The organism is Streptomyces sp. NTD107 (genome assembly GCF_059510435.1).
On the sequence record NZ_JCAJZV010000005.1, the window covers coordinates 399280 to 446403 of the forward strand.

General features: G+C 73.6%; 27 protein-coding genes and 1 pseudogene (1 of these 28 only partly in view). 20 read left to right on the forward strand and 8 right to left on the reverse strand.

The features are described from left to right. Together AC5WRL_RS13930 and AC5WRL_RS13935 are read right to left on the reverse strand one after the other, a co-directional pair. Nucleotides 1-374, reverse strand: the start of a protein-coding gene (locus AC5WRL_RS13930; protein ID WP_496088790.1) for a hypothetical protein. It extends 889 nt beyond the left edge of the window; 374 of the gene's 1263 nt are visible here — the first part of the coding sequence; the start codon lies at nt 372-374; its stop codon lies off the left edge, out of view. A 29-nt stretch (nt 375-403) separates the two neighbouring features. Next, nucleotides 404-1987, reverse strand: coding sequence for a GH39 family glycosyl hydrolase (locus AC5WRL_RS13935; protein ID WP_496088791.1), 1584 nt, complete (start codon nt 1985-1987; stop codon nt 404-406). Nucleotides 1988-2253: 266 nt separating this feature from the next. On the opposite strand from AC5WRL_RS13935, the gene AC5WRL_RS13940 reads away from it, so the two are divergent. Both AC5WRL_RS13940 and AC5WRL_RS13945 read left to right on the forward strand, forming a co-directional pair. Then, nucleotides 2254-4623 (forward strand): hypothetical protein, encoded by a 2370-nt coding sequence (locus tag AC5WRL_RS13940; protein ID WP_496088792.1) that lies wholly within the window; start codon nt 2254-2256, stop codon nt 4621-4623. Nucleotides 4624-5063: 440 nt separating this feature from the next. Further along, nucleotides 5064-5957 (forward strand): undecaprenyl-diphosphate phosphatase, encoded by an 894-nt coding sequence (locus AC5WRL_RS13945; RefSeq protein WP_496088793.1) that lies wholly within the window; start codon nt 5064-5066, stop codon nt 5955-5957. A 65-nt stretch (nt 5958-6022) separates the two neighbouring features. Here the strand turns inward: AC5WRL_RS13945 and AC5WRL_RS13950 are convergent, their stop codons facing one another. The 4 genes and pseudogenes from AC5WRL_RS13950 to AC5WRL_RS13965 all read right to left on the reverse strand — a co-directional run bounded on the left by AC5WRL_RS13950 (nt 6023) and on the right by AC5WRL_RS13965 (nt 10445). Next, nucleotides 6023-6685 carry a pyridoxamine 5'-phosphate oxidase family protein gene (locus tag AC5WRL_RS13950; protein ID WP_496088794.1) on the reverse strand — a complete coding sequence of 221 codons (663 nt, stop codon included), beginning with the start codon at nt 6683-6685 and terminating at the stop codon, nt 6023-6025. Nucleotides 6686-6719: 34 nt separating this feature from the next. Beyond that, a pseudogene (locus tag AC5WRL_RS13955) lies at nt 6720-6875 on the reverse strand (DUF7144 family membrane protein); the annotation flags it as partial. A gap of 102 nt (nt 6876-6977) precedes the next feature. After that, nucleotides 6978-7613 carry a GAP family protein gene (locus AC5WRL_RS13960; RefSeq protein ID WP_496088795.1) on the reverse strand — a complete coding sequence of 212 codons (636 nt, stop codon included), beginning with the start codon at nt 7611-7613 and terminating at the stop codon, nt 6978-6980. A gap of 129 nt (nt 7614-7742) precedes the next feature. Continuing rightward, nucleotides 7743-10445 carry a bifunctional acetate--CoA ligase family protein/GNAT family N-acetyltransferase gene (locus AC5WRL_RS13965; protein WP_496088796.1) on the reverse strand — a complete coding sequence of 901 codons (2703 nt, stop codon included), beginning with the start codon at nt 10443-10445 and terminating at the stop codon, nt 7743-7745. 218 nt (nt 10446-10663) lie between these two features. Here AC5WRL_RS13965 and AC5WRL_RS13970 point away from each other — a divergent pair, with 218 nt between their 5' ends. Beyond that, the gene (locus AC5WRL_RS13970) at nt 10664-11506 is read left to right on the forward strand and encodes a universal stress protein (RefSeq protein ID WP_496088797.1); all 843 of its coding nucleotides are present in this window, start codon (nt 10664-10666) and stop codon (nt 11504-11506) included. A gap of 18 nt (nt 11507-11524) precedes the next feature. Here the strand turns inward: AC5WRL_RS13970 and ppsA are convergent, their stop codons facing one another. After that, nucleotides 11525-13951, reverse strand: coding sequence for a phosphoenolpyruvate synthase (gene ppsA / locus AC5WRL_RS13975; protein ID WP_496088798.1), 2427 nt, complete (start codon nt 13949-13951; stop codon nt 11525-11527). 180 nt (nt 13952-14131) lie between these two features. Here ppsA and AC5WRL_RS13980 point away from each other — a divergent pair, with 180 nt between their 5' ends. The 10 genes from AC5WRL_RS13980 to hypE are packed head-to-tail and all read left to right on the forward strand — an operon-like array spanning nt 14132 to nt 24101. Then, nucleotides 14132-14659 (forward strand): hydrogenase maturation protease, encoded by a 528-nt coding sequence (locus tag AC5WRL_RS13980; protein ID WP_496088799.1) that lies wholly within the window; start codon nt 14132-14134, stop codon nt 14657-14659. Next, nucleotides 14652-17024, forward strand: a complete 2373-nt coding sequence (gene hypF, locus AC5WRL_RS13985) for a carbamoyltransferase HypF (protein WP_496088800.1) — start codon at nt 14652-14654, stop codon at nt 17022-17024. The genes AC5WRL_RS13980 and hypF overlap by 8 nt, the downstream gene beginning before the upstream one ends. Beyond that, entirely contained in the window at nt 16997-17281 is a 285-nt protein-coding gene (locus tag AC5WRL_RS13990; protein ID WP_496088801.1) for a HypC/HybG/HupF family hydrogenase formation chaperone, read from the forward strand. The genes hypF and AC5WRL_RS13990 overlap by 28 nt, the downstream gene beginning before the upstream one ends. Further along, a complete protein-coding gene (locus AC5WRL_RS13995; RefSeq protein ID WP_496088802.1) occupies nt 17278-18447 on the forward strand; it encodes a 4Fe-4S dicluster domain-containing protein in 1170 nt (389 codons plus the stop codon). The genes AC5WRL_RS13990 and AC5WRL_RS13995 overlap by 4 nt, the downstream gene beginning before the upstream one ends. After that, nucleotides 18444-18899: a Crp/Fnr family transcriptional regulator gene (locus tag AC5WRL_RS14000; protein WP_496088803.1), complete on the forward strand. Its 456-nt coding sequence runs from the start codon at nt 18444-18446 to the stop codon at nt 18897-18899. The genes AC5WRL_RS13995 and AC5WRL_RS14000 overlap by 4 nt, the downstream gene beginning before the upstream one ends. After that, a complete protein-coding gene (locus tag AC5WRL_RS14005) occupies nt 18896-19711 on the forward strand; it encodes an FAD/NAD(P)-binding protein (RefSeq protein ID WP_496088804.1) in 816 nt (271 codons plus the stop codon). The genes AC5WRL_RS14000 and AC5WRL_RS14005 overlap by 4 nt, the downstream gene beginning before the upstream one ends. Then, complete coding sequence (locus AC5WRL_RS14010) at nt 19711-20520, forward strand: NADH-quinone oxidoreductase subunit B family protein (RefSeq protein WP_496088805.1); 810 nt, start codon at nt 19711-19713, stop codon at nt 20518-20520. The genes AC5WRL_RS14005 and AC5WRL_RS14010 overlap by 1 nt, the downstream gene beginning before the upstream one ends. Further along, entirely contained in the window at nt 20517-21887 is a 1371-nt protein-coding gene (locus tag AC5WRL_RS14015) for a Ni/Fe hydrogenase subunit alpha (RefSeq protein WP_496088806.1), read from the forward strand. The genes AC5WRL_RS14010 and AC5WRL_RS14015 overlap by 4 nt, the downstream gene beginning before the upstream one ends. Before the next feature lie 28 nt (nt 21888-21915). Further along, a complete protein-coding gene (gene hypD / locus AC5WRL_RS14020; RefSeq protein ID WP_496088807.1) occupies nt 21916-23025 on the forward strand; it encodes a hydrogenase formation protein HypD in 1110 nt (369 codons plus the stop codon). A 5-nt stretch (nt 23026-23030) separates the two neighbouring features. Further along, nucleotides 23031-24101, forward strand: coding sequence for a hydrogenase expression/formation protein HypE (gene hypE, locus AC5WRL_RS14025; protein WP_496088827.1), 1071 nt, complete (start codon nt 23031-23033; stop codon nt 24099-24101). Between the two features lie 143 nt (nt 24102-24244). On the opposite strand, the gene AC5WRL_RS14030 is transcribed toward hypE, so the two are convergent. After that, on the reverse strand, nt 24245-26251 hold the full coding sequence (locus AC5WRL_RS14030; RefSeq protein ID WP_496088808.1) for an early set domain-containing protein: 2007 nt from the start codon (nt 26249-26251) through the stop codon (nt 24245-24247). Between the two features lie 439 nt (nt 26252-26690). Here AC5WRL_RS14030 and AC5WRL_RS14035 point away from each other — a divergent pair, with 439 nt between their 5' ends. The 7 genes from AC5WRL_RS14035 to AC5WRL_RS14065 all read left to right on the forward strand — a co-directional run. Then, nucleotides 26691-29849 (forward strand): AfsR/SARP family transcriptional regulator, encoded by a 3159-nt coding sequence (locus tag AC5WRL_RS14035; RefSeq protein ID WP_496088809.1) that lies wholly within the window; start codon nt 26691-26693, stop codon nt 29847-29849. Nucleotides 29850-30180: 331 nt separating this feature from the next. Beyond that, the gene (locus AC5WRL_RS14040) at nt 30181-31497 is read left to right on the forward strand and encodes an NAD(P)/FAD-dependent oxidoreductase (RefSeq protein ID WP_496088810.1); all 1317 of its coding nucleotides are present in this window, start codon (nt 30181-30183) and stop codon (nt 31495-31497) included. A 59-nt stretch (nt 31498-31556) separates the two neighbouring features. Then, nucleotides 31557-32846 (forward strand): helix-turn-helix domain-containing protein, encoded by a 1290-nt coding sequence (locus AC5WRL_RS14045; RefSeq protein WP_496088811.1) that lies wholly within the window; start codon nt 31557-31559, stop codon nt 32844-32846. A 111-nt stretch (nt 32847-32957) separates the two neighbouring features. Next, complete coding sequence (locus AC5WRL_RS14050; RefSeq protein WP_496088812.1) at nt 32958-34718, forward strand: carbamoyltransferase family protein; 1761 nt, start codon at nt 32958-32960, stop codon at nt 34716-34718. Further along, on the forward strand, nt 34708-37194 hold the full coding sequence (locus AC5WRL_RS14055; protein ID WP_496088813.1) for a condensation domain-containing protein: 2487 nt from the start codon (nt 34708-34710) through the stop codon (nt 37192-37194). Before AC5WRL_RS14050 ends, AC5WRL_RS14055 begins: the two co-directional genes overlap by 11 nt. Then, complete coding sequence (locus AC5WRL_RS14060; RefSeq protein WP_496088814.1) at nt 37187-43888, forward strand: amino acid adenylation domain-containing protein; 6702 nt, start codon at nt 37187-37189, stop codon at nt 43886-43888. Before AC5WRL_RS14055 ends, AC5WRL_RS14060 begins: the two co-directional genes overlap by 8 nt. Further along, on the forward strand, nt 43878-47124 hold a 3247-nt coding region (locus tag AC5WRL_RS14065), incomplete at its 3' end, for a non-ribosomal peptide synthetase (protein ID WP_496088815.1). The genes AC5WRL_RS14060 and AC5WRL_RS14065, both read left to right, overlap by 11 nt.

Consider the following 47124-nt stretch of genomic DNA (forward strand, 5'->3'; position numbering starts at 1 on the left):
ATCATCGGCCCGGCCGAGTAGGGGTTGAAGGAGCGCTCACCGCCCTCACGGACCCGGTTCAGCCAGTCCAGGTTGTGGGCGCGGGTGAGCGCGTCCGGTCCTGCACCACCGGCGGTGCCGGCCGCGTAGCAGTTGTAGCGCGCCCAGTCGAAGCGTTCGTCGAGCCGGTCGGGGCCCGCGTAGTTGAGGATGTGGTCGCCGTTGCCCGCGCAGGAGACGACGGTCACCGGTCGGCCGTGGGCGAACCAGTCGCGGTAGTGGTCGAAGAAGGCTGCGACGCCTGCCCGGGGGGCGGCGAGGTCGTCGAGGATCTTCGGGGTGATCCACAGGACCGCCTCCGCCGGACGGGTCCGGCCCTTCGGGGTAGTGGTCATGGTGATTCCAGGGGAGAGCGGGTGGGTGTTCACAGCTGGTCGAGCAGGAGGACCTGCCAGGGGACGAAGGGGGTGTCGAGCAGCAGCACGCCGTGCTCGTCGGCCCTCAGCACGGCGCGGTCGGTAGCGTGGCCTGCGTCGCGCAGCAGCCGGGTCTCCTCGCGGGTGGGGGCGGCGGGATCGCCCATGGCGTGCCAGGCGGCGATGGCGTTTCCGTGCTCGCGGTCGAGCCGCTCCACGGAGAACCGGGTGCCGGGGGCCAGCCCCGTGATCTCGATGCGCAGCGGCTCCTGGGCGCCCCGTTCCAGGGTCGCCTCGGCGGTGCTCCGGTCGCCGAAGGACGCGGGGATGGTCTCGGTGACCTCGGCCGGGTAGTGGCAGGCCAGGGCAGTGACCCGGCCGGTGGCCCGGTGCCGGGTGACCACGGCTCCGGGCACGCGGGCGAGCGTTTCGTCGCCCAGCCGGTTCAGGAAGCGATAGGCGTGGAACACCGGCTTGGGGATGCCCTGATAGGTGATCATGCCGAAGCCCCCGTGGAAGGGCGTGTCGCCCCCGCCCTGCTCCTCGAAGACATCGGTGAAGGTCCAGTGGGCGAGCGAATCGACGAGGCCGGTGGCGGCCAGGACCGTACGGACCACGTACGTCGCCGCCTGGAGGTGGTCGTGGGTGTGATCGCGTGGGGAGGGGCTCGAATTCCACTCGGTGAGGTGGATCTCGGCGTCCGGGTACGGGCTCTCGTCCACGATCCGCCGCAGCAGGGCCAGATCGGACGGGGTGGCGTCCACGCCCCGGGTGTGCTGGCCCATCCGGCCGTGCGCGTCCAGGGCCCAGTCCGTGGGGTAGGGGTGGGTGGAGACGAAGTCCACCGGCAGTGCGTGTTCGTGACAGTAGGTCAGGAATGTCTCCAGCCAGACCGGGCGCCACTCCAGGGCGTCCACGTCGGTGCTCTCGCTGACCACGGAGTGCTGCGCGAGGTCCTCGCGCTCCCCGGCGAAGCGCGCGTCGGGAACGAAGTTGCTGGTGGCCGGGCCGCCGACCCGCAGCAGGTCGTCGACCTCCTTCACGGCGAGCGCGGTGACCCGGTACAGCTCGAAGTACTCCGAGCGCGTCCCCCGGAAGAACGGGCCGAGGTTCGGCTCGTTCCAGACCTCGAAGTACCAGGTGCGCACCTCGTCGAGCCCGTACCGGGCCACCCAGTGGGTGACGGTCCGGCGGATCAGGCCGGCCCACTCGTCGAGATCGGTGGGCGGAGCGCCGTTGGCGCCCCACCAGAAGGTCGTGGCGCGCTCCCGCGCGAGGTCGGCGGGTGCGAAGCCCAGCTCCACGAAGGGGCGCACCCCCTGGTCGAGCAGCCGGTCGAACAGGTCGTCCACGTACTGGAAGTTCAGGATCGGCGTGCCGTCCGCACCCCTGCGGTACACGAACATGTCGTCGTGGAACAGGCCGTGGAAGCGTACGGAGCGGAATCCGCACGCCCCGCGCACCAGCCGCAGGTGCTCCTGCCAGCCGGCCCGCAGGCCCTCCTGCGCGCGGCCGGCGCCGACGCACTCGCTCCAGAAGTGCCGCAGCGGCGTTCCGGGGCCGCCGCTGTCCGCGGTGAGCTGAAGGGGCACGGTTCCATTCCTCCGAGGGGTCGTATCTGCGCTGGTCACGGATAGAAAACGTACGTCTATACGCGGGGCCCTGACTACCGCCCTCGGGGTACCGAAAATTTCGCCGGCGCGGCGGTGCCGGGGTGCCGGGACGAAAGTTTCGAGTCGGAGCGGTGCGGCTTCCTCGGCGCCGCCCGGCGACCTAACGTCCCCGGGCAGGACGCGAGCCGGTCCATCCGCCCGTCCTTCCACCACCCCCCACCACTGTTCTCAGGGAAAGAGGCTCCATGAGCACACCCGAGCACACCCCGACGCCCGGACGGCGCGGCTTCCTGCTGGGCACCGCCGCCCTCGCCGGCGGCACCCTGGTCCCTGTCTGGCAGACCCTCTCGGGCGCCGCTCCCGCCGCCACCGCGGCGGCGCCGGCCGCCGGCCCGCTGGACACCGTCACCTTCGGCAACTCCGCCTCGGAGTCGGCCCACTCCGTGACCGCGACGCTCTCCTCGACCCTCACCGGCCTGCGGAGCCAGCCCGCCAGGCGGCTGAACCCGCCCACGGTCGCCGGCTTCTGGGGCGGCACCCTGTCGATGAACATGAGCGTCGACGGCGGCTCCACCGCGTTCACCTATGTGACGGTCAAGTTCGACGGTTCCGAATACCGTGCCGCCCCGCTGGGCCGGCTCCAGCTCTTCTGCGAGGGGCAGCAGGTCGGCCACTACCACCTCGGCGCGGTGGACCCGCTCGACATCCCCGCCGACACCGCCGGCCGGCTGAACGGCCGTTTCATCTACCACACCCTGCCGCTGCCCCGCTCCCTCACCCAGGGACGCGCCGCCGTCAGGCTGGAGATCCGGGCCATGGGCCGGATCTGGGGCTACGGCACCACCGCCGACCAGTACTACAGAAACATGGAGGGCCCCTCGCGGGCGATCTACCGTGTCTACACGCACAACGCCCCCTATCTCACCCTGCCGTCCGACGACGTACAGGGCCCGTCGTCCCGGGTGAGCGACGCCCCGGTCCGCACTTCCCCGGGCAGCGAAGTGCTGGACAGCGTCAAGAGCACCGCCAACAGCCGGCTGACCACCTGGATGTCCGCCACCGACCCCGATCCGACCCGGCTGATGGGCCTGGCCACGGCCTGGCGCTCCACCTGGAGCAGCGCCTACCACAACGCGAACGCCATCACCGCCCTGGTACGCGGCCTGGACGCCCTGGTGGCCGCCTACGACGCGGACAACTCCGTGATCAACGGCGGCTGGGGCCAGCAGTGGCTCGGCCTCGGCCGGGCCGGGCGCGCCATCAGCCTGGTGACGGCGGAGCTCAACCCGTACCTCGGCGCCGCCCTGGGCAGTTCCACGCGCGGGCAGCGCTACGCGGACATCATGCTGGCCAGCCGCGAGTACTGGCGCCGCAACCGGCCGCAGTACGCCAACCAGGGCATGCGCTGCGACCTGGGCCTGTACTGGGCCGACCGGGCGCTGCGCTCGCTCGGCTCGTCCGGCGCCTGGTCCCAGGAGGCGGCGCTGCGGTATCTGCGGGAGGCCCTGGGCATGGCCCCCTGGCTCGGCCCGGACGACGCCGCCGGCAACCCCACCCGGCCGTACGGGGACGCGTTCCACCAGACCACGCCGGCCGGTCTGACCCGCGAACTGGGTTACGTCGGTGGCTACGGCGAGATCCTGTACCTGGTCTCCGAGATGGCCGTCGCCAGCAACGAAACCGAGATACGCAACCGGCTGACCGAGCTGATGAAAGCGCGCGCCGTGTTCCGCTACCCGGTCCTGGACGCGGACGGCAACCGCTCCCTGGCCCAGGAGACGGTCATCGGCTGGCGCGACAGCGAGTACCCCGGCAAGGTCACCTACGCCGACGAGACCGGCACCGAGTCCAGCGCGGTGGTCGCCGCCTCCCGCACCGGCGACAGCACCATCACCGGCTACGCCCAGCAGATGATCGCCGAGGGGCAGTTCTTCTCCGGTGTGCGGTCATTGCTCTCCGACAGCAGCTCACTGGTCACCCTGAACCTGATCCAACTGCCCGACGCGTACACCACCATCACCGGCCGGGCCGCCTCTTCGGCGGTGCTGCCGATGACCGACGGCCGGCCGGACTTCGTCTTCTCCGACCCGGACAACGGCGTGATCGCCGTCAAGCACGGCGATGAGCGGCTGTATGTCTCGCTGTACTGGCGGGCCCGATACGCGGTCAACAGCTTTGCCCGCGTCCACCTGATCACCCCCCAGCTGGAGCGCTCGGGCACCATCCGGCACAACGTGCGTTTCGTCGACTCCGGGGTCCGCTACACCGTGCCCAACCGGATCAACCAGGAGTTCGGCAACGGCGGCATCGCCCCGCCCGGCGGCGCCCTCACCCAGGCGTTCGCCGGCGAGGTGCTGTCCTGCGCCAGGGTGCCGTCCGGCCTCTCCCAGCCGTCCGCCGGCACGGAGAACATCTTCGTCGGCCGCGGGGACTTCTACCACTGCGAGTACGGCCCGTACATCATCGCGGTCAACACCACATCCGGGACCACCCACACCTTCAACGGCCCGGCCGGCTACACCTCCGCGACCGACCTCGTCACGGGCAGCACCGTGTCTCTCACCTCGACGATCAGCGTGGGCCCCCGCCGGACGATGGTCCTGCGCCTGCCCTGACCCCGGGCAGCGGGTGGCGGGTGGCGGGCAGCCTTCAGGGAGACCACACGCCACCGGTGTCCTCGCCCAGGCCCCGGGCGGCCCCGGGTGATCGGCCGCGGGACCACCACCCATGCCGGCGCCGGTGATTTCGCCCGGTTACGGGGTCGCCGCCCGGGGGAGCGAGGGAAGACGAGATGAACTCTCGGTGGAATGTCCGCTCGATCGAGTCGGCGCCCCCTCGCGCAAGGCACCCTTCTCCCATGGCCGCATCGACGCGGAGAGAGCTGCCCGAGGCGAGAATCCCGGTGCCACTGGACCTTTCCTGCGCACACCTTTGACCTTTCGGATCATCCCTTCTCCGTGGACGCGTCACCGGCGGTGTCCTCACGCGGAGGGTGAACCTCGTGGATGCCGGTAGCGGTTGGCACCCGTAAGCAAGAGAATGTAACGGAAAGATCATGTCCTGGTTCGAATCACTCATACTCGGTCTTGTTCAGGGTTTGACCGAATTTCTCCCGATCTCATCGAGTGCGCATCTGCGGCTCACGGCGGTCGCCGCCGGCTGGGAGGACCCCGGGGCGGCGTTCACCGCGGTGTGTCAGATCGGCACGGAGATCGCCGTCCTGCTGTACTTCCGCAAGGACATCGTCCGCATTCTCTCCGCCTGGTTCCGGTCGCTGACCGACAAGGCGATGCGCGGTGACCCCGACGCCCGCATCGGCTGGCTGGTGATCCTGGGCTCCCTTCCGATCGGCGTCCTCGGGCTCACCCTGAAGGATTCCATCGACGGGCCGTTCCGGGACCTGCGGCTGATCGCCTGCACGCTGATCGGGCTGGGCATTCTGCTCGGCGTGGCCGACCGGATGGCGGCCCGTGGCGGGAGCGGCGGCCGGCACCGGGCCGGCGGGCGACGGAAGGGCATCGAGCAGCTCACCGTCCGTGACGGCCTGCTCTTCGGTTTCGCCCAGTCCCTGGCACTGGTGCCGGGTGTCTCCCGATCGGGCGCGACCATCACGGGCGGTCTCTTTCTCGGCTACAGCCGGGAAGCCGCGGCACGCTACTCCTTCCTGCTGGCCATCCCCGCGGTCATGGCGTCCGGAGCGTACGAGCTGAAGTCGATCGGCGAGGGGGACACCCACGTGTCCTGGGGGCCGACCATCGTCGCCACGCTCGTCTCGTTCCTGGTCGGCTACGCGATCATCGCGTGGTTCATGCGCTGGATCACCACCCGGAGCTTCCTGCCCTTCGTGTGGTACCGGATCGCGGTCGGAGTGATCCTCCTGGTGCTGATCGGCATGGGAGTGCTGGAACCCACCGCGGGCGGGGAGATCGGCCAGGACGCCGCCGGCTGACGGAAACCGCGGCCGGCCACCGTACGAGGCGACCGGGCACCGGCGACCCGGCCCGCACGGCCCGGTCAGCGGACCCTGATGCGGCGCCCCGTCATCCGCTCCGGCTCGATCCGCACCCACATCTCACGCTCCCCGCCGGCCCAGGGCGCGGAGTGGGCCGCCTCGGCCAGCCGCCGCACCTCCTCCTCGGGCGCGCCGACCTGAAGGGCACGACCGACCAGGAGGACGCTCCACCCCTGGCTCATCGCCTCGTCGATCCGGTCCACCTCGAAGGCGACCTCCTGCCCCACCGCCTGGCCGGGGGTGCTGCGGTGCGCGGTGCGGTAGACCACCGAGCCGTCCACGGTGGTGTAGTTCACCGGCACCACCGCCGGACCGTGCTCGGTGTACAGCGCCACCCGGCCGACCCCGTGCCCGGCCAGCCGCTCGCGGCACTCCTCCTCGCTCAGCTCCACCAGTTCCGGATGATGGGCCGCCTGCCCCAGCCCGGGTGGCAGCTCCGCCTCCCCGCCCAGCAGGGCCGCCACGGAGGTCCGCAGCGCCGCGGCCAGCCGCAGCAGCGAAGCCGTTCCCGGAACGACGTCGGCCCCCTCCTCGACGTGCCGCAGATACTCCTCGGCGAACCCGGCCCGCTCGGCCACCTCCGCCCGGCTGAGGCCGAGTTCCGTACGGCGCATGGCCGCCCGCCGTCCCAGGTCTCCGCTGCCGTGGCCCGCAGTCGCCGTCATCTCCGCCTCTTTCCGCAGCCGGTCTTCTTCTCGCTCACGGGCGGCCCGGAGGCCGCACGACACACCGGGCCCGGATCACGAACGCGTACAGCGCGATCAGCACCAGGGACCACAGGGGGTAGTAGGGAACGGACAGGAAACCCGCCGGCATCAGCAGGCCGGCGATCACCACACCGGCGACCCGCGCCCACGGGTTCGGGGGTGTTCTCCATGCTCCCAAGGTCCCTCCGATGTCCCGGCCGCGACCATCACACATGGGCCGTCCGGGTGACGCCACGCCGGGGGAGCGGGGTCAGGCTCCGGAGAGGATCAGCACGATGAAGAGCACGCAGACGCCGATGTTGATCAGCCAGCTGTGGGTGTTCATCCAGTCCCGTACGGCCGGCATGGCCGTTTCGGCCCGCCGGTGGAAGAGCGAGCGCAGCAGCAGCGGAAGCGCGGCGATCAGCACCGTCAGGACGATGAACGGCAGAGCGGCGGTGAAGCCGGCGTGGCGCTGTGCCAGGTGGACGCCCACCGTCAGCATGATGATCAGGTCGGACGGCATCAGCAGGATGACCAGCAGGCCCACCGTGAACGCCCGTGAGGTGCCGGCCGACATCAGGGAGCCGAGCCACTTGGGCGGCTCCGCCGTCGCCCGGCCCCGCCAGTTCTTCAGCGCCAGCAGGGCCAGCAGCCCGACCAGCACGTACTTGATGATGTTGCCGGCCGAGCCCTTGTCGGACTCGCTGCCCAGCGTGACGGCGTTGCCCAGCAGATGGGCCACCAGCAGCATCAGCAGCACACCGGCCGCCACCGCGAGCGCCACGCCGCCCACGAAGGACAACGAGACCCTGGTCGCGCGGGGCACGGTGACGAAGATGATCGCCGAGATGATCTGAGGGCCCGCCATCATCGTGATGGCCAGCGGGAGGATCGGAATGTCCATGGCACCTGCGGAGGTCGTCGGTTCTCGTCCGCCCGGGGCTTCGCCGGGGACAGACCTGACAGCGGCGGGTAACCCGATCCCGCGCCGTCAATCTCCGCCATCCGGGGGACCGGACCCGTCGGCCGCCTCTCAGGGAAGGCTTCGCGGGAACGCGGCTCGCGCCCGCACCGGGCGGACCCGGACGCGGGCGTCCAGGACGAGCGCACCCTCGGCGCCCACGATCACCGGGTTGAGATCGACGTCGGTGATCTGCGGCAGATCGGTCGCCAGGGCCGACAGCCGCAGCAGCAGATCCTCCAGCGCGGCGAGGTCCGCGTGCGCCGACCGTGTGAACTCACCCAGCAGCGGGGCGATGCGCGGTTCGGTGAGCAGGTCGTGCACATCGCTGTCGGTGAGCGGGGCGAGCCGGGCGGCCCGGTCGTCCGCCGCCCCGCTCGCGGTGCCGCCCCGGCCGAACAGCACCAGGGGGCCGAAGACCGGGTCCTGGATCACCCCGGCGAACAGTTCCAGCGCGCGGGGCGCCATCGGCCGCACGAGGACGCCGTCCATCCGGTCACCGAATCGGGCGGACAGCTCCCGGTGGGCGGCACGCACCTGGTCCCCGGGAACCAGATCGAGACGGACCGCGCCCCGCTCGCTCTTGTCGTGCCGCAGCCCTGGACCGTACGCCCTGAGCGCCACCCGCCCGGCACCGCCCGCCAGCCGCCGCGCCGCGTCCGCCGCCGTGTCCTCGTCGGTGGCCCGGAACCAGGGGATCTGCGGGATGCCGTAACCACCGAGCAGGCGGGCACAGTGGGGCGGGTCGAGCCAGCCGCCCTCCTGATGCGCCGTGAGATAGCTGTCGACGGTTCCGGCCGTGCCCTGGGGATCGGTGTCGGTCAGTTCCGGGACGACACCGGCGGGCCGGGTCCGCCAGCGATGGTGGGCCACCGCGTGGGCGAGCGCCCGGGCCGCGGGGATCGGGTCGGCATAGCCGGGAACGGGCCGGCCGTGCGGCGTGGGGCGCAGGGTGACGTGCTCGGGCTGGTCCAGGAGAACAGCGATCACCGGCCGCGGTGGCGTGCCCCGGTCGGCGGTGGTGACGGCGCGCGGCAGGTCCTCGCCGGTGAAGCGCCCGATCGCCGTGGGGACGAGAGCGACCAGCACGGCGTCCACGCTGTCGTGGCCGGCCAGCGTCGCCAGCGCCCGGCTCAGGGCTTCCTCGCCGACCGCCGGGGTCACATCGACGGGGTTGGTCAGAACGGCGTCGGCGGGCAGGACGGGACGCAGCGCCTCGACCAGGTCCTGCGGGAACTCGGCGACGGTCAGCCCCGCCTCCGCACATGCGTCGGCGGCCAGCACTCCCGCCCCGGCGGCGTTGGACACCACAGCCACCGAGGGGCCCTCGGGGGCCGGCTGGCCGTGCAGCAGGGCGGCGGTCTCCAGCAGTTCGGCGATGCTGCGGGTGGCGATGACCCCGGCCTGGGCGAACAGGGCCCGCCTGGCGACGGTGGGAGTGGCCGCCGCCGCGGTGTGCGAAGCGGCGGCCCGCCGCCCCGCGGCGGAGCGCCCGGCGTCCACGGTCAGCACCGGGATGCGGCGGGCGACCCGGCGGGCGGTACGGGAGAACGCCCGCGGGTTGCCGAACGACTCCAGGTGGAGCAGCGCCAGTTCGGTGCGGTCGTCCTCCTCCCACCACTGGAGCAGGTCGTTGCTGCTCACGTCGTACTTGTCGCCGAGGGAGGCGAAGGTGGACACCCCGATGCCCAGCCGTGACAGGCCGTCGAGGAGAGCGATGCCGACGCCCCCGGACTGCACGGCGACCCCGGCGGTTCCCGGCAGCGCGGGGTGCGCGGCGAAGGAGGCGTGCAGCCGGACGTCGTCCTCGGTGTTGGCGATGCCGAGGCAGTTGGGCCCCACCAGCCGCATGCCGTGGGTGCGGCAGGCGGCCAGCAGGGCACCGCCCTGTGCCGCGTCGAGACCCGAGGTGATGACCACCAGCGCCCGTACCCCGGCCCGGCCGCACGCGTCGGCGGCCTCGGGGACCGCCGCCGGGGGAACGGCGAGCACCGCCAGGTCGGGAACGCTCGGCAACTCGGCGACCGTGGGCGCGGCGGGGACGTGTTCGAGGAAGTGGGCGTGTGGATTGACGGCGTAGACCAGTCCCGCGAAGCGGTCGCCGATCACATTGCGCAGCACGGCGCGGCCGACCGAGGAGGGCTTGCTGCCCGCGCCGATGACCGCCACGCACGAGGGACGGAACAGCGGCACGATGCTGGCGACCCCGGCGGCCCGCGCCCGTTCGTCCAGGGCGCCCAGGTACCGCTCGTCACGGACGTCGAGGCGCACCGTGCACCGCACCTGATTGCCGTCGAAGTGGCGGGAGACCGGCAGCCCGAGGTCGGCGAACACCCGCAGTACCGGCTGGTTGTCGGCGAGCGCCTCGGCCGTCAGCCGGGTGATGCCGTCCTGCCGTGCCGCGTGCACCAGGTGCTCGATCATCAGGGTTCCGACACCGCGGTGGTGCCACCCCTCGGCCACCGCGAGCCCGATCTCGGCGGTGGCGTCGTCCACGTCGAGCCGTTCGTAGTCGGCGACCCCGACGATGGCGTCCCCGCAACCGGCCACGACGCCGTGATAGCCGCGCCGTCGCGGCGCGCTCATGCGGTCGGCGGCCCGCTCACCGGACCGCCGGCCGGCGGCGAAGAAGCGCCGCCGCAGATTCTCGGCGGACATGGCCGCGAACATGCCGGCGATCGGCTCGCGGTCCCCGGGGCGGGGCGGACGCAGCCACACCGTGGTCCCGTCGGACAGGAGCGCGTGCGTCATGTCGAAGACGCCGGTGTGTGGCATCCGGGATCACCGCCTGAAGGGGGGAGAACCAGCATCCACCGCGCGGCGGGGCGCCGCCGGTGAGCCGAGCCGTACGGGGGCGGCGACCGCTCCAACGGCATACACGGCCCCCGGCGCCCGATGGCCCGGTCGCCTGGCGGGTGCCGCCCCCCGGTGGTGAGCTGAAACCCGGAAGTGGAGTCCGGGAGCCCGGAAGGGCGCGGAGGGCGGTGGCGGCGATGGCGCATCCCATCGTGGCGGGAATCGACGGATCGCACTCCAGTCTGCTGGCGGCGGACTGGGCGGTGGACGCCGCGGACCGCCACGGCCGTGAGCTGCGGATGGTGTACGCCTCGTTCTGGGAGCAGTACGAGGTGATGTCTCCCTCGGTGGGGCTGAGCCGGCCCGAGGGCGGCACGATGGCCCGCAATGTGCTGGCCGCGGCGCGGCGGCGTGCCGCCCAGCGCCGGCCCCGGGTGACGGTGAGCGTGGAGGTCCTGACCCGACCGCCCGTGCCCGCCCTGCTGGACGAGGCGCGCTCCGCCTCGATGGTGGTGGTCGGATCACGCGGTCGCGGACAACTGGCCGGGCTGCTGCTGGGCACGGTCGGTCTGGGTGTGGTGGCCCGGGCCGGCTGCCCGGTCGTCGTGGTGCGGGGCACCGCACCGGCCAGGGACGGATACTTCCGGCGGGTCCTGGCGGGGGTGAAGAACGAGCAGAACCCGGCCGCCGTCGCGTTCGCCTTCCAGGAGGCGGCAGCCCGCCGGTGCGAACTGAGCGCGGTGCACGCCTGGCTTTCTCCGGCGGAGGGAGGCACCGGCCAGGAGGACGAGCGGACGGCCGCCGCCCTGCTGAGCCGGTCACTGGCCGCCGGCAAGGAACAGCATCCCGGCGTCCGGGTGGCGCAGCGCGCGGTGCGCGGCGTGGCCAGGACCGAGTTGCTCACCGTGGCGGAGACCTCGGATCTGCTGGTCCTCGGTGCCCACGAACGGCGCACACCCGTCGGACTCCATCTGGGGCTGATCTCCCACACCCTGCTCCAGCACGCGGCGTGCCCGGTCGCGGTCGTCCCGCGCGGCTGACCGCGCTCGGCGGCCGGCTCAGGGACGGTCGCCGCCGCCCGCCGGCCGGCCCGCCTCCACCGCGGCGATGTTCTCCTTGACCCGCAGGAAGCTGTCCGGGGTGACGGAGAGGGAATCGATGCCCGCGGTCACCAGGAGTCGGGCGAAATCGGGGTCGTCGCTGGGACGTTGACCGCACAGGCCGACCTCGCGGTGCCCGCCGTGGGCGGCGGCGATCAGCGCCTCGATGCTCTGGGTGACGGCGGGGTCGCGCTCGTCGAACAGCTCGGCCAGCCGCGCGGAGTCGCGGTCGACACCCAGGGTCAGCTGAGTGAGGTCGTTGCTGCCGATCGAGAACCCGTCGAAGCGGTCGGCGAACTGCCGGGCGAGGATGATGTTGGAGGGGACCTCGGCCATCACGTACGTCTCCAGGCCGTTGCGGCCACGGATCAGCCCGTGCTCGGCCATGGCCGCCAGAACGCGATCGGCCTCGGTCGTCGTGCGGCAGAACGGGATCATGACGACGGTGTTGGTGAGGCCCATGTCGTCCCTGACCCGGCGGACGGCCCGGCATTCGAGGCCGAAGCCCTCGCGGTAGCCCTCGTGGTAGTAGCGGCTCGCCCCGCGCCAGCCCAGCATGGGGTTGCCCTCGCTGGGTTCGAACGGCAGGCCGCCGATGAGCCTGGCGTACTCGTTGGTCTTGAAGTCGCTCATCCGCACGATGACCGGACGCGGCCACCAGGCGGCGGCGATACGGGCGATGCCCTGGGCCAGCCGGTCCACGAAGAAGGCGGACTTGTCCGGGTATCCGGCGGTCAGTTCGGCGATCTCGTGCTGGGTGGTCGGATCGGTGAGATCGTCGTACCGGACGAGGGCCATCGGATGGACGCCGATGTGCTGGGCGACGATGAACTCCATCCGCGCCAGCCCCACCCCGTCGGCGGGCAGGCGCCACCAGCGGAACGCCGCGCCGGGGTTGGCGATGTTGAGCATCACCCGGGTCCTGGTCTCGGGAACCCGGGTCAGGTCGAGGTCCCGCTCCTCGTACTCCAGGACCCCGTCGTAGACGTGACCCTTGTCCCCCTCGGCGCACGAGACGGTGACCGGGCGGCCCTCGTTCAGCACGACGGTCGCGTTTCCCGCGCCCACGACCGCGGGCACCCCCAGCTCCCGGCTGACGATCGCGGCGTGCGAGGTCCGCCCGCCGTGGTCGGTGACGACGGCGGAGGCCCGCTGCATCACCGGCTCCCAGTCCGGGTCCGTGACGCTCGCGACCAGCACCGCGCCGTCCTCGAACCGGTCCGCCTCGGCCGCGCGGGTCAGCTTGATCACGGGCCCGGCGGCGATGGCGTCACCGATGGCGAGGCCGCTCACCAGGCGTTCTCCCGGTTCGGTGAGCCGGTACGAGCGGAGGCTGGCGGCCTGCCTGCGGGACTGTACGGTCTCCGGGCGGGCCTGGACGATGTGCAGCGCGCCGGTGTCCCCGTCCTTGGCCCACTCGATGTCCATGGGCCGGCCGTAGTGCTCCTCGATCACCGTCGCCCAGCGGGCCAGGAGCAGGAGTTCCTGGTCATCGAGTACCAGCGTGCGGCGTTCCGCACCGGAGGTCTCGACGGTGCGGGTGGGTGCCTCGGGGGAATCGCCGTAGACGATCTTGGTCTGCTTTCCGCCGGCCCGCCGGACGATCACCGGGGTGAGGTCGGTCTTGTGCAGAAAGGGCTTGAAGACCTCGTACTCGTCCGGGTCCACGGCACCCGAGACAACGGACTCACCCAGGCCGAACGCGGCGTTGACCAGCACGACGCGCGGGAAACCGCTGTCGGTGTCCAGCGTGAACATCACCCCGGCACCGGCGCGGTCCGAGCGCACCATCTGCTGCACGCCCACCGACAGCGCCACCTTCAGATGCTCGAAGTGGTGGTGCTCCCGGTAGCTGATCGCCCGGTCGGTGAACAGGGAGGCGTAGCAGCGGCGGCACGCGTCCACCACCGCGTCCTCGCCGGTGACGCCGAGGAAGGTCTCGTGCTGGCCAGCGAAACTCGCCTCGGGAAGGTCCTCGGATGTGGCACTGCTGCGCACCGCCACATCCGGGTTCTCCCGTCCCAGCCGCACGCACAGTGTCCGGTAGGCGTTCCTGATCGCGCCGTCGAGCGTGACCGGCAGCGGGGTCGCGAGGATCATCTCCCGGACGGCCCGTCCCACCTCGCCCCGGTCGGCGCCTTCGTTCAGCGTTTCGAGCCGCTCGCCGATCCGGTCGCCGAGGCCGTCCACGGCCAGGAACGCGCGGTAGGCGTCCGCCGTGGTGGCGAAGCCGTCGGGAACCCGGATGCCGTGCGGGGCCAGATTCCCGATGAGTTCCCCGAGGGAAGCGTTCTTCCCGCCGACCACGGGGATGTCGTCCGCCGACAGCTCCTCGAACCAGCGGATCCGGTCCGTGGAGTCCGCGACCCCCTGGACATCGGTCATGGCAGCTCACCCTTCCACCCGTCGTCCCGGTGCGCCCGCGCGAGTAGCCGCCACGGGGGCGCGTAAACCCGGTGATGGGCCCGAACGGATGTCTTCCGGGGCGTGCCGTGAACCTCTCGTGGTTCCCGGCGGAAACACTGGCCGGGGCAGGAAGAACCCGGCACCGGCGGACGGGGGAGCATGGACACGCGGGCCCGGACGGTGGTCGTGGGGGTGGGCAATGAGTTCCGGCGTGACGACGGGGTCGGCTGGGCCGTGGTCGCCGCGCTCACCCAGCGGGCCGGCCGCACCCGTGCACCGGCCGGGGTCGAGTTCACCGTCTGCGACGGGGACCCGGGGCGGCTGATCGGGATCTGGGAGGGCGCCGGCCTGTGCGTGGTCGTGGACGCCGCCCACGCCCACCCGGGCCGCCCCGGGCGGGTGCACCGCATCGAGGTCACCGCGGGAGAACTGCGGACCACCGAATCGACCAGCTCGCACGGCATGGGGCTCGGCGAGGCGGTCGAGCTCTCCCGGACTCTTGGCTCACTGCCCGAGCGGCTTGTCGTCTTCGCCGTGGAGGGCCGGGACGCCTCCTTGGGCACCGGCCTTTCCGGGCCGGTGGCGGCGGCGGTGGGGCCGCTGGTGGAACGCGTCGAGGAGGAGATCCGCCGGCACCGTACGCAGGGGGCCCCGGTCGTCGCCGAGCGGGGAGGCGGCGATGGATAGCCGGAGCGCGAGAGCCCCGGCGGCCTGCCGGATCGAAGTGTGGGGGACCGTGCAGGGAGTGGGGTTCCGGCCCTTCGTGCACCGGCTGGCCACCTCGCTCGGGCTCGCGGGATGGGTGCGCAACGTGGACGGGCGGGTGATCGTGGCGGCGGCCGGCCGGCCGGAACAGCTGGCCGAGCTGATCGCCAGGTGCCGGGACGAGGCACCCCCACTGGCCGCCGTCGGACACCTGACGGTGGGCGAACCCGACCCCGGCGAGCCGCCACTGGGTCCCGGATTCGCGGTACTGGCCAGCGAGCGGCGCACCGAGGGCCACCCGGTGCGCGAACTCCCCGTGGACGCCGCGCCCTGCGCCGACTGCCTGGGCGAGCTGTCCGACCCGGACGACCGACGCCACCGGTACCCCTTCGTCAACTGCACCGCCTGCGGGCCGCGCGCCACGGTCATCACCGATCTTCCCTACGACCGGGAGCACACCACGATGCGCGCCTTCCCCCTGTGCGCACCGTGCGCGGCGGAGTACGCCGATCCGGCCGACCGCCGCTTCCACGCCGAGCCGTTGGCCTGCCCCCGGTGCGGACCCCGGCTCTCCTGGAGCGCCGGGGACTCGACGGCTTCGGGAGAGGCGGCGCTCGCGGCGGCCGTGCACACCCTCACCGAGGGCGGGGTGATCGCGGTCAAGGGAGTGGGTGGCTACCAACTGGTGTGCGACGCGACCCGGCCCGGCCCGGTGGCCGCGCTGCGCCGTGCCAAACGGCGCCCCGACAAGCCGTTCGCCGTGCTGGTGCCGGATCTCGCGACGGCCGCACGGCTGGCCCGGGTGAGCCCGGCGGAGGCCGCCGTGCTCGCCTCGCCCGCCCGGCCGATCGTCCTGCTCCCGGCCCGCGGGGCGGGCGCGGGCCTGGACCCCGGGGTGCATCCGCACACCGCACGGATCGGGATCATGCTGCCGGCGAGCCCACTGCACCACCTGCTCGCCCGGGACACCGGCCGCCCCCTCGTGTGCACCAGTGGCAACCCGGCCGGGGCGCCCATCATCATCGACGACGTGGCGGCGCGGGCCTTCCCCGGCGAAGCGGCGGACGGAATCCTCGCCCACGACCGGATGATCCACACACGCGCCGACGACTCCGTGGTCACCGTGGCGGCGGGCCGGCCGCTCACCGTCCGCCGGGCCCGCGGATACGCGCCGGCCACCCTGCGCCTGCCGGTCCCGGCACCGCGCCCGCTGGTCGCCGCCGGGGCCCAGCTCAAGCACACCTTCACGCTGGCCTCCGGCGACCTGGCTGTCCTGGGCCCGCACACGGGGGACCTGGACGACGCGCGCACCGTGGACGCCTTCGAAACCTCGCTCGCGGAACTGTCCCGCCTCACCGGGATCGTCCCCGAGGCGGTGGCGCACGACCTCCACCCCGGATACACCACCACCGGATGGGCCCGCTCCCGGCCGGCCCGACGGCACATCGCCGTACAGCACCACCACGCCCATGTCGCCGCCTGCGCGGCGGAGCACGGCCTGGTCGAGCCCTTCACCGGAGTGGCTCTGGACGGGCTCGGCCTGGGTGACGACGGCACGCTGTGGGGCGGCGAGATCCTGGTCGCGGACCTGACGGGCTATCGCCGGGTGGGGCGGTTCGGCACCGCGCCGCTGCCCGGCGGCGAGGCCGCGGTGCGCGCCCCCTTCCGGATGGCCCTCGGCTATCTCCTGGGCGCCGAACGCCTGGGCGGCCCGGCCCCCGATCCGGCCCTGGTGGCGGCCTTCGCCGCCCGGCGCACGCCGCGCGAGGCACAGGCGGTGCGGGCCTTGATCGAGCGTGGGGTGAACTGCCCGCGCGCCTCAAGCGCCGGGCGGCTGTTCGACGCGGCAGCCGCCATCCTCGGGCTGCGTGACGTCGTCAGCTACGAGGGGCAGGCGGCGACGGCGCTGGAAAGCGCGGCCGGTGAACTGCGGACCGCGCCGCTGCCCTGGCGGCTCGCCCGCGCCGCCGACGGACTGTGGGTCTACGACCCGTCACCGACCCTCGCCGCGCTGCTGGAGCGCGCCGCGGCCGGGGACCGGGCCCAGGTCCTGGCCGCCGGCTTCCACTCGGCGGTCGCCCTCGCCACCGCCGGCCTGGTCGAGCGGGCCGTCGCGGACGGGGCGCCGCCCGTGGTCTGCCTGGGCGGCGGCTGCTTCCAGAACACCCGGCTGCTCACCGAGGTCACCGACCGGCTGCGCGCGCTCGGGCTGCGGGTGCTGGTCGGCAGCGCCGTACCGGTGAACGACGGCGGCATCAGTTACGGGCAGGCCGCGGTGGCCGCCGCCCGGTTGGCGGCGGCCGACGAGAAGGGATCGACATGTGCCTTGGCATTCCGGGCCGGGTGATCGACGTGTCCGAGGAGACCGGACTGCGGATGGCGACGGTGGACTTCGGCGGGGTACGGCGCGACGCCTGCCTCGCCTACACCCCGTCGGCCCACCCCGGCGACTACGTCATCGTCCACGTGGGGTTCGCCATCAGCCAGGTGGACGAGGCCGAGGCCCGGCGCACCCTCGACGTACTGCGCGCGATGGGTGACGCGGTGGCGGGCGAGCTGGGAGAACCCCTGCCGCCCACCGGACCCGAGGAGGTTCACCCGTGAGCGGGGAGACCGGCGCCGGCGCGGTGCTCGACGTCCGGGGCCTCGACGCCCTGGTCCACTCCCTGGTACGGCGCGGGCGCACCGTGGTGGGCCCCACCGTCAGGGACAACGCCATCGTGCTCGCCGAACTCTCCTCCGCGGCCGAACTGCCCTACGGCTGGGGCGTCGAGCTGGACGCCGGCCGCTACCGGCTGCGTCGCAGGAACGACTCCATGGCCTTCGCGCACAGCGCCGGACCACAGTCGTGGAAGACCTACCTCCATCCGGAGCGGGTGCGGCAGTGGAGCGCCGACCGTGCGCCGGACGGCACCCTCACCGTCACCGAGGAGCCCGACACCCCGCCCGCCTACGCCTTTCTCGGGGTGCGCCCGTGCGACCTGCGGGCCATCGCCGTCCAGGACCGGGTGCTCATCGGCGGCCGGCACGACGACGCGACCTACCGGCGACGGCGCGAGGGCGCCTTCCTGGTGGTGGTGGAGTGCGTGGAGCCGGGCGCCACCTGCTTCTGCGTCTCCATGGGCACCGGCCCCGCGGTGCACGGCTCCTACGACCTGGCCCTGACGGAGGTGCACGACGCACGCGGACACCGCTTCTGGGCACGCGCCGGCAGCGAGGCGGGCACCGAGGTGCTGGCCGAACTTCCGCGTTCGCCCGCCGACACGGCCACCGTGGAGGCGGCGGAAGCCGGCGTGGAGCGGGCCGCCGGGCGGATGGGACGCACCATGCCCGAGGTGGACCTGCGGCTGCTGCTACGCGACTCACACGCCGCCGAGCGCTGGAACGACGTCGCGTCCCGCTGCCTGACCTGCGGCAACTGCACGATGGTGTGCCCCACCTGCTACTGCACGACCACCGAGGACGTCACCGACCTGACCGGCGACCACGCCGAGCGCTGGCGCCGCTGGGACGTCTGCTACGACCTGGACTTCAGCCGGCTGCACGGCGGTGCGGTGCGGCAGTCGGGACACAGCCGCTATCGCCAGTGGCTCACCCACAAGCTGGGCACCTGGTACGACCAGTTCGGCAGTTCGGGCTGCGTGGGCTGCGGCCGGTGCCTGGTGTGGTGCCCGGTCGGCATCGACATCACCGAGGAGGCGCACGCCCTGCACGCGGAGTCCCAGGGCACCGGCCATCAGGAGCACGCCGCGCGGGAGGACCTGCCGTGACGGAGCCGACAGGTTTCCTGGCCGGGCTGACCCCGGCGCACCGCGGCCGGCTGCTCGCCCTGTCCCGGACCGTGTCCTTCCCCCCGGACCGCCGGATCTTCGACGAGGGGCAGGACGCCGCCGACTTCTGGATCCTGGGCAGCGGGTCCGTCGCACTCGACATCCACGTGTCGGGCCGGCCCGCGCCGGTCATCGAAACGCTCGGGCCGGGCGATCTGCTCGGCTGGTCCTGGCTGTTCCCGCCCTACCGGTGGCACCTGGGCGCCAGGGCGCTCTCCCCGGTGAGCGCCCATCAGTTCCAGGCCGCCACGGTCCGTTCGCACTGCGAGGCGGACCCCGGCTTCGGCTACGACCTGGCGCGCGCCGTCGCGGCCGTGGTCGGCGGGAGGCTGAAAGCCACCCGCGTCCGGCTGCTCGACCTCTACGGACCCCCGCCCGGAGGTGGGCGATGAGTGTGCTCCCCGTCCCGTACGAGGTGACCGCGCGCCAGGAGGAGACGCCGGACACGGCCACCCTCACCCTGGAGCCGGTCGCCGAACCGCTGCCCGCGTTCTCGCCGGGACAGTTCGCGATGGTGTACGGGTTCCCCCGCGGTGAGGTCCCGCTGTCGGTCAGCGGCGGCACCACACCCTCGAACAGCCGCCTGACACACACCGTGCGGGCCGTGGGCGCGGTGACCCGGGCGCTGTTCGAGACGCGGATCGGCGGGCAGGTCGGCGTACGCGGCCCGTTCGGCACCGGATGGGACCTGTCGGGAGCGCCCGGACACGACCTGCTGGTCATCGCGGGCGGCCTGGGCCTGGCCCCGCTGCGCCCCCTGCTGCTGAGCGCCCTCGCTCAGGCGGACGCGTACGGCGAGATCAGCCTGCTGGCCGGCGCGCGCACACCCGATGACCTCCTCTACACCGCCCAGCACCGGACCTGGGCCAGGACCGCCCGGGTGGCCGTCACCGTGGACCGGCCAGGACCCGGATGGACCGGCGAGGTGGGGGTGGTCACCACCTTGCTCGACCGGGTGTCCTTCCGGCCCGGGCACACCACGGTGTTCCTGTGCGGCCCCGAGGTCATGATGCGCGCCACCGCCCGGGAACTGACCCACCGTGGCGTCCCGGCACCCCGGATCCAGGTGTCGCTGGAACGGAACATGCGCTGCGGCACCGTCCACTGCGGGCACTGCCAGCTCGGGCCCCTGCTGCTGTGCCGGGACGGTCCGGTCGTCGGCTGGCACGAGGCCGGGCCGCTGCTCGCGGTGCGGGAGCTGTGATGGCCGCCGAAGACCGCCGGCCGACCCTCGCCGTGTGGAAGTTCGCCTCCTGCGACGGCTGCCAGCTCACCCTGCTCGACTGCGAGGACGAACTGCTGGCGATCGCCGCGCGGGTGGAGATCGCCTATTTCCTGGAGGCGTCCACCGCCGCGGGCACCGGACCCTTCGACCTGTCGCTGGTCGAGGGATCGGTCACCACCCCGGCGGACGCCGAGCGGATCCGGCACGTACGGAACGTCTCGCGGCACCTGGTCACCATCGGCGCCTGCGCCACCGCCGGCGGCGTCCAGGCGCTGCGCAACTTCGCCGATGTCGCCGACTTCCGGGCCGCCGTGTACGCGCGGCCCGAGTACATCGACACGCTCGCCGAGTCCACCGCCATCTCCCGCCATGTGCCGGTGGACTTCGAACTGCGGGGCTGCCCCATCGACCGCGGCCAGCTCATCGAGATCATCACCGCCTTTCTCAGCGGCAGACGGCCCGACATCCCCGACCACAGTGTCTGCTTCGCCTGCAAACGGCGCGGCGTGGTCTGCCTCCCGGTCGCCGACGGCACCCCCTGCCTGGGCCCGGTCACCCACGCCGGCTGCGGCGCGCTGTGCCCCGCCTACGGGCGCGGCTGCTACGGCTGCTTCGGCCCCTCCGGATCGGCCAACCTGCCCGCGTTCATCCCGCTGCTGCGCCGGGACGGCATGTCGGACGCCGACGTGGTGCGCGTGCTGCGTACCTTCAACGCGGCGTCCCCCGAGTTCGCGCAGGCGTCCACGCCCCTTGCGCAGGCCACCGACCCACCGGAGGAGGACACATGACGCACCGGGGATCACGCGTGGTCCACGTCGGCGGACTCTCCCGGGTCGAGGGCGAGGGCGAACTGCGGCTGCGGGTCATCGGTGGTGAGGTGACCCAGGCCCGGCTGCGGATCTACGAGCCGCCGCGGTTCTTCGAGGCGTTCCTGCGCGGCCGGGCCCACACCGAACCACCGGACATCACCGCGCGGGTGTGCGGCATCTGCCCGGTCGCCTACCAGATGAGCTCCTGCCGGGCCATCGAGGCGGCCTGCGGTGTCACCGTCACCGGGCAGCTGGCCGCGCTGCGCCGACTGCTCTACTGCGGTGAGTGGATCGAGAGCCAGACCCTCCACGTCCATCTGCTGCATGCCCCCGACTTCCTCGGGTACGACGGGGCGATCCCGATGGCGAAGGACCACCGGCAGCACGTCGAGCGCGGGCTGCGGATCAAGCAGGCCGGCAACGCCATCGTCGAACTGCTCGGCGGCCGGGCCATCCACCCCGTCAACGTCCGCCTCGGCGGCTTCCACCGGGTCCCCGCCACAGCCGAACTGAGGCCGCTGGCCGAGCGGCTGCGCCGGGCCAGGGAGGACGCGCTCACCACCGTGGAATGGGTGGCGGGCTTCGACTTCCCCGACGCCGGCGCGGACTGGGAGCTGCTGGCCATCGCCGAGCCGGGCACGTACGCCATCGAGACCGGTGTCCCCACCGCGATGGCCGCCCCCAGCTCCGCCGGACTCCCGCCGGACACCACCGTCGCGCTGCCCACCCGCACCTTTCCCGTCGCCGACTTCGAGCGTCATGTGGTGGAGCGTCAGCTCCCGGACTCCACCGCCCTCTACTCCTCCCTCGACGGCGGACGCCATCTCACCGGGCCGCTCGCCCGCTATGCCGTGAGCGGTCGCCGGCTCTCCCCGCTCGCCCGCCAGGCCGCCCTGGCCGCCGGGCTCGGTGACCCCGCGACCGGGGTGGTGTGCCGCAACCCGTTCCGCAGCATTCTGGTCCGCGCCGTCGAGGTGGTGTACGCGCTCGACGAGGCGCTGCGCCTCATCGACGCCTACGAGCCGCCGCCGGCCCCGGTGGTCGAGGTGGAGCCCCGCGCCGGCACCGGCCACGGCGCCACCGAGGCCCCGCGCGGCCTGCTCTACCACCGCTACCGCCTCGCCGCGGACGGCACCGTCGAGGACGCCGCCCTGATCCCGCCGACCGCCCAGAACCAGGACGCCATCGAGGACCATCTGCGGCAGGTCGTCCAGGCCCGCCTGGCGGCGGGGCCCGAGCCGGACGACGACCAGCTGCGCCGGCTGTGCGAGCGGGCCATCCGCAACCACGACCCGTGCATCTCCTGTTCCACCCACTTCCTCGACCTCACCGTAGAACGCTCCTGAGCGACCGCCTGTCTGGAGGACTCACACCGTGCGCCATCTCGATGAGTACCGGGATCCCGTGCTCGCCCGGCGGCTGCTGGCACAGACGGCCGCCGTCGCCACCCGGCCCTGGCGGATCATGGAGGTGTGCGGCGGCCAGACCCATACCCTGGTCCGCCAGGGCATCGATGAGCTGCTGCCGGCCGGTATCCGCATGGTGCACGGCCCCGGCTGCCCGGTGTGTGTGACGCCGCTGGAGACGCTGGACCGGGCCATGGCGATCGCCGCCCGGCCCGGGGTGGTCTTCACCAGCTTCGGCGACATGCTGCGCGTGCCGGGCTCCACCACCGACCTGCTGTCGGCGCGGGCGCGCGGCGCGGACGTACGCGTGGTCTACTCCCCGATGGACGCGGTGGAGATCGCCCGCCGCGAGCCGGGGCACGAGGTCGTCTTCCTCGCGGTGGGATTCGAGACCACCGCCCCCGCCAACGCGATGGCCGTGCTGCGCGCGGCGGAACTGGGGCTGCGCAACTTCAGCGTGCTCGTCAGCCACGTCCTGGTGCCACCGGCCATGACCATGCTGCTGGAGGACCCCGACTGCGAGGTGCAGGCGTTTCTCGCCGCAGGACACGTCTGCGCCGTGATGGGGTGGACCGCCTACGAACCGATCGCCCGGCGGTACCGGGTACCGGTCGTCGTCACCGGATTCGAGCCGCTGGACCTGCTGGAGGGCATCCTGATGGCGGTGCGCCAGTTGGAGGAGGGACGCGCCGAGGTGGAGAACCAGTACGTACGCGCCGTCCGCCGCGACGGCAACCGCCGTGCGCGGGACGCCGTGCGGCGGGTCTTCCGGGTCACCGACCAGGTGTGGCGGGGCCTTGGCCCGCTGCCCGCCGGCGGACTGCGGCTCGCCGAGGAGTACGCCGCCTTCGACGCGGCCGTGCGCCACGATGTCGGCGCGCTCCGGCCGGCCGAGCACCCCGAGTGCATCGCGGGCGCCATCCTCACCGGCGCCAAGCTGCCGACCGACTGCGCCGCTTACGGCGTCCGCTGCACCCCGCGCACCCCGCTGGGCGCGCCCATGGTCTCCACCGAGGGCACCTGCGCCGCTTTCCACGGGGCCGGCCGCACCCCGGCGTCCACCGGGAGCCCGGCGTGAGCGAGATGACCCACGACCGGACGGTCGACCGCGCCCCGGGCTGCCCGCTGCCCCGGGCCGGGGACGGCGAACGGGTCCTGCTCGGCCACGGTGCCGGGGGCCGGCTCTCCGCCGAACTGCTCGACACCGTCATCCTTCCCGCGCTCGGGCACGGCGGCGGCGCCGGCGGCGGGCCGCTGGAGGACGCGGCGCTGCTCCCGTCCCTCGACACCCTGGTGATGACCACCGACGGTTTCGTCGTCAGCCCGCTGTTCTTCCCGGGCGGCGACATCGGTGCCCTCGCCGTGCACGGCACGGTGAACGATCTGGCCATGCGCGGCGCCGAACCGCTCGCCCTCACCGTGGCGCTGATCGTGGAGGAGGGCATGCCGCTCACCGAACTCGCGGCGGTGCTGGGCTCACTGGGCGGGGCGGCGCGAGCCGCCGGGGTGCCCGTGGTCGCCGGTGACACCAAGGTCGTCGGGCGCGGCCAGGCCGACCGCCTGTTCCTCACCACCACCGGCGTCGGGCGGCGGATTCCCGGCCTGACGCCCTCGGCCGCCGGCGCCCGTACCGGCGACGTGGTCCTGCTCAGCGGACCGATCGGGGCCCACGGCACGGCCGTGCTCAGCACCCGGGAGGGCCTCGGATTCGTCACGGACATCGCCTCCGACAGCCGGCCGCTGCACCGCCTGGTGGCGGCGCTGGCTCCGCTGGGCGGCACCGTTCACGCGCTGCGCGATCCCACCCGCGGCGGACTCGCCGCCGCCCTCAACGAGATCGCCCGCGACTCCGGGGTCCACGTCGAGATCGACGAGGCCGCCGTCCCGGTGCCCGGACAGGTCGGTGCCGCCTGCGATCTGCTGGGCCTTGACCCCCTCCAGGTGGCCAACGAGGGCTGCCTGGTCGCGTTCGTGGCCCCCGAGGCGGCCGATGAAGCGCTGCGGTTGATGCGCGCGCTGCCCGAGGGCGCGGAGGCGGTGCGGCTGGGCCGCGCCACCGAGGGCCCGGCCGGGCGCGTCGTGCTGCGGACGCTGGTCGGAGCCCTGCGGGTCGTCGATCTTCCCCTGGGGGAACAACTGCCCCGCATCTGCTGACCCCGCCGCCGGGCAGCACCCGGCCGGGCGGGCAACCCCGTACCTTTCGCGGCACCGCGCCCCGCTGGAGGAGATCCAGCGGGGCGCGGGCGGGCGCCGGGGCAGGACGGGAAGGGCCTCGGACGCGACGGGGGCCGGCGTGTTCAGCCGTGGGCGCCGGGCCTCGCCCAGGTGGCGGTGAAGGAGCGGCTGACCTCGAACGGGCCGTAGCCGTACGAGATGGTGATCCGGTCGCCATGACGCGCGTCACGTGTCGCCAGGTCGAGGGTTCCCCGGAACACCGTCGCGTTCGGCCCGGTCTGGGTGACGGTGAGGGGGTCGGCGGCGCGGTCGTTCACCCGCACCTGGACGGTGCCCTGATCGAGGGCGTCGGGGGTCAGGTTCAGCGGCGCGGTCAGCTCGACCGTCACCTTCGCATCGAGCGGTACCGCACGCGCCGGGGCGCCGCCACGGGTACGTGCCGTCAGGCTCGTGCTGTCCAGGGCGCGCCAGGCGAGCGACTCGTTCCAGGCGGTGTTGAACGCGACCCAGCCCTCGGTGTGGCCGATGTTCTGCACCTCGGGGTTGAACGGGTAGTGGCCGTTCTTGGGACTGCCGTCGAGCACACCGGGCGTCTCCTCCAACAGGCCCGCGCCGCCGTAGTACTTGGAGAACCAGCCGCGCTCCACCCCCTCGAACCCGAACCGCTCGCTCGGCGCGTCGTACGAGGCGTGGCGCCCCGTCGGGTTGCGGCCGAAGATGTTGTCGACGTGCGCCGTGGCGATCTCGCGCAGCCGGTCGGCGAGCGGGTCCTCGCCCAGCAGCCTGGCCGCGGCGAGCGCGGGCGCGGCGAAGCCGGCCACGCTGCCGGTCTCATTGGGGTCCTCGGAACCGCCGCCGGTGAAGACCGGGATGGTCCAGCGGTCCTCGGAGTAGCGGCGGAAGTCCCACAGATTGTCCGAGCGGTGGATCATGACACGGGCCCAGTCGCGGACGAAGTCCACGATGGCGTCGGGGGCCTCTCGCGGATATGCCTCGGCGAACCGCGTCAGCCCGGTGATCAGGACGTGCTCGCTCTGCCGCTGTCCCTTGGTGACCCGCGGATCGTCCAGGTCGAGATGGCCGATCAGCCACGCCGCCTGGTCCCGCGCGGCGGTCAGGAACCGCTCGGCGTCCTCGCGCCCCTCGCGCAGCGCGACCTCGTACATCATCACGTTCGGCCACACGGAGTGGCCGGGCGCCAGCTCGCCCTTGCCGGTGCCCACCTCGGTGTACGTCTGGAACAGGTCCGCGGTGTGCGGCGTGAACGCCTGCCAGTAATACCGATCGCCCACCGGGTCGCCCCAGGTGGCGAAGAGGTGGTCGCGGGCCCGCTCGTACACCTCGACCGGGATGTACGCGGACAGCTGGGGATAGGCGTGGACGAAGGACGCCAGCTGCTCCTTGAGCTGGGGCTCGTTGACGTCGGCGTCCAGCAGCAGCTCGACGCCCCAGTGGATCAGACGCACGATCTCCGGGGTGTCCTCCGGCAGCGTCACCGCGAGCCCGGCGTAGACGGCGTCGTCCACGGTGATCTGCGAGAAGGCGCTCGGGTTGGCCAGATACAGGTTCACCAGCGAGTCGATCTCGTGCGAGTAGTGCGCCCCGTCGCGCCAGGTCACCGCCTTCATGCACTGGCGGTGGCCGTATTCGTCGCTGGCCGGTGCCGGTCCCTCCGCGCTGCGTGTGTAGTCGCCGAAGTAGCAGCGGCTGCCCGACATGAACTCGATGGCGCGCCGGTAGGACACCCGGTCGATCCAGTACGCGCCGATGCCGAAGGGCACCGAGGTGCCGATTCCGGCATCGCCGTCGACGGTGACCGTGAAGTCCCCCGTGTCGGAGGGGTCGAACGCGGTGAAGTCGCCGACGCCCGAGGTGACCGTGCCCCGGTACCTGATCGCCCCGGACGCGTCGGTGACCGTGAAGACCGCGCCGTCCTCGGCCAGCGGGGCGGTGAATCGTTTGGGCTCGCCGAGGCCGAAGCCGCTCTGGTTCAGCAGCACCGGCTGGGCGGCGAGGGGGTCCCCCGGAGCCGCGTCGCGGAGGGGGACCGACTCGGCGGTCGCGGGGGCGGCCCCGAAGAGGGCCCCGACGACCAGCGCGCCCACCGCGGTGAGCACTCGTACCTTCATTCGCCAACTCCAGATCGCTGTGGACAAAGGCTGTGCGAGGGGGCCGCATCCTGCTCCCGCAGGGGCCGGGGCGCGTCCGGATCTCTGGTCCCGCCGGATTCTCCGGAACGCCTGGCGTACGACGGGCACGGCGAACCCCCTTGCTGTTTCGTATCAGCAACTCATAAGCAGGGAAGACTAGTTGTCTGCTGATTCGGTGCAGCAACCGTAGGGAGGCCGGATGTGCGCGTCAAGAGAACGGAGCGAAGAGAGCTTCGGGCAGCCGATGGACTTGGCAAAGTGGTCGAAATGGGCCTATTGACAGGGCCGCATTGTGTGATTTGAATGCGTTTCCAGCGGAGACCTTGTGCAGGCGCACGGCGATGTGCCGCCCGTTCGGTCCAGGCGTGCCGCTTACTGGTCCCAGGGGGGCGAGCGCGGGCCCCGGAGGGGGAAGCGTATGGAGATCAGGCTGCTCGGCCCGCTGGAAGTGGTGGAACACAGCCGCTTGCTCAATCTGGGCGGGCCGCGTCAGCGGGTGGTGCTGGCGGTGCTGGCGCTCAACGCGAATCGGGTGACGCCCTTCGGCAAACTCGTCGACGGGGTGTGGGGGGAGCATCCGCCGTCCACCGCGCGGGCGCAGATTCATTCCTGTATATCCGCGTTGCGCCGGCTGTTCACCCATGGCGCGCTGGCCGCCGACGTCATCACCACCCGGGACGCGGGCTATCTCCTGCGCGCGGCCACCGGGCAACTGGACAGCGAGCTGTTCGCCCGGCGGGTGGAGACGGCGCGCGAGCGGGCCGGACGGGACGACGCGGAGGGCGCCGTACGGGAGTTACGGTCGGCGCTGTCCCTGTGGCGGGGGCCCGCGCTGCTGGGGGTCGCCAGCGACACGGTGCGGCGCAGCGCGGCCCGGCTGGACGAGCTGCGGCTGGGCGCGCTGGAGGAGTTGCACCGGCTGAACCTGGATCTGGGGCGGCACGCGGAGATCAGCGGTGAACTCTTCGAACTCATCGAGCGCGAACCCCTGCGCGAACGGCTGTACGGCTATCTGATGCTCGCCCTGTACCGCACCGGCCGTCAGGCGGAGGCCCTCGATGTGTACCGCAGGGCCCGGGCCACGCTCGTGGCCGAGCTGGGCATCGAACCGGGACGGGTGCTGCGGCAGCTGGAGACGGCGATTCTGCGCGGCGACGCCACACTGGACCCCGCCCCACCGCGCCCTGCCACCGTTCCTGCCACCGCCCCGGCCCCCGGCCGGCCGCCCCGGTCCGAACCGCTGGGCCCGCCCCGGCAGCTGCCACGGGACATCGGCGACTTCACCGGACGCGAGGAGCAGGTCGCCGCCGTCCGGCGCCGGCTCGCCCCCGGCGGCACGCCGCCCACCGCCCCGCACAGTGTGGCCGTCGTCGGCATCACCGGCACCGGCGGCATCGGCAAGTCCGCCCTCGCCGTACGGGCCGCCCACGAACTCGCCGCCGCCTTCCCCGACGGCCAGCTCTACGCCGACCTGCACGGTGTCTCGGACGCCCGCACCTGCGTGGGGGTCACCGACCGCTTCCTGCGCGCACTCGGGGTGGCGAGCCACGCCATCCCCGAGGACCCGGTCGAACGGATGGCTCTCTACCGCAGCAGGCTGGCCGGCCGCCGGGTGCTGATCGTGCTCGACGACGTGGCCGACGACCCCGCCTTGCAGAGCGTCATCCCCGGCAGCGCCAGCTGCGCCGTGATCATGACCAGCCGGTCCCGGCTGTCGGCCCTCGGCTCGATCCGCCGCGTCCCGCTGCCCGTCTTCGACCAGGATCTCTCCGTCGAACTGCTCTCCCGGATCGCCGGCCGGGACCGGGTGCACGCCGAGCTGGAGGAGACCTTCGAACTGGCCAGGCTCTGCGCGGGCCTGCCGCTGGCGCTGCGGATCGCCGGGGCCAGACTGGTCAACCGCCCGCACTGGCGGATCGGCCGGCTGGTGCGCCGGCTGCGGGACGAGGCCGGCCGGCTGGACGAGTTCGAGCACGGCGGGCTCGAACTGCGCTCGACCATCGCCCTCGCCTACCGGGCGCTGGACGAGGACGCCCGCCGGCTCTTCCGCCTGCTCTCCCTGCTCGCCATCCGGGAGTTCCCGGCCTGGACCGCCGCCGCCCTGCTGGACATCGACCCGCCGGACGCCGAGGAACTGCTGGACACCCTCGTCGACGTCCAGCTGCTCGACGTCGTCAGCGACCGTCACGAGCCCAACGCCCGCTATCAGTGCCACGACCTCATCACGGTGTACGCGAAGGAGCGGCTGCGGGAGACCGAGACCACCCTCCAGGCCGAGGCGGCGCTGCGCCGGGTGCTGCGTACCTGGCTGGCGCTGGCCGAGGAGACCCACCGCCGGGAGTACGGCGGCGACTACACCATCCTGCACGGCACCGAGGAACGCCGGCGGCTGCCGTCCGACGCCATGGCCCGGCTGCTCGACGGCTTCCCGGACCGCTGGGAGCGCGAGCGCACCGCGCTGGCCGGCGCGGTCCGCCAGGCCGCCGCGCTCGGACTGGACGAGCTGTGCTGGGACCTTGCCCACACGGCCGTCACCCTGTACGAGGCGAAGGGCTGCGTCGACGACTGGCGGGAGACCTCCGAGATCGGCCTCGCCGCGACCCGCCGGGCCGGCAACCGCCGGGGCGAGGCGGTCATGCTGTACTCCCTCGGCACGCTCCACATGTATCAGGCCCGACTCGACGCCGCCGAAAGCCTGTTCGTCCAGGCCCGTGACCTCTTCGGCCTGGTGGGTGACCGGCACGGCGGCACCCTGGTGCTGCGCAACCTCGCCTTCGTCGACCGGCTGCGCGGCGATCGGGACGCCATGATGGACAAATACCTCACCGCCCTGGCGGAGTTGCGGCTGCTGGGCGACAAGGTGGGCGTGGCGCACGTGCTGTGCGGCGTCGCCACCGCCCATCTGGACGAAGGGCAGCCCGAGGCGGCCAGGGCGCTGCTGGCCGAGGCGCTGGGCATCTGCAAGGAGGTCGGCTGCGTGCGCGTGGAGGCACAGGTCATCTACCGGATGGGCGAACTCCATCTGAGCTGCCACGAGACGGAGCTGGCGGGGCAGGCGTTCCAGCAGGCGCTGCGCATCGTACGCGGCACCGGCGATCCGGCCGGCGAGGCGCACGCGCTGTACGGCGTCGGCCAGGTCTGGCAGCGCGACCACCGGCAGGACCGCGCCAGGGACTCCTTCGCCGAGGCCCTGCGCGCGGCCGAACGCGCCGGAGACCTGCTGATCCAGGGTCAGACGCTGCTGGCGCTGGGCCGCGCGGAGCAGGCCCTGGACCGGCCGTACGCCGCCCTGGACCACCTCACGGCCGCGGCGGGCACCCTGGGCCGGGTCGGGGCCGCGCTGTGGCAGAGCCGCGCACTGGTCGCCGTGGCCGAGGTGCACGCGGCCGGATACGGCACCCCGGCGGACGCCCACGGCGCTCTCCGCGCGGCCTGGAAGCTGCTGGCCCCGGTGGACTCCGCCGAGGGCCACGCCCTCAGGGCCGACATCGAACACCGGCTGGCCGCCGCCCGGCGAAGCGGCGAGGGCGCACCGGATCCGTCCCGCGCCTCCCGTACGTCGCCCACGCCCGCGTGATGAGCCGGGCCCCGTGGAACCTCAGCCCCGGCGGGAGCTGTCCGCCTGCGGCGGCGCGGCACAGCCTCCCCAGCGGGTGTCGTCCCGCTCAGCGCCGCGCGGGGTACCGATGGTGGCCGTACGGGTCGCTCGCATGATGGTGATTCCTCTCCACCGGTGCCGGGTTGACGCCACCCAGTACAGCCTCCGGCGCTACTGACCCGCCTCCGGTGGGCTATCCGTGCCCGACCGTCCGGCCCATGGCGGACGGGTAGCGGACCAAGAGCCGTCCTCCCCAGCCTGGGACGGCGGCACGGACACCCGGCCGCACACCGCTTCCCGAGGAGCGCGGATGAGCACACCCCTGGCCGTCGTCGGCGGTGGCCTGGCCGGGCTGACCAGCGCGCTGACCCTGGTACGCAGGGGCATCCCGGTGACCCTGCTGGCCCGTGGGGCGCCGCCGCCCGAAGCGCTCACCGACGTCGATGCCCTGCGGCACGGCGCACCGCCACGGCACCCGGCGCCCAAGTTCCTGGGGCTCTTCCACCGCAGGCTCACCGAGTATCTGCCCGATGTGCACGCCGAACTGCTCGACGCCGGCGCGGAGGACATCGCGGGCCCGCCCCCGGACGGCCCCACGCTGCTGGCGGCCCGGGGGCGCCTGGTGGAGTGGGCACTGCACCGGGCGTTGCGGCGTGAGCCGGACGCGGTGCTGCGCTACGGCCTCCCGGCACGTGCGGTGGCGGTTCACGAGGACCGGGTGTGCGGGGTCCTGGTCCCGGACGGCACGGTGCGGGCCGCGGCCGTCGTGGACGCTTCGGGCCGGCGCTCGCCGCTGAGCGGGGAGTTCACCGTGCTCCTGCACGAGCGGGACTGCGGCCTGGTCTGCCACACCCGGGGGTACCGGCTGCGGGCCGGAGCGGTGCGGCCCCCGCTCGACCACGGCATGACCCCGATGATCGACGGCGACGGCTACCAGGCGCAGCTGCTCTACCAGGGCGGCGGACGGTTCGCGATCAGCCTGGGCCGGCTGCCCGAGGACGAGGCGCTGCGCCCGCTGGCGGACCCCGAGGGCTTCGACCGGGCGGTCGCGATGTTCCCCCAGTTCCGGCCCTGGCTGGCACCCGGCGTCTCCCAGGAACTGACCGCGCCGCACACCGCGCACGGGCTGCGCAGCGTACTGCGCGGCCTGGATCCGACCGCGCCGGCCGGCTACTTCCCCATCGGGGACGCGCTGTGCACCACCGACCCGTCGTTCGGGTGGGGGGCCTCGATGGCTCTGGAGGAGGCGGTGCGGCTGGCCCGGCTGGTGGAACGCACCCCGGACGACCACCGGGCCATCGCCGTCGAAGTGGCCGCGCACGCCGAGAACTGGGTCCGGCCGTGGTTCGAGACCGCGCTGCGGATGACCCGGTGCCGCACCCGGCGCTGGGAGGCGGCGGTGACCGGCGCCCGGCGGCGGGCGCCCGGGCCGTCCCCGCTGCCCGGGCCGTCCGCGCCGTCCCGGCCGTCCGCGCACCCGGCGCCGCCCGGCCGGGCCGCCGGGGAGACCACCTGGCAGGAGCAGCCGCGCTACGCCCAACTGGTGGCCGCCGCCGGATTCACCCGGGCCGGCCTCCCGGCCATCGGCAGCACCCCCGCACACCCCCGCGACCGGGCGCGTCCATGAGACCGCGCGTGCCCCGCCGCGCTTCGCCACAGCCGGTCCGCAGGCCAGGAGAGTGCCGGATGGAGTCCCCCGCTCCCACCTTCACCGACTTCGGAAGACGACTGAGAGCCCTGCGCCGGGCCCGTGGAATGACCCAGCTCCAGCTGGCGGAGCTGTCCACCGTGAGCGTCCGGGCCATCCGCGACCTGGAGGCCGGCCGGGTACGGCGCCCGCAGCGCGACACCCTCCGGCTCATCGCCGAGGGCCTGCGGCTGACCGAGTTCGAACGCGAACGCCTCACCGGCCGGGCCGGATCCGCCACCCCGGGAGGGGCCGCGGCCGATCCCCCCGCGGAGTTCCTGCCGCCGCCCAGGCGGCTGGACGGGCTCCTGGGCCGGGAGCGGGAGACCGCGATCCTGCGCGAACTCCTCGCGGACGGCGAGGAACGGCTGATCGCCCTCACCGGCCTGCCCGGCGTCGGCAAGACCCGCCTGGCCCAGGAGGCCGCCTGGGAACAGCACGCCGCGGGCCGGCGCACCGTGTGGTGGTGGTCCGCGGACCCCCTGCTTCGGCAGCGCGCCACCCCGTCCCCGTCACCCCCGTCGCCGTCACCCTCGCGGCCCGGCCCCGGCGGGCCGGCCTGCCCCGATCCCGCCGGCGCCGCCGGTTTCGGCCGGTGGATCGGCCACCGGCCCGCGCTCGTCGTCCTGGACGCCTACGACCTGGCGGCGGCCGTGCCCGGTGCCCTGCTCGACCTGCTGCACGCCCGCCCCGGCTTGCGGATCCTCTACACCGCCCGGCGGCCCGTCGGAGTGCCGGGCGAGGTCATGGTGGCGGTACGGCCGCTCGCCGCGCCCACCGCCGACGGCCACGAGGCGGCCCGCTCCCCGGCCGTACGGCTGCTGCTGCGTCACATCCGCAGGACCCGGCCGGACTTCCGGCCCGGGCCGGCCGGCGCCACCGCGATCGCCGCGCTGTGCCGGGGACTCGACGGCATTCCCCGGGCCATCGAATGCGCGGCGCTGAACTTCCTGGTCCACGACGCGGCGACCGTGCTGCGGGAACTCCCCGCCCTGATCGACGACGCGATGGCGGACAGCGGCCTCGACCTGGACACCACCCTGCGGGCGCTCGGGCCGAACGAGCGGGCCTTCCTGGAACGCCTGTCGGCGACCGACGGCTGGTGGACGGTGAGCGAGGCGGCCGGCACGGCCGGGGTGCCGCTGAGCACCGGTGCCCGGACCGTGCGGGCGCTGTTCGGACTCGGCCTGGTCACCCTCGACTCCACGGCGGCCGGCACCCGGTTCCGGGTGCTGGAGCCGGTCCGCCGGCGCTGCCCGCACCGGCGGCCCCCGGCCGCCGTCGGGTGAGTGTCTGCCGCTCCTTCTGCCGCCCGTGGCCCCCATTTCTGCCGGTAGCCGCACATTTTCGCTTCTAGGGTTCGGAAACAGACGATCGCTCTCGTCCCGGAGGAATGCATCGTGCGGGTACTGGGATTCAGCGGAATGCACGACAGCGTCGAGTTCAAGCGGCGGGAACTGCCGGGACTCGACAGCCGGATCTACCGCATCACTCAGGGTCTGGACGCCGCCGCGGCACTCGTCGACGACCGTGGCGTGGTGGCCGCGGCGGCGGAGGAGAGATTCACCGGCGAGAAGGCCACCGGGACGTTTCCCGCCGAGGCCATCGCGTACTGCCTGGAACGCGGCGGCCTCGCCATGTCCGACGTGGACCGGGTCGCGTTCGGCTTCGACTACCGGCCCTCCCAGCGGTACGAGGCCGGGGACTTCACCCGGCGGCGGTTCCACGAGGTGTACTCCCCGGACGCCAAACGGGCCCTGCTGCGGGCGCGCTGGCCGGGGCAGGACTGGGACGAGCGCTTCACACCCGTGCCGCACCACCACGCCCACGCGGCGAGCGCCTACTGCCTCAGCGGCTTCACGGACGCCCTGGTGCTGGTCGCCGACGGCATGGGCGAGACGGAGAGCATGACCGTCTTCCGGGCCGGCGGCGGACAACTGTCGGTGCTGCGGCAGGTGCCCGCACTGCACTCGCTCGGCACCCTCTACGGCGTCGTCACCCTCTATCTGGGCTTCGACTTCGCCATGGACGAGTACAAGGTGATGGGCCTGGCGCCGTACGGCGACCGCACCCGCTGGGCGGGCGTGCTGGACCGGCTGGTGCGGCTGGGCGAACGGGGCACGTACACGGTGCCGCCGCTGGGGGAGAACCGCGGCTGGCTGGAGCACGAGACCCAGGCCGGCGCGCTGCGGGCGCTGACCGCGATGTTCGGCCCGGCCCGGCGGCCGGGAGCCCCCATCGAACGGCGCCACATGGATGTGGCCGCCGCCGTACAGGCCGCGCTGGAACGGACCCTGCTGCACGTCCTGCGGCACTTCACCGCCGAGACCGGGCTGCGCGCGCTGTGCCTGGCCGGCGGGGTGGCGCTCAACTGCACCGCCAACGGGCTGCTGGCGCGCAGCGGACTGGTGGACCGGATCTTCGTGCAGCCCGCGTCCGGGGACGACGGAACGGCGCTGGGCGCCGCGCTGTACGTGCGGGCCCTCAACGGCGCCCGGCACCCCACCCGGATGGGAATGCCCTACTGGGGGCCCGAGTACACCGACGACGCGATCGTGAAGACCCTGGAGAGCGAGCCGCGCTGCACCGCGCGCAGGTACCCCCGGGACCTGCTGATCGCCAAGACCGCCCGGAGCCTGGCGGCCGGCCGGGTGGTGGCCTGGTTCCAGGGCGCCATGGAGTTCGGGCCCAGGGCGCTGGGAAACCGCAGCATTCTCGCGGACCCCAGGGACCCCGGCATGCGGGACCACCTCAACGCGATCGTGAAACAGCGCGAGGATTTCCGCCCGTTCGCCCCCGTGGTGCGCCGCGAGGACGCGCACCGGTTCTTCGAGGTGCGGGCCGGCGCCGAGGAGGAGTACGCCCACATGCTGTTCGTGGTCCGGGTGCGGGAGGAGTACCGCGAACTGCTGCCGGCCGTGACCCACGTGGACGGCACCGCGCGGGTCCAGGTGGTCGACCGGGCCGGCAACGAGCTGCTGTGGGAGCTGATCGGCGCCTTCGGTGAACTGACCGGCACCCCCGTACTGCTGAACACCTCCTTCAACCTCCGGGGCCAGCCGGTGGTCCGGGACCCGGGCACCGCCCTGGAGACCTATCTCCGCTCCGAACTGGACCAACTGGTGCTCGGCGACCACCTGGTGGTGCGCGATGCCGGCTGAGCCACGCCCGGCGACCCTGCCGCCGGACCTCCCCGAACCCGTGGTGCCCCGCTTCTTCCACGACGTCCGTACGATCCCCTGCCCGGACGGGAACGGGCTGCCGCTGGCGGCCGGACTGGCCGCCGTGCTCGCCGGCCCGCCGGGCCACGACGCGGTCACCCCCGAGGGCCGGCCCGTCGCGGCCGGGCCCCGCACCACCTTGGCCGAACTCGCCCGCGCGGTGGCCCCCGGCGACGCGCACGACCCCACCACGGCCGAGGCCGGAGCGGACGGCACGCTGACCCTGCGGCACACCGGGGGCACCCTCAGCGCCCGCTACGACGCCGACCGGTACTCGGGCGAGCGGATCGACCGGCTGCTGGCCGACCTCCGCCGGGCGCTGACCGCCGACCCCGGCACGGTCCTCGCCGACCTGGGCATCGCGCCGCCGGCCCCCGTCCCGCTGTCCGGTGCCGCCCCCGCACCGCCCGGAACCCCCGCCCCGGTGCCCCTCGAAGGGCCGGTGGAGCAGGCGATCGCCGAGGTCTGGGCCGGGCTGATCGAGGTGATCGATCCCGCGCTGATCGGCCGGGACGACAACTTCTTCGCCCTGGGCGGCGACTCCCTGACCGCCATCAGGGCCGCCCACCGGCTGCGCGACCGCCTCGAACTCCCGCTCGGGCCCCAGCTGATCACCGACTGCCCCACTCCGCGCGAGGCGGCGGCGGCGATCGGCGCGCTGCGCCGCACGGCCACCGCCCGGCCGGCCGCCGCACCCGGCCCGGCCCCGGTGGCCCACGCGCCGGACACCCCGCTGCCGGTCTCGCCCGCCCAGGAGGCCATCTATCTGTTCGAACAGTGGCAGCCGGGCACCGCCGCCTACCACGTGCCGTGGGCGATCGAACTCACCGGCCCGCTGGACCGCGAGCGGCTGCGCGCCGCCCTGCGCACCGTCGTCGGCCGGCACGCCGTCCTGCGCACCGCGTTCCACGACCGGGACGGGGAACCGGAAGCCGTCCCGGTGCCGGGGGCCGAGGTGCCCTGGAGGGAGCACGACCTCACCGCGCCGGCCGCCGATCCCGACGCCGTCGCCGAGACCCTGCTGGCCCGCCTGATCGAGGACCCCTTCGACCTGACCCGGGCACCCCTGCTCCGCGCCGACCTGCTGCGCCGCTCCGCCGGGCACCACGTCCTCCTGCTGACCGGCCACCACCTGATATGCGACGGCTCCTCGCTCGAATTCCTGCTGCGGGAGCTGGCGGCCGGCTACGACGGCCGTGAACTGCCCCCGCTGCCCCTGCGGTACGGCGAGGTCGCCGCCCGGCAGCGGCGCGCGGCCGGCGGTGAGCGGGCCGCCGCCGCCGCGGAGCACTGGCGCCGCGAGCTCGCGGCGCCGCCCGCCCCCGAGGCGCTGCCCGGCGCCAGGCCCCGGACGGCCCCGCCCGACCACCTCGGGGACAGCCTGTCCCTGTCCCTGGACGGCCCGCCCGCCCGGGCCGTCCAGGAGCTGTCCCGACAACTCGGCGTCACCCCGTACGTGGTGCTGTTCACCGCCTTCCAGGCGCTGCTGCACCAGCTCACCGGCAGCACCGACCTGGTGGTGGGCACCACGGTCACCACCCGGGACCGCCCCGAGTACGAGGGGATCATCGGGCCGTTCTTCGCCACCGTGCCGGTCCGCGCGGCGGTCGACCCGGACCTCACCTTCGCCGAACTGGCGCGGCGCACCGCACGGGCGACCACCGCCGCCTTCGCCTGGAAGGACGTGCCCCTGCACGCGGTACGGACCGCGCCCGGCGCCGACCGCCACGCGGACTACCGCATCCTGTTCGAACTGAGCCGCCCGCCCGAGGTACCGCCGCCGGCCGGGCTGCGCTGGACCTGCCGGCTGCTCCACCCGGCCGCCGCCAAACTCGACCTGACCGTCAGCGTGACCGGACACGGCGACGCGCTGGGCTGTGTCATCACCTACGCCACCGACCGCTACGACCGGTCCACCGCCGAACTGCTGGCGCAGCGCTACCCGCGCCTGCTGACCGCCGCCCACGACCAGCCAGGGTGTCCGCTGGGCTCCCTGGGCGACCCGCCCCCGCCCGGCGGTGACCGCGCGGGCGACGACGAAGGCGTGGGCAACGGCGAGGGCGCGGCGGCGGGCGACGACGACCTGGGCCCGCTGCGCGCCGTCGTGGCCAGGCTGTGGTCACAGGTGCTGGACGTCCCGCCCGCCGCGATCGGCCCGCACAGCGACTTCTTCGCGCTCGGCGGCCGGTCCCTGGACGCCGTCCGGCTCAACTCCCGGCTGCGCAGGACGCTGCGGGTGACCGTCCCGGCCGGGCAGTTGTTCCGCTCCGGCGAACTCGACGCCCTCGTCGAGGTGATCCGCCGTCATGCCACCGACCCGGCCGCGCTCCGCCACCGGGCCTCCCTCGTCCTCACCGCGTGGAACCTGAGCCCCGAGGAACGCCACACGCTGATCGAAAGGCGAACCCATGTCTGAGTTCAACGGGCCCGACGGTCTGCCGTCCGACGAGGAACTGCGCGCCTTCCTGCTGGAGGAGGCGGAACAGGACGTGGTGGCGGTACCGCCCGGCGCCGGCCCCGCACAGGCACCGCTGTCCTTCGCCCAGCGCGCCATCTGGTTCTTCGAGCAGTGGAACCCGGGCACCCCCACCTACAACGTGGGCGGCGTCCTCACCGTCCGAGGAGCACTGGACGGCCCCCTACTGGAGCGGGCCCTGCACGAGGTCGCCCGGCGGCACCCCGCGCTGCGCACCGGATTCACCACCCGCGACGGGCAGCCCGTCCAGATCGTCGGCGCCGCCCCCGAGGTGCCCTTCGAACACCGTGACCTGACCGGGCTGCCCGCGCCCCGGCGACTGCCCGAGGCCCGCGCGCTGGCCGAACGCGAGATCCGCCGCCCGTTCCGGCTGGAGCGCGGGCAGCCGCTGCGCGCCCTGCTGGTGCGCATGGCGCCCGAGCGGCATCTGCTCGCGCTGACGGTCCACCACCTGGTCTGCGACGGGCTGTCCATGGGCCTGCTGCTGGCCGACCTCGACCGGAGCTACCGGGCGCTGCTCGCGGGCCGCGACCCCGCGCTGCCCGCCGCCCCCGGCTACGCCGGCTGCGCCGCCCGGGAGCGGGAACGCTGGGACGCGGGCGAGCTGGCGGACGGGCTGCGGCACTGGCTCGGCCGGCTCGACGGCGCCCCCGAGGTCACCACGCTGCCCGGCTCCCGGCCCCGGCCGGCCGAACAGACCTTCCGCGGCGAGACGGTGACCATCGCCGTGGCGGAGCCGCTGGCCGCTCTGGTACGCAGCGGGGCCGCCGCCCTGCGGACCACCGGATTCACCGTGATGTACGCGGCCTTCGCGGCCTTCGCCGCCCGCTGGAGCGGTCAGGAGGATCTCGTCGTGGGGACCCCGGTGGCCCTGCGGGACGCCGCGCCCGGTGGGCCCGGCCAGGAACGGATCGTCGGCCCGCTGATCAACACCGTGCCGCTGCGTACCGATGTGTCGGGCGACCCGTCCTACCGGGAACTGGTGCGGCGGGTGCGGGAGCGGATCGCCGAGGCCCAGGAGCACGCCGAGGTCCCCCTCGAACGGATCGTGGACGCCCTGCACCGGCAGCGCGGGCGCGGGCGCGTGCTCAGCCACAGCCCGGTCTTCCAGGTGGTGTTCGGCCTTCAGGAGGAGCCGGCGGCCGGCCACCGGCTGGGCGCCGCCGTGCTCACCGCCGAGCCGGCCGAGCGGGGCACCGCCAAGTTCGACATGACGTGGAACGTGATCGTCGCGGAGCGGACCAGGATCGAGCTGGAGTACAACACCGACCTGTTCGACCGCGACGAGGTCACCGCCATGGCGGCCGGCTATCTGCGGCTGCTGACGGCACTGCTGTCCGACCCCGGCCTGCGGATCGGCCGGGTACCGCTGGTGGACGCCGCGACCCGGGCACCGGCCGCCGCCACCACGGGGCCGGCGCCCGGCGACGAACGCACGCTGCACGAACTCGTCGCGGACCGGGCGGCCCGTACCCCGGACGCCGTCGCGGTCACCGACGGCGGCCGGAGCCTGACCTACGCACAACTGGACGCCCGGGCACGGCAGGTGGCACGGCGGCTGCGGTCCGCCGGAGTACGGCCCGGCGGGCTGGTCGGCGTGGCGCTGCCGCGCGGCGCCGAACTGGTCGCCGCGCTGCTCGGGGTGCTCAAGGCCGGGGCCGGGTACGTACCACTGGACCCCGACTATCCGGCCGAGCGGCTGCGCTACCTGTGCGAGGACGCCGGGGTACGGGTGGTGGTCTCCGCCGGCGAGGCCCGCCTCCGGCTGCCGGCCGGGGACCGGCAGATCCTCGATCTCGACGCCGCCGGCCCGCCGGAGGCGGCGGACACCGAGGAGGCGGCGGTCCCCGTACCGCCCGGCGCCCCGGCGTACGTCATCTACACCTCCGGATCCACCGGCCGCCCCAAGGGCGTGGTCGTCACCCACCGCAATGTGACCCGGCTGCTGTCCACCGTCGCCGACTGGTACGCCTTCGACGCCGCCGATGTGTGGCCGCTGTTCCACTCGTACGCCTTCGACTGGTCGGTGTGGGAGATCTGGGGCGCCCTGGTGCACGGCGGACGGCTGGTCATCGTGGACCACGCGGTCAGCCGCTCCCCGCGCGACCTGCTGGAACTGCTCGCCCGCGAGCGGGTGACGGTGCTCAACCAGACCCCGTCCGCCTTCCGCGCGCTGGAGGCGGCGGAGGCCGGGACGCCCACCGCGCTGGACCTGCGACTGGTGATCTTCGGCGGTGAGGCGCTGGACCCGGCCGCGGTGGCCCGCTGGTTCGCCCGGCACGGTACGGACCGCCCGCGCCTGGTCAACATGTACGGCATCACCGAGACCACGGTGCACACCAGCTACCGGCCACTCACCGCAAAGGACGTGGCCGGCGGCGCCAGCCCCATCGGGGTGCCGCTGCCGGACCTGGCCGTCTATGTCCTCGACCGCTGGGGAAACATCGCCCCGCCCGGCGTGGTGGGCGAGATGTACATCGCCGGCGCCGGGGTGGCCCTCGGCTATCTGCACCGCCCCGCGCTCACCGCCCAGCGGTTCGTGGCCTGCCCCTTCGAGGAGCCCGGCGCCCGCATGTACCGCAGCGGGGACCTCGCCCGCTACCGCCGGGACGGCTCGCTGGAGTACCTCGGACGCAACGACGACCAGGTCAAGGTCCGCGGCTTCCGCATCGAGACCGGCGAGATCGAGGCCGTCCTCACCGAGCACCCGGCGATCGGCGGCGCCGCCGTGCTCGCCCGCCGCGACGAGCGGGGGCCCGGCGCCCGGCTCATCGGCTATGTGACGCCCACCGGCCCCGAGCGGGAGCGGCCCACCAGCAGCGAACTGCGCGCCTTCGCCGCCGCCCGGCTGCCCGAACACATGGTGCCGCAGGTCTTCATGGTCCTGAGTACGTTCCCGGTCACCGCGCACGGCAAGGTGGACCGGTCGGCGCTGCCCGCCCCGGACGGCACCCGGCCCGACCTGACCCAGCCCTACACCGCCCCCACCACCCCGGCCGAGCACGCGCTGTGCGCGATCTGGTCCACGGTGCTGGGGGTGGACCGGGTCGGCACCCACGACAACTTCTTCGAACTCGGCGGCGACTCCATCCGCAGCCTCCAGGTGATCGGCCTGGCCAGGGAACGCGGCTGGGAGTTCACCCTCCAGGAGTTGTTCCGCACCCCGCTGATCAGCGAACTCGCCGCCCGCGCGCGCAGCGTCGACCCGGCCCCGGCCGGCCGCGAGCGCGCGCCGTTCGCCCTGATCGGCGACGCCGACCGGGCCCTGCTGCCCGCCGATGTGACCGACGCCTACCCCGTCTCCACCCTCCAGGCCGGCATGGTCTACCACATGGAGCGGGACCCGCGGAACCTGCCGTTCCACAACGTCAACAGCTGGTATCTGAAGGCGGTCTGGAACCCCGGGGTCTTCGACCGGGCCCTGCGGGACGTCATCGCCCGGCACCCCGTACTGCGCACCTCCTTCGACTTCGCCCGCTACTCCGAGCCGCTCCAGCTGGTGCACGAGCACGCGCGGCTGCCCCTGACGGTGGAGGACCTGCGCTACCTGCCGGCGGACCGTCAGGAAGCCGTCATCCACGAGCTGTTCCACGCCGAACGGCTGCGCCCGCTCGACCTGTCCCGGGCCCCGCTGCTGCGCGGCTTCCTCCAGCGCCGCACCGAGGACACCTTCCAGTGGACGCTGACCGAACACCACGCGATCTTCGACGGCTGGAGCCTGTTCACCTTCCACGCCGAACTGTTCGAGCGGTATCTGCGGCTGCTGGAGGACCCCGACGCCCCGCTCGCCGCCCCGCCCCGGTCCGCCTTCAGCGAGTTCATCGCCGCCGAGCGGTCGGACGTCACCGCCCCCGAGGCACAGAAGTTCTGGGCCCGGCACCTGGCGGGCCACCGCCCCACCGCCCTGCCACGCCTCGCCGGCGCCGCGCCCGCCGACGCGCCGGGACAGGACACCGACAAGGACGGCCGGCTCACCGGCGGACTGCGCAACTGGCGCTTCACCTCCACCCTGGAGGCCACCCACCGCGCGCTGGAACTCATCCTGCCCGAGCGCACCGTGGCCGATGTGCACGCCCTCGCGGCCCGGCTCGGGGTGCCCGTCAAGTCGGTGATGCTGGCCGCCCACCTCAAGGTCATCGGGCTCAGTACCGGGCGCGGCGACGTCATCAGCGGGCTCACCACCAACGGCCGCCCGGAGGACATCGACAGCACCCAGGTGCTGGGCATGTACCTCAACATGCCCCCGCTGCGGGTGAATCTGGCCGGCGGCAGCTGGAGCGACCTGATCCGCCGCGTCTACGAGGCCGAGCAGCGGATGCTGCCGCACCGCCGCTACCCGCTGGCGAACATCCAGTGGGACGCCGGCGGCCAGGAGCTGTTCGACTCCACCTTCGTCTATCTGCACTTCCATGTGCTGACCCAGGCACTCAACAGCGGCGTCTCCTTCCTCAGCAGCGGGGTGGCACCGCGCGCCGACTACCGGGCCGAGCCCACCAACTACGCGCTGTCCACCGGCATCGTCCGCGACCCGCTCTCCGCCAGGACCCTGCTGCGCATCGACTACTACACCGCCAAGGTCTCCGACGCCCAGGCGCAGTCGATCCAGGACCTGTACGTGGCGGTCCTGCGGGCCATGGCCGAACCCGACCGCCCGCACGAGTGGTTCTCCCCGGTCGGCGGCGCCGAGCGGGAGCGGATCCTCACCGGATGGAACGGCCCGGCCCGCCCCTACCGCACCGACCGCTGCGTGCACGAGCTGTTCGAGGAACAGGTACGCCGCACCCCCGACGCCTTGGCGGTGACCGACGGCACCACCCGGCTCACGTACACCGAACTGAACCAGCGGGCCAACCGGCTCGCCCACTGGCTGCGCGAGCGGGGCGCCGGACCGGAGCGGGTGATCGGCATCCGCAGCCACCGCGACGCGCAGCTGCCCGTACTGCTGCTGGGCGTGCTCAAGTCGGGCGCGGCGTATCTGCCGGTGGACCCGCAGCATCCCGCCGACCGTGTCGCGCAGGTGCTGCGCGACTCCGGGAGCACCCTGCTGCTGACCCGGGACGCCACCGCCGGGGGAGTCCCGGCCGGACCGTGGCGGTCGGTGAACACCGACGCGCTCGGCGCGGAACTCGGCGCCCGGCCGGCGCACGACCCCGGCCGGACCAGCGACCCGGCGAACCTCATGTACGTGATCTACACCTCCGGATCCACCGGCCGCCCCAAGGGCGTCCTCGTGCCGCACTCCGGCGTCGTCAACTACCTCGGCTGGTGCGAGGAGGAGTACGCCTCCCGGGGCACCGGCGGCGCGCCGCTGTTCTCCTCCATCGCCTTCGACATGGTGGTGCCCAACCTCTACACCCCGCTGATCCGCGGCGAGCGGCTGTGCATCCTGCACGACGACCTCGACCCGGTGGAGATGGCCGAACAGCTCGCACGCTGGGCGCCGTTCAGCTTCATCAAGATGACCCCGGGCCACCTGGAGCTGCTGCGTGAGCTGCTTCCCGCCGCGCAACTCGGCACCCTGGCCGCCACCCTGGTGGTGGGCGCCGACGCCTTCCCCGCGCACACCCTGGCCAACTGGCGTGCGCTGGACCGGGAATCGGCCCTGCTCAACGAGTACGGCCCCACCGAGGCGTCGGTGGGCAACACCACCTACACGCCCGGCCCGCCCGGACCCCACGACCCGCGGAGGGCCCCCGGCGCTCTGGTCCCCATCGGCCGGGCCATCCCCAACACCACCATGTACGTCCTGGACCGCGCCCTGATGCCGGTCCCGGTGGGCGTCACCGGCGACCTGTACATCGGCGGCGACTGTGTGGTCCGTGGCTACGCCTCCATGCCCGGCACCACCGCCGCCCGCTTCATCCCCGACCCGTACGGCGGCACCCCCGGCGCCCGCATGTACCGCACCGGCGACCTCGGCCGGTGGCTGCCGGGCGGCCGGCTGGAGTTCCTGGGCCGCGACGACGACCAGGTCAAGGTGGACGGCTACCGCGTGGAACTCGGCGATGTCGAGGCCGCGCTCGCCGCCCACCCCGGGGTGAATCAGGCCGTGGCCACCGTCGTGGAGGGCGAGTCCCGCCGGCTGGTGGGCTACTACGTGCCGTCCGGCCCGGACAGCGCCCAGGACCTGCGCGGCTGGCTCGCCGGACGGCTCCCCGGCTATCTGGTGCCCAGCGTGCTGGTCCCCATCGACCGGCTGCCGCTCAACGCGAACGGCAAGGTCGACCGCAAGGCGCTGCCGCACCCCCGCGAGGCCCGCGCCCGCGCCGCCGCCGCTACCACGGGCACGCATCAGGCGCCGGTCACCCCGCTGGAGGAACTGCTGGCCACCCTGTGGCAGGAGGTGCTGGGCAGCGAACGGGTCGGCCGCTCGGACACCTTCGCCGGACTCGGCGGCAACTCCCTGCTGGCCACCCGCCTGATGTTCCGCCTCCAGCACGAACTGCGGATCGACGTGCCGCTGACGACCGTACTGGGATCCGGCGCACTGCGCCGGATGGCGGCCGAACTGGGCACCCTCGTACGCGAGACCCACGGGGACGAGGTGGCCGACCTGCTGCTGACCCAGGCGGCGGGGCCGGCGGACGGCGGGCCCACCGGCACCCCGACGGGGGGAACATCCGGTGAGCACTGACGCGTTCGGCTCGCTGAGCACCCTCACCCCCGAGCAGCGCCGCCTGCTGCGCGCCCGCCTGACCGCCGCCGGCCCCCGCGCCGCGACCCCGAGCGCCGTGACCGCGAGGCCGCGCCCGGAGCGGATCCCGCTCTCGCACGCCCAGCGGCGGCTGTGGTTCCTCAACCGCTTCGACGAGTCCGACCTCGGCCACAACCAGATCTTCGCCGTCCGGCTCACCGGCCCGCTGAACCGGCCGGCCCTGGAAGCGGCGCTGGGCGATCTCGTCGAACGCCACGAGATCCTGCGCACCCGCTACCCCGAACACGACGGCATCCCGTACCAGCAGATCCTCGCCCCGGAGGCCGGCCGCCCCGCGCTGACGGTCCACACCCCCGCCGGACCCGGCGACGGCGCCCTGCGGGCGGCGCTCGCCGAGGCCAACACCCCCTTCGACCTGACCGTGGATCTCCCCCTGCGCGCCCGGCTGATCGTCCTGGGGCCGCAGGAACACCTCCTCCACCTGCTGCTGCACCATGTCGCGACCGACTGGCAGTCGGACCTGACCCTGCGCCGCGACCTGTGGACGGCCTTCGCCGCCCGCAGCGCCGGACGGCCGCCCAGCTGGGAACCGCTGCCGCTCCAGTACGCCGACTACGCCCTGTGGCAGCGCGACGGGCTCGGCGAGGAGACCGATCCGCACAGCCCCGGTGGCCGTCAACTCGCCTACTGGCGGAAGCGGCTGGCCGACGCCCCCACCGAACTGCGGCTGCCCTTCGACCGGTCACGTACCGAAGGCACCGGATCCGCCGCCGCCTCGCACCGCTTCTGCCTGGACGCCGGCCTCCACCGGCGGCTGTCCGAACTGGCGGGCGCGGCGGACGCCACGCTGTTCATGGTGCTGCAAGCGGCGGTGGCCGCGCTGCTCACCCGGCTCGGCGCCGGCACCGACATCCCGCTGGCCAGCCCCACCAGCGGTCGCACCGACGCCGCGCTCGACGGGATGGTGGGCTTCTTCGTCAACACGCTGGTGCTGCGCACCGACACCTCCGGCGACCCCGGCTTCCGGGACCTCCTGGCCCGGGTCCGCAGGACCGCCCTCGACGCGTACGCCCACCAGGACGTCTCCTTCGAGCGGGTGGTGGACGCCCTCAACCCCGAACGCGCCCCGGGCCGGCACCCCCTGGCCCAGGTGATGCTCGCCCTCAAGGGGGCGCCGGGCACCGTGGCGGACCTTCCGGGGCTGCGGGTGTCCCCGGTGCCCACCGGGACCGGCGCCCTCCCCTTCGACCTGCTGCTGTCCTTCATCGAGCGCTACGACGAGGACGGGCAGCCGGCCGGCCTCGACGCGGAACTCGCCTACCGCACCAAACTGTTCGACCCCGGGACCGTCCAGCGGATCGGCGAGCGGCTGACCCGGCTCCTCACCTCGGTCACCGCCGACCCCGACCGGCCCGTCACCGACATCGACCTGCTCAGCGACGAGGAGCGCCACCAGGTCCTCACCGGCTGGCAGAGTCCGCCCGACCCCGCCCCCGACGCCCCGGTGGCCGCCCTCGTCCAGCGATGGGCCGCCCGTACCCCCGACGCCGTCGCCCTGTCGGACGACCGGCAATCGTGGACGTACGCCCAGCTCGACGCCTGGAGCGACCGGCTGGCCCGCGCCGTCACGGACCGGGGCGCCCTGCCCGAGCACCTGGTCGCCGTCCTGCTGGACCGCACACCGGCCGCCGTCGCCGCCGTCCTCGCCGTCCTGAAGGCCGGCGCCGGCTATCTCCCGCTGCGCGCCACCGACCCGCCGGCCCGGCTGCGCCGCATCATCGCGGAGACCGGGCCCACCCTCGTGATCACCGACAGCACCACCACCCGGCTGGCCGCCGGACTGCCGCTGCCCGAACTGACCATCACCGCGGACCCGCCCCCCGATGCCGAGCCGTTCACCCCACCGCCCACCCACCCCGACCAACTGGCCTACGTCATCCACACCTCCGGATCGACCGGCCTCCCCAAGGGGGTTGCGGTCACCCACCGCAACATCACCGACCTCATCCACGACCGGCGCTGGACCAACGGCGCCCACCGCTGCGTCCTGTTCCACTCACCGCTCGCCTTCGACCTGTCCACCTACGAGGTGTGGGCCCCGCTGCTCACCGGCGGCCGGGTCCATGTCGCGCCCCCCGGGGAACTCGATCTGCCCGCGCTGTGCGCGGCGCTGCGCGACGGCCCGGTCACCGCCGCCTGGCTCACCGCGGGCCTCTTCCAGCTCGTGGCCGACCTCGATCCGGCCGCGCTCGCATCACTGGAAGAGGTCTGGGCCGGCGGCGACGTGGTCCCCCCGGACAGCGTGCGCCGCGTCCTCGACCACTGCCCGGACACCACCGTCGTCAACGCCTACGGCCCCACCGAGACCACCACCCTGTCCACCGGCCACCGGGTACGGGCGGACGAACCGGGCGCCGAACGGCTGCCGATCGGCGGGCCGTTCGACAACACCCGTACATACGTCCTCGACGAGCGGCTGCACCCCTGCCCGCCCGGGATCGCCGGGGAGATCTACCTCGCCGGCGAGGGGCTGGCCCGGGGTTATCTGCGGCAGCCCGGGCTGACGGCGGAACGCTTCGTGGCCTGCCCCTTCGGAGCGCCGGGGGAGCGGATGTACCGCTCGGGGGACCTCGCCCGCTGGACCCCCGAAGGACTCCTCGACATCCTCGGCCGCACCGACCACCAGGTGAAGATCCGCGGCTTCCGCATCGAACCCGGCGAAGTCCAGAACACCCTCGCCACCCACCCGGCCGTGCGGCAGTGCTTCGTCACCGTCCACACCGAACGGCCCGGCGACAAGCGCCTCGTCGCCTATGTGGTGCTCCGGGACACCGGGGCGGCGACCGGCGCGGACGCCCTGGAACCGGTACGCCGCCACGCCGCGCGACTGCTCCCCGAACACCTGGTGCCGGCCGTCTTCGTCGCCCTCGACGCGCTGCCGCTCAGCGGCAACGGCAAGATCGACCGCCGGGCGCTGCCCGCCCCCCGCCCGGCCGAGGCAGGCCCCGTCCCCGGCGAACCGCCCCGCACCGCGACCGAGGCACGGCTGTGCGCGCTGTTCACGGAGGTGCTCGGCGGGCGGCCGGTCCACCGGGGGCAGGACTTCTTCGCCGCCGGCGGCAACTCCCTGCTGGTCATGCGGCTGGGCGGGCTGATCCGCCGGGAATGGGGCCGCCATCTCACCCCGCGCCAGATCTTCGCCCACCCCACCCCCG

Coding starts and splice junctions, on each gene's coding strand:
- AC5WRL_RS13940 (WP_496088792.1), top strand. CDS start 2,254: ATGAGCACACCCGAGCACACCCCGACGCCCGGACGGCGCGGCTTCCTG.
- AC5WRL_RS13945 (WP_496088793.1), top strand. CDS start 5,064: ATGTCCTGGTTCGAATCACTCATACTCGGTCTTGTTCAGGGTTTGACC.
- AC5WRL_RS13950 (WP_496088794.1), bottom strand. CDS start 6,685: ATGACGGCGACTGCGGGCCACGGCAGCGGAGACCTGGGACGGCGGGCG.
- AC5WRL_RS13960 (WP_496088795.1), bottom strand. CDS start 7,613: ATGGACATTCCGATCCTCCCGCTGGCCATCACGATGATGGCGGGCCCT.
- AC5WRL_RS13965 (WP_496088796.1), bottom strand. CDS start 10,445: ATGCCACACACCGGCGTCTTCGACATGACGCACGCGCTCCTGTCCGAC.
- AC5WRL_RS13970 (WP_496088797.1), top strand. CDS start 10,664: ATGGCGCATCCCATCGTGGCGGGAATCGACGGATCGCACTCCAGTCTG.
- ppsA (WP_496088798.1), bottom strand. CDS start 13,951: ATGACCGATGTCCAGGGGGTCGCGGACTCCACGGACCGGATCCGCTGG.
- AC5WRL_RS13980 (WP_496088799.1), top strand. CDS start 14,132: ATGGACACGCGGGCCCGGACGGTGGTCGTGGGGGTGGGCAATGAGTTC.
- hypF (WP_496088800.1), top strand. CDS start 14,652: ATGGATAGCCGGAGCGCGAGAGCCCCGGCGGCCTGCCGGATCGAAGTG.
- AC5WRL_RS13990 (WP_496088801.1), top strand. CDS start 16,997: ATGTGCCTTGGCATTCCGGGCCGGGTGATCGACGTGTCCGAGGAGACC.
- AC5WRL_RS14005 (WP_496088804.1), top strand. CDS start 18,896: ATGAGTGTGCTCCCCGTCCCGTACGAGGTGACCGCGCGCCAGGAGGAG.
- AC5WRL_RS14010 (WP_496088805.1), top strand. CDS start 19,711: ATGGCCGCCGAAGACCGCCGGCCGACCCTCGCCGTGTGGAAGTTCGCC.
- AC5WRL_RS14015 (WP_496088806.1), top strand. CDS start 20,517: ATGACGCACCGGGGATCACGCGTGGTCCACGTCGGCGGACTCTCCCGG.
- hypE (WP_496088827.1), top strand. CDS start 23,031: ATGACCCACGACCGGACGGTCGACCGCGCCCCGGGCTGCCCGCTGCCC.
- AC5WRL_RS14030 (WP_496088808.1), bottom strand. CDS start 26,251: ATGAAGGTACGAGTGCTCACCGCGGTGGGCGCGCTGGTCGTCGGGGCC.
- AC5WRL_RS14035 (WP_496088809.1), top strand. CDS start 26,691: ATGGAGATCAGGCTGCTCGGCCCGCTGGAAGTGGTGGAACACAGCCGC.
- AC5WRL_RS14040 (WP_496088810.1), top strand. CDS start 30,181: ATGAGCACACCCCTGGCCGTCGTCGGCGGTGGCCTGGCCGGGCTGACC.
- AC5WRL_RS14045 (WP_496088811.1), top strand. CDS start 31,557: ATGGAGTCCCCCGCTCCCACCTTCACCGACTTCGGAAGACGACTGAGA.
- AC5WRL_RS14055 (WP_496088813.1), top strand. CDS start 34,708: ATGCCGGCTGAGCCACGCCCGGCGACCCTGCCGCCGGACCTCCCCGAA.
- AC5WRL_RS14060 (WP_496088814.1), top strand. CDS start 37,187: ATGTCTGAGTTCAACGGGCCCGACGGTCTGCCGTCCGACGAGGAACTG.